40 protein-coding genes and 1 pseudogene (1 of these 41 cut by a window edge) are annotated in these 45,714 nt (G+C 71.3%); 23 read left to right on the forward strand and 18 right to left on the reverse strand.

Annotated features, from left to right (window positions below; genetic code table 11):
* A protein-coding gene (locus HNR28_RS07640) for a glucarate dehydratase family protein (RefSeq protein ID WP_151024617.1) crosses the window boundary here: on the forward strand, positions 1–386 show its 3' end. Its footprint begins 889 nt before the window's first position; only the last 386 of its 1,275 coding nucleotides appear in the window; its start codon lies off the left edge, out of view; its stop codon occupies positions 384–386.
* Between the two features lie 94 nt (positions 387–480).
* Here the strand turns inward: HNR28_RS07640 and garD are convergent, their stop codons facing one another.
* Positions 481–2,001, reverse strand: coding sequence for a galactarate dehydratase (garD, locus tag HNR28_RS07645; RefSeq protein WP_151024624.1), 1,521 nt, complete (start codon positions 1,999–2,001; stop codon positions 481–483).
* A 240-nt stretch (positions 2,002–2,241) separates the two neighbouring features.
* Here garD and HNR28_RS07650 point away from each other — a divergent pair, with 240 nt between their 5' ends.
* The 8 genes and pseudogenes from HNR28_RS07650 (at position 2,242) to HNR28_RS07685 (ending at position 9,852) form a co-directional block, all read left to right on the forward strand.
* A complete protein-coding gene (locus HNR28_RS07650) occupies positions 2,242–2,976 on the forward strand; it encodes a FadR/GntR family transcriptional regulator (protein WP_043680276.1) in 735 nt (244 codons plus the stop codon).
* 329 nt (positions 2,977–3,305) lie between these two features.
* The gene (kdgD, locus tag HNR28_RS07655) at positions 3,306–4,211 is read left to right on the forward strand and encodes a 5-dehydro-4-deoxyglucarate dehydratase (RefSeq protein ID WP_151024615.1); all 906 of its coding nucleotides are present in this window, start codon (positions 3,306–3,308) and stop codon (positions 4,209–4,211) included.
* A gap of 15 nt (positions 4,212–4,226) precedes the next feature.
* A pseudogene (locus HNR28_RS07660) lies at positions 4,227–5,048 on the forward strand (NAD-dependent epimerase/dehydratase family protein); the annotation flags it as partial.
* A 3-nt stretch (positions 5,049–5,051) separates the two neighbouring features.
* On the forward strand, positions 5,052–5,969 hold the full coding sequence (locus HNR28_RS07665; protein ID WP_151024623.1) for an SMP-30/gluconolactonase/LRE family protein: 918 nt from the start codon (positions 5,052–5,054) through the stop codon (positions 5,967–5,969).
* 106 nt (positions 5,970–6,075) lie between these two features.
* The gene (locus tag HNR28_RS07670) at positions 6,076–7,062 is read left to right on the forward strand and encodes a TRAP transporter substrate-binding protein (RefSeq protein ID WP_151024614.1); all 987 of its coding nucleotides are present in this window, start codon (positions 6,076–6,078) and stop codon (positions 7,060–7,062) included.
* Positions 7,063–7,195: 133 nt separating this feature from the next.
* The gene (locus tag HNR28_RS07675) at positions 7,196–7,645 is read left to right on the forward strand and encodes a TRAP transporter small permease (protein WP_052356032.1); all 450 of its coding nucleotides are present in this window, start codon (positions 7,196–7,198) and stop codon (positions 7,643–7,645) included.
* On the forward strand, positions 7,636–8,919 hold the full coding sequence (locus HNR28_RS07680; RefSeq protein WP_043680284.1) for a TRAP transporter large permease: 1,284 nt from the start codon (positions 7,636–7,638) through the stop codon (positions 8,917–8,919). The genes HNR28_RS07675 and HNR28_RS07680 overlap by 10 nt, the downstream gene beginning before the upstream one ends.
* A 21-nt stretch (positions 8,920–8,940) precedes the next feature.
* On the forward strand, positions 8,941–9,852 hold the full coding sequence (locus HNR28_RS07685) for an EamA family transporter (RefSeq protein WP_043680286.1): 912 nt from the start codon (positions 8,941–8,943) through the stop codon (positions 9,850–9,852).
* A gap of 214 nt (positions 9,853–10,066) precedes the next feature.
* On the opposite strand, the gene ppc is transcribed toward HNR28_RS07685, so the two are convergent.
* Positions 10,067–12,970, reverse strand: a complete 2,904-nt coding sequence (ppc, locus tag HNR28_RS07690; protein WP_151024613.1) for a phosphoenolpyruvate carboxylase — start codon at positions 12,968–12,970, stop codon at positions 10,067–10,069.
* A 66-nt stretch (positions 12,971–13,036) separates the two neighbouring features.
* Here ppc and ilvD (HNR28_RS07695) point away from each other — a divergent pair, with 66 nt between their 5' ends.
* The gene (gene ilvD / locus HNR28_RS07695; RefSeq protein ID WP_151024612.1) at positions 13,037–14,893 is read left to right on the forward strand and encodes a dihydroxy-acid dehydratase; all 1,857 of its coding nucleotides are present in this window, start codon (positions 13,037–13,039) and stop codon (positions 14,891–14,893) included.
* Between the two features lie 37 nt (positions 14,894–14,930).
* Here the strand turns inward: ilvD (HNR28_RS07695) and HNR28_RS07700 are convergent, their stop codons facing one another.
* The 4 genes from HNR28_RS07700 to HNR28_RS07715 are packed head-to-tail and all read right to left on the reverse strand — an operon-like array spanning position 14,931 to position 19,536.
* Positions 14,931–17,048 (reverse strand): TonB-dependent receptor family protein, encoded by a 2,118-nt coding sequence (locus HNR28_RS07700; protein WP_151024611.1) that lies wholly within the window; start codon positions 17,046–17,048, stop codon positions 14,931–14,933.
* Between the two features lie 49 nt (positions 17,049–17,097).
* Positions 17,098–17,775, reverse strand: coding sequence for an ATP-binding cassette domain-containing protein (locus HNR28_RS07705; protein WP_184142700.1), 678 nt, complete (start codon positions 17,773–17,775; stop codon positions 17,098–17,100).
* Positions 17,768–18,544, reverse strand: coding sequence for an ABC transporter permease (locus HNR28_RS07710; RefSeq protein WP_151025411.1), 777 nt, complete (start codon positions 18,542–18,544; stop codon positions 17,768–17,770). The genes HNR28_RS07705 and HNR28_RS07710 overlap by 8 nt, the downstream gene beginning before the upstream one ends.
* Positions 18,541–19,536, reverse strand: a complete 996-nt coding sequence (locus HNR28_RS07715) for an ABC transporter substrate-binding protein (RefSeq protein ID WP_221291630.1) — start codon at positions 19,534–19,536, stop codon at positions 18,541–18,543. The genes HNR28_RS07710 and HNR28_RS07715 overlap by 4 nt, the downstream gene beginning before the upstream one ends.
* A gap of 58 nt (positions 19,537–19,594) precedes the next feature.
* Here HNR28_RS07715 and HNR28_RS07720 point away from each other — a divergent pair, with 58 nt between their 5' ends.
* From HNR28_RS07720 to nadE, 3 genes are all read left to right on the forward strand, one after another.
* On the forward strand, positions 19,595–20,299 hold the full coding sequence (locus HNR28_RS07720) for a Crp/Fnr family transcriptional regulator (RefSeq protein ID WP_151025412.1): 705 nt from the start codon (positions 19,595–19,597) through the stop codon (positions 20,297–20,299).
* 126 nt (positions 20,300–20,425) lie between these two features.
* Positions 20,426–22,114, forward strand: a complete 1,689-nt coding sequence (gene ilvD / locus HNR28_RS07725) for a dihydroxy-acid dehydratase (RefSeq protein ID WP_151025413.1) — start codon at positions 20,426–20,428, stop codon at positions 22,112–22,114.
* A 151-nt stretch (positions 22,115–22,265) separates the two neighbouring features.
* Positions 22,266–23,093, forward strand: a complete 828-nt coding sequence (gene nadE / locus HNR28_RS07730; RefSeq protein ID WP_151025414.1) for an ammonia-dependent NAD(+) synthetase — start codon at positions 22,266–22,268, stop codon at positions 23,091–23,093.
* A 108-nt stretch (positions 23,094–23,201) separates the two neighbouring features.
* Here the strand turns inward: nadE and HNR28_RS07735 are convergent, their stop codons facing one another.
* Positions 23,202–24,197, reverse strand: a complete 996-nt coding sequence (locus tag HNR28_RS07735) for an LLM class flavin-dependent oxidoreductase (protein WP_151025415.1) — start codon at positions 24,195–24,197, stop codon at positions 23,202–23,204.
* Entirely contained in the window at positions 24,194–24,652 is a 459-nt protein-coding gene (locus tag HNR28_RS07740) for a PaaI family thioesterase (protein WP_151025416.1), read from the reverse strand. Before HNR28_RS07740 ends, HNR28_RS07735 begins: the two co-directional genes overlap by 4 nt.
* Positions 24,653–24,737: 85 nt before the next feature.
* Between HNR28_RS07740 and HNR28_RS07745 the strand changes: the two genes are divergently transcribed.
* The 7 genes from HNR28_RS07745 (at position 24,738) to HNR28_RS18680 (ending at position 34,513) form a co-directional block, all read left to right on the forward strand.
* Complete coding sequence (locus HNR28_RS07745; protein WP_184142703.1) at positions 24,738–25,631, forward strand: EamA family transporter; 894 nt, start codon at positions 24,738–24,740, stop codon at positions 25,629–25,631.
* A gap of 104 nt (positions 25,632–25,735) precedes the next feature.
* Positions 25,736–28,003, forward strand: a complete 2,268-nt coding sequence (locus HNR28_RS07750) for an MFS transporter (RefSeq protein ID WP_184142706.1) — start codon at positions 25,736–25,738, stop codon at positions 28,001–28,003.
* Positions 28,000–29,061: an ABC transporter substrate-binding protein gene (locus HNR28_RS07755; RefSeq protein ID WP_170288507.1), complete on the forward strand. Its 1,062-nt coding sequence runs from the start codon at positions 28,000–28,002 to the stop codon at positions 29,059–29,061. The genes HNR28_RS07750 and HNR28_RS07755 overlap by 4 nt, the downstream gene beginning before the upstream one ends.
* Complete coding sequence (locus HNR28_RS07760) at positions 29,058–29,825, forward strand: hypothetical protein (RefSeq protein ID WP_151025180.1); 768 nt, start codon at positions 29,058–29,060, stop codon at positions 29,823–29,825. Before HNR28_RS07755 ends, HNR28_RS07760 begins: the two co-directional genes overlap by 4 nt.
* The gene (locus HNR28_RS07765) at positions 29,822–30,949 is read left to right on the forward strand and encodes an alanine racemase (RefSeq protein WP_151025181.1); all 1,128 of its coding nucleotides are present in this window, start codon (positions 29,822–29,824) and stop codon (positions 30,947–30,949) included. Before HNR28_RS07760 ends, HNR28_RS07765 begins: the two co-directional genes overlap by 4 nt.
* A complete protein-coding gene (locus tag HNR28_RS07770) occupies positions 30,946–31,695 on the forward strand; it encodes a hypothetical protein (RefSeq protein ID WP_151025182.1) in 750 nt (249 codons plus the stop codon). Before HNR28_RS07765 ends, HNR28_RS07770 begins: the two co-directional genes overlap by 4 nt.
* Positions 31,682–34,513 carry a PP2C family protein-serine/threonine phosphatase gene (locus HNR28_RS18680; RefSeq protein WP_151025183.1) on the forward strand — a complete coding sequence of 944 codons (2,832 nt, stop codon included), beginning with the start codon at positions 31,682–31,684 and terminating at the stop codon, positions 34,511–34,513. The genes HNR28_RS07770 and HNR28_RS18680 overlap by 14 nt, the downstream gene beginning before the upstream one ends.
* A 13-nt stretch (positions 34,514–34,526) precedes the next feature.
* Here HNR28_RS18680 and HNR28_RS07780 read toward each other — a convergent pair whose 3' ends face one another.
* Together HNR28_RS07780 and HNR28_RS07785 are read right to left on the reverse strand one after the other, a co-directional pair.
* Entirely contained in the window at positions 34,527–34,961 is a 435-nt protein-coding gene (locus HNR28_RS07780; RefSeq protein WP_151025184.1) for an ATP-binding protein, read from the reverse strand.
* Between the two features lie 22 nt (positions 34,962–34,983).
* A complete protein-coding gene (locus HNR28_RS07785; RefSeq protein ID WP_151025185.1) occupies positions 34,984–35,511 on the reverse strand; it encodes a SecDF P1 head subdomain-containing protein in 528 nt (175 codons plus the stop codon).
* Between the two features lie 258 nt (positions 35,512–35,769).
* On the opposite strand from HNR28_RS07785, the gene HNR28_RS07790 reads away from it, so the two are divergent.
* The 3 genes from HNR28_RS07790 (at position 35,770) to HNR28_RS07800 (ending at position 39,676) form a co-directional block, all read left to right on the forward strand.
* Positions 35,770–38,568, forward strand: coding sequence for an inositol phosphate phosphatase SopB (locus HNR28_RS07790; RefSeq protein WP_151025186.1), 2,799 nt, complete (start codon positions 35,770–35,772; stop codon positions 38,566–38,568).
* 42 nt (positions 38,569–38,610) lie between these two features.
* Positions 38,611–39,096 (forward strand): type III secretion system chaperone, encoded by a 486-nt coding sequence (locus tag HNR28_RS07795; protein WP_151025187.1) that lies wholly within the window; start codon positions 38,611–38,613, stop codon positions 39,094–39,096.
* A gap of 136 nt (positions 39,097–39,232) precedes the next feature.
* Entirely contained in the window at positions 39,233–39,676 is a 444-nt protein-coding gene (locus HNR28_RS07800; RefSeq protein WP_151025188.1) for a type III secretion system chaperone, read from the forward strand.
* 33 nt (positions 39,677–39,709) lie between these two features.
* Here the strand turns inward: HNR28_RS07800 and HNR28_RS07805 are convergent, their stop codons facing one another.
* From HNR28_RS07805 to HNR28_RS18395, 8 genes are all read right to left on the reverse strand, one after another.
* Positions 39,710–39,976, reverse strand: coding sequence for an EscF/YscF/HrpA family type III secretion system needle major subunit (locus tag HNR28_RS07805; protein ID WP_151025189.1), 267 nt, complete (start codon positions 39,974–39,976; stop codon positions 39,710–39,712).
* Between the two features lie 34 nt (positions 39,977–40,010).
* Positions 40,011–40,280, reverse strand: a complete 270-nt coding sequence (locus HNR28_RS07810; RefSeq protein WP_184142708.1) for a hypothetical protein — start codon at positions 40,278–40,280, stop codon at positions 40,011–40,013.
* Positions 40,281–40,293: 13 nt separating this feature from the next.
* Positions 40,294–41,697, reverse strand: a complete 1,404-nt coding sequence (sctD, locus tag HNR28_RS07815) for a type III secretion system inner membrane ring subunit SctD (protein WP_184142711.1) — start codon at positions 41,695–41,697, stop codon at positions 40,294–40,296.
* Positions 41,698–41,767: 70 nt separating this feature from the next.
* Positions 41,768–43,864, reverse strand: a complete 2,097-nt coding sequence (sctV, locus tag HNR28_RS07820) for a type III secretion system export apparatus subunit SctV (protein ID WP_151025562.1) — start codon at positions 43,862–43,864, stop codon at positions 41,768–41,770.
* 9 nt (positions 43,865–43,873) lie between these two features.
* Positions 43,874–44,275 (reverse strand): type III secretion apparatus assembly chaperone SctY, encoded by a 402-nt coding sequence (gene sctY / locus HNR28_RS07825; protein WP_151025561.1) that lies wholly within the window; start codon positions 44,273–44,275, stop codon positions 43,874–43,876.
* Between the two features lie 64 nt (positions 44,276–44,339).
* Positions 44,340–44,738, reverse strand: coding sequence for a type III secretion apparatus assembly protein SctX (gene sctX / locus HNR28_RS07830; protein WP_221291631.1), 399 nt, complete (start codon positions 44,736–44,738; stop codon positions 44,340–44,342).
* Between the two features lie 13 nt (positions 44,739–44,751).
* Positions 44,752–45,135 carry a type III secretion system chaperone family protein gene (locus tag HNR28_RS07835; protein ID WP_151025560.1) on the reverse strand — a complete coding sequence of 128 codons (384 nt, stop codon included), beginning with the start codon at positions 45,133–45,135 and terminating at the stop codon, positions 44,752–44,754.
* Positions 45,135–45,452 (reverse strand): TyeA family type III secretion system gatekeeper subunit, encoded by a 318-nt coding sequence (locus HNR28_RS18395; protein ID WP_249043925.1) that lies wholly within the window; start codon positions 45,450–45,452, stop codon positions 45,135–45,137. Before HNR28_RS18395 ends, HNR28_RS07835 begins: the two co-directional genes overlap by 1 nt.
* Positions 45,453–45,714 lie beyond the last annotated feature (262 nt).

Genomic DNA, 45,714 nt, shown 5'->3' on the forward strand with positions numbered 1-45,714 from the left:
GGGGCGGGCTGCGCGATACGCAGCTGCTGGCGCGCATGTGCGAGGTGTTCGGCATGGGGCTGTCCATGCATTCCAACTCGCACCTGGGCATCAGCCTGATGGCCATGGCGCACGTGGCTGCCAGCGTGCCGACCCTGAGCTACGCCTGCGACACGCATTACCCCTGGCTGGATCCCGACGAGGAAGTCGTCGCCGGCGGGCACCTGCGCTTCCATGATGGCGCCATCGTGCTGGGCGACGCCCCGGGCCTGGGCCTGGAGATCGACCAGGACGCCCTGGCGCGGCTGCACGAGCAATACCTGAGCTGCGGCATCCGTTCGCGCGACGACGCCGCGCAGATGCGCAAGTACCGGCCCGACTGGAGCGGCAAGGCGCCGCGCTTCTGAGCACAGCCGGGACGGCCTGGGCGGGAAGCCAAAGACGGTGCAGATTGCACGGCGGGGCGAACCAACAACGCGATCCGCCTCCAGGCCGTTCCGGTCAAGTCACGGGGCCGGGGTTGAACAGCACCAGATCGTTGACGATGCCCCAGTGCTCGGCCCAGGTCTTGCGGCCGCTGGCGACTTCCAGGATGCGCTCGAACAGTTCCTGGCCCAGTGCCTCGATGCTGGCCTCGCCGCTGGCGATCCGGCCGGCGTCGATGTCCATCAGGTCGTGCCAGCGGCGCGCCAGGTCCGAGCGCGTGGCGACCTTGATGACCGGGACCTCGGCCAGGCCGTAGGGGGTGCCCCGGCCGGTGGTGAAGATGTGCACGTTCATGCCCGCCGCTAGCTGCAGGGTGCCGCAGACGAAGTCGCCGGCCGGGGTGGCGGCGTACAGCAGCCCCTTGTCCCGTGCGCGCTCGCCCGGGGGGACCACGCCGCGGATCGGCATCGTGCCGGACTTGACGATGGAACCCATGGCCTTCTCGACGATGTTCGACAGGCCGCCGCGCTTGTTGCCCGGCGTGGTGTTGGCACTGCGGTCGGCCTGGCCGCGCCGCAGGTAATCGTCGTACCAGGCCATCTCGCGGATCAGGTCGCGAGCGACCTCGGGCGTGGCCGCGCGCGCCGTCAGCTGGTCGATGCCGTCGCGCACCTCGGTGACCTCGGAGAACATGACGGTGGCGCCCGCGCGCACCAGCAGGTCGGCGGCATGGCCCACCGCCGGGTTCGCGGTGGCGCCGGAAAAGGCGTCGCTGCCGCCGCATTGCACGCCCACCACCAGGTCGGAGGCGGGACAGGTTTCCCGGCGCCGCCGGTTCAGGCGCTCCAGGTGGGTTTCCGCCATCGCCAGGATGTCGTCGATCATGCTGCCGAAGCCCACGTGCCGCTCGTCCTGCAGGCGCACCAGGTCCGGGTGCGTCTCGCCGCGGTCCTTGAAGCGCTCGGGCATGAGGCGCTCGGGCTGCAGCTTTTCGCAGCCCAGGCTGACCAGCATGACCTCGCCGCCGAAATTCGGATTCTGCGCGATGTGGCGCAGGGTCTTCACCGGGATGGAGGCGCCGGGGGCGTCGATGGCCACGCCGCAGCCGTAGCCGTGGTGCAGCGCCACGGCGCCGTCCACGTTCGGATAGCGCGGCAGCAGTTCGCGGCGGATGCGCTCCAGGGCGATGTCCGCCACCCCGGCCACGCACTGCACCGTCATGGCGATGGCGAGGATGTTGCGCGTGCCCACGGAGCCGTCGGCGTTGCGGTAGCCCTGGAAGGTGTAGCCGGCCAGGGGTTCGGGCTCGGGCACGGGGGCGGTGCAGATGGGCAGGTCGTCCAGGGACGGCGCCGGCGGCATGCGCATCACGGCCTCGTAGACCCAGCTGCCGGCGGGCAGCGGGCGGGTCGCGTGGCCGATGACGACGCCGTAGCGCACGATGGCGCCGCCCTCGGGGATGTCGCACAGGGCGACCTTGTGGCCCTGCGGGATGGCTTCGAGCAGGGTCGGGCCGTCGGCGATGCGGGCGCCCGCGGGCAGCCCCCGGTCGTTGGCGACGATGGCGACGTTGTCGCCCGCGCGCATGCGGATCATGCGGGGGACCTGGACGGTCGGTCTGGGGGAATGCACGGGGGAGTCTCCTTGTGATCATCTCATCATACAACTAGAGATTTGCACTGACAATCGGCCGTATGCGGCTGGATCGAGATCATTGCCCTATGCAGTCCGATGCCGGGTCCGGCGGGAACAGGGCGATCGATAATGTGTCGTCGTATGAGTTATCTCTTCGGGAATGCAGTATCATGAATCGGTCCGAACCCACTGACCCCGCCCATGGCCTCCGTTCCCGCCCGCCGTTCGCGCAACCTCACCCAGAATGTCGTGGCCGCGCTCTCCGAGCGCATCCGCCACGGCGAATTCCACGTCGGCGAAAAGCTGCCGACCGAGTCCGCGCTGATGGAGTCCTTCGGCGTCAGCCGGACCGTCATCCGCGAGGCGATCTCGCGTCTGCAGGCCGCCGGCCTGGTCGAGACGCGGCACGGCATCGGCACTTTCCTGCTCGAACCGCGCAACGAACAGCAGCTGCGCATCCGCACGGAAAACATCCTCACCATGCTGGACGTGCTGGCGATCCTGGAACTGCGGATCAGCCTGGAAACCGAGGCGGCGGGGCTGGCCGCGCTGCGCCGCACGGACGCCCAGCTGCAGCAGCTGCGCGTCATCCTGGACGAGTTCGCCGAACACGTGCGCAAGAAGACCGGCAACGCGGTGGTCTCGGACATCGCCTTCCACCTGATGGTGGCCACGGCCACGGGCAACCGCTATTTCCACGACATCCTCAAGCAGCTGGGCAAGGCCATCATTCCCCGCACGCGCGTCGATTCGGCGGCGCTGGCGGAAAACGACCGCACCGGCTATCTCGGCCGCGTCCACGTCGAGCACGAGGACATCTACAACGCCATCGTCCGCAAGGACCCGGACGCGGCGCGCGCCGCGATGCGCACGCACCTCACCAACAGCCGGGAACGCCTGCGCCGCGCCCAGGAAGCCGCCGCGCAGGACGCCTGAGGGCGTTCGCGCGCCCGCCGCCGCCCGGCCTCCTGACCCGTTGACCCGTTGACCCGTTGACCCGTTGACCCGGCACCGGCACCGTCCATTTCCAACGCGCCGCAGCGCCTCGGCCTCTTATAGGTATGTCATCGTATAAGATGATGAGGTCCGGCTTCCCGCACGGGTTCCTGGCGAAATTGCCACACAAACCATCCAGATGTAAGGGTATACGCTAATCCGGCAGGATTCCGCTTGTTGCCCATTGCCCTATGTCATATGATAACGTACGACATGAACGGACGAGAGGGCGTGACGCACGCCTTCCAGAATCAGAGGACACCACGCATATGACGACTTGCCAGGAATTGAAGGACATCCTGAGGGACGGACTCCTGTCGTTTCCCGTCACGGATTTCGACGCCCAGGGGGATTTCGACCCCAAGGGCTATCAGGCCCGCCTGGAATGGCTGATGCCCTACGGCGCCCGCGCGCTGTTCGCGGCCGGCGGCACGGGCGAATATTTCTCCCTCACGCTGGACGAGTTCTCCCGGGTGGTGAGCACGGCGGTCAAGACCTGCCAGGGCCATACGCCCATCCTGGCCGGCGCGGGCGGGCCGACCCGCACGGCGATCGCCTTCGCCCAGGAGGCCCAGCGCCAGGGTGCGGCCGGCCTGCTGCTGATGCCGCACTACCTGACCGAAGCCCCGCAGGACGGCATCGCCGCGCACGTCAAGGAAGTCTGCCGCTCCGTCGAGATCGGCGTGGTGCTCTACAACCGTGGCCAGTGCCGCCTGTCGGCCTCCATCCTGGAGCAGCTGGCCGACGAATGCCCGAACCTGATCGGCTTCAAGGACGGCGTGGGCGACATCGAGAACATGGTGCGGGTGCGCCGCCGGCTGGGCGACCGCTTCGCCTACCTGGGCGGCCTGCCCACGGCCGAGGTCTACGCCGAGGCTTACCGCGCCCTGGGCGTGCCGGTGTATTCTTCCGCCGTGTTCAATTTCATCCCCGCCACGGCCATGAAATTCTACGAAGCGGTCAGGGCCGGGGATCACGAAACCACCGGCCGTCTGCTGGACACCTTCTTCCTGCCGATGCTGGAGATCCGCAACCGCAAGCAGGGCTATGCGGTCAGCATCGTCAAGGCCGGCGCGCGCATCGTCGGCCATGCGGCCGGCCCGGTGCGCGCGCCGCTGGTGGACCTGCAGCCGCAGGAAGAAGCCGCGCTGCGCGAGCTGATCGAGGCGCTCTGATCGACGGAGGCGAGCATGGCGACTGAAGAGTCCGGCATTTCCCGGCCATACGGCCGCATCCTCCTCACCGGCGCCGCCGGCGGCCTGGGCAAGGTGCTGCGCGAGACGCTGCGGCCCCATGCGCGGGTCCTGCGGCTGTCCGACATCGCCCCGATGGCGCCGTCCGAGGGGCCCCATGAAGAGGTCGTGGCCTGCGATCTGTCGGACAAGGACGCAGTCGACGCCCTCATGGAAGGCGTCGACGCGGTCGTGCACCTGGGCGGGATCTCGGTGGAGCGGCCCTTCGAGGAGATCATCGAGGCGAACATACGGGGCACGTACCACATCTACGAGGCCGCGCGCCGGCACGGGGCGCGCCGCATCGTGTTCGCCAGTTCCAACCACGTGATCGGCTTCCACCGGCAGGGCGTGCGCCTGGACAGCCGGTCGCCGCGCCGTCCCGATGGCTACTACGGCCTGTCCAAGTCCTTCGGCGAGGACCTGGCGTCCTTCTATCACGACCGCTACGGGATCGAGACCGTCAGCGTGCGCATCGGCTCGTCCTTTCCGGCGCCGCGCAATCGCCGGATGATGCACACCTGGCTCAGCTACCGCGACCTGACGGATCTCGTGCGGCGCGGCCTGTTCACTCCGGGCGTGGGCCACACCGTGGTCTATGGCGCCTCGGACAACCGCGACGGTTGGTGGGACAACTCCGGCGCCGCCATCCTGGGCTATGTCCCGCAGGACAGTTCCGAGCCCTTCCGCGCCGAGATCGAGCGCCAGCCGGCACCGCCGGCCGACGATCCCGACCAGGTCTACCAGGGCGGCGCGTTCACCGCCGCCGGACCCTACGAGAACATGCCGCCCGTGCGCCGGGCCACCCGCTCGGCGGGAGACGCCGAACTGGTCCTGCACCTGCGCAACCAGACGGGCGAGAGCCCGGTCTGGCATGCGGGCGAGCAGGCCCTGTACTGGGTCGACATCCAGGCGGGCGCGCTGCACCGCTGGCGTGTCGGCGACCAGCAGCACGCCAGCTGGCGCGCCGATCAGCAGCTCGGCTGCATCGCCCGCCTGCCCGAAGGCGGCTGGATCGGCGCCATGGAGGACGGCATCCATCGCCTGACGCCGGGCGCGGGCCAGATCCTGGCGACGGAGCGCTGGACGGGCGTCGATCATGCGCGGCCCAGCATGCGCTTCAACGATGGCCGCTGCGACCGCCAGGGACGCTTCTGGGTCGGCACCATGCTGATGGACATGTCGCAGGCCGCCGCGGTCGGCGCGCTGTACCGCATGACCGGCCGCGGCGACGGGCTGCGCCTGGAGCGGATGGCCGGGGATCTGATCGTGCCCAACGGCATGGCGTTCAGCCCCGACGGGCGCACCATGTACCTGTCGGATTCCCATCCGTCGCGGCAGTGCGTGTGGGCCTACGACTATGACGCCGACGAAGGCGTGCCGGGCCGGCGCCGCGTGTTCATCGAAGCGCTGGCCGGCGGCCGGCCCGACGGCGCCGCCATCGATGCCGAGGGATGCTACTGGATCTGCGGCAACGACGCGGGGCTGGTGCATCGCTACACCCCGGACGGCCGGCTGGACCGCAGCCTGCGCGTGCCCGTGGCCAAGCCCGCCATGTGCGCCTTCGGCGGCGCCGGGCTGGATACCCTGTTCGTGACCTCGATCCGCCTGCCGGATGCGGCTCCGCATGCGCTGGACGGCGCGGTGTTCGCCCTGCGGCCGGGGGTGAGCGGAATCGAGGAATCCCCCTACGCGCCCTGATTCACCCTGGCGGCCCGTCTTGACGGGCCGCCTTGATTTTGCGGCACCCGCGGTACCCCCTGAAGTTCCAAACACAAAACCATCCTTCGACAGGAGAGAGGAAGACATGTCCTATTCAACTCTGAAGCGCGTCTCGCTGGCCATCGCCGCCGGCATGCTGCTGTCCACCGGCCCGGGGCTGTCCCAGGCCCTGGAGCTGCGCTCCGCCGACATCCACCCGGAAGGCTATCCCACGGTGCTCGCCGTCCAGAAGATGGGCGAGCTGATCAAGGAGCGCAGCGGCGGGCGCATCACCGTCAAGGTGTTCTCCGGCAGCGCGCTGGGCAGCGAAGGCGATTCGATCGAGCAGGTCAAGCTGGGCGCGCTGTCCATGGCCCGCGTCAGCAGCGCGGCCATGCACAACATCTGCGAAGTCACCCGCGTGCCGTCCCTGCCGTTCCTGTTCACTTCCAAGGAGCACCTGCACAAGGTGCTCGACAGCGGCATCGGCGAACAGATCCTGAAGTCGTGCGAGCAGGCCGGCTTCGTCGGCCTGGCCTGGTACGACAGCGGCGCCCGGTCCATGTATTCCCGGGGCAAGCCGGTCCGCAGCGTGGCCGATGCCAAGGGCATGAAGATCCGGGTGCAGCAGTCCGACCTGTCGGTGGCGATGATCGAGGCGATCGGCGCCAACGCGACGCCCATGCCCATGGGCGAGGTCTATACCTCGCTGAAGACCGGCCTGATCGATGCCGCCGAGAACAACTACCCCAGCTACGAGAGCGGGCACCACTACGAGGTGGCGAAGTTCTTCTCCAAGACCGAGCACACCATGACGCCCGAGATCCTGCTATTTTCCAAGCGCCAGTGGGACAAGCTGCCCGAGGCCGACCGCAAGATCATCCAGGACGCGGCCCGCGAGTCCGTGCCCTACATGCGCAAGCTGTGGGCCGAGCGCGAAGACAAGTCCCTGGCGATCGTCCAGCAGGCGGGGGCCCAGGTGGTCGAGGCCGACAAGGCGTCGTTCCAGGCCGTGATGAAGCCGGTCTACGACCGGTTCGTGACGACCGACGAGATGCGCGATCTGGTCAAGCGCATCCAGGCGGTGAAATAAAGTGCGGCGCGCCTCCGGAACCAGCCTGGCCGCAATGGCGGCGGGCGGCGGCGCGGCCGCCGCCCCGGCGGGCTGGTGGATCCGCCTGTCGGACGGCTACACCCGGGCCTGCGCCCGCCTGGCGCGGCTGTGCATGATGCTCAGCGTCGCGGGCATGATCGCCTTGCTGGCGGCGGTCGCGTTCCAGGTCTTCGGCCGCCACGTGCTCAACGACACGCCGACCTGGGCTGAGAGCCTCTCGCTGCTGCTGGTCCTGTACGTGACCATGATGGGCGCGGCCGTCGGCGTGCGCGACGGGACGCACATCGGCTTCGAGTCCCTGCTGCTGCTCGTGCCCGCCGCCCGCCGCCGCTTCCTGCTGCTGCTGGTCCATGCCCTGGTGCTGGCCTTCGGCCTGCTGATGGCCTGGAACTGCGCCGTGCTGGCCGAGTCCGTGCACGCCTACAAGATTCCCAATCTGGGCGTGTCCGAGGGCTGGAAATACATGCCCGCCACGATCGCGGGCGGGTTGATCATGATCTTTTCCGTCGAACACATCGTCGCAGTCCTGCGCGACAGGAAGGTGGAACCCTCATGGCGCTGACCATTCTTTCCCTGGCCTTCACGGCCTTCCTGGTGATCGGCGTGCCGGTCGCCTTTTCGATCGGGCTGGCGTCGGTCACGGCCATCGTCTACGAGGACCTGCCGATCGCCGTGGCGTTCCAGCAGATGACCTCGGGCATGAACGCCTTTTCGTTCCTGGCGATCCCGTTCTTCATCTTCACCGGCGAGCTGATGCTGTACGGCGGCGTGGCCGACCGCATCGTCGCCTTCGCCAAGGCGGTGGTGGGCCACGTGCGCGGCGGCCTGGGCATGTCCAACGTGCTGGCCTGCACGCTGTTCGGCGGCGTGTCGGGCTCGCCCGTGGCCGACGTGTCGGCCATGGGTTCGGTGATGATCCCGATGATGAAGCGCGAAGGCTACCACGCGGACTACGCCGTCAACGTCACCACGCACGCCGCGCTGGTCGGCGCGCTGATGCCGACCAGCCACAACATCATCATCTACACGCTGGCGGCCGGCGGCAAGGTCTCCATCGCCGCGCTGATCGCCGCCGGCGTGGTGCCCGCGATCCTGCTGACGGCATGCAATCTGGCCGCCGCCTACCTGGTCGCGCGGCGGCGCGGCTATCCGGCCGGCATCTTTCCGGGCTGGCCGGCGGTGCTGCATTCGCTGGCGGCGGCCGTGCCCGGCATGCTGGTGATCGTGCTGATCATTTCCGGCATCCTCAGCGGCGTGTTCACCGCGACGGAATCGGCGGCGGTCGCGGCCCTGTACGCCCTGCTGCTGACCGCGCTGGTCTACCGTTCGCTGAGCTGGCGGCAGTTCGTCGCCGCGGCGGCCAAGGCCGTCCAGACGACCGGCGTGGTGCTGCTTCTGATCGGGATCTCCGCGACCTTCGGCTATCTGATCGGCTTCTACGGCGTCGCCGAAAAGACCGGCGCGCTGATGGCCGCGGTCTCGGACAGCCCCTGGGCCATCTTCCTGATGGTGAACGTCGCGCTGTTCGTGCTGGGCACGTTCCTGGACATGGCCGCCACGATTCTGATCTGCACGCCGATCTTCCTGCCGATCTGCATGCAGTACGGCATGGGACCGGTCCAGTTCGGGATCGTGATGCTGCTGAACTGCGCGCTGGGCCTGAACACGCCGCCGGTGGGGACCACCCAGTTCATCGGCTGCGCGATCGGGCAGGTGTCGGTGGGCACGGTGATGCGCACGATCTGGCCGTTCTACGGCGCCCTGCTGGTGGCCCTGGCGCTGGTCACCTACGTGCCGGCCTTTTCCCTGTGGCTGCCCGGGCACCTGCTATCCTGATCCCCGTCCGGAGTCCGACCCATGACATCTTCCGCCGTCCTGCCGCGCCGTTCCGCCGTGGCGATCCTGCTCTGCGTGGGTGCGCTGTTCGCGGCGAACCATGTGGCGGCCCGCCTCGCCTTCGACGACCGGGCGGGCCTGCTGCTGGCCATCGTCTGCCGTTCCGGCCTGACCCTGCTGGTCCTGGCGGGCTTCGTGCTGTGGCAGCAGCCGCGCCTGCGCCTGGCGCGCGGCCAGGCCAGGTGGCAGCTCGTCCTCGGCGTGCTGATCGCGCTGCAGAGCCTGTGCCTGTATTCCGCCGTGGCCCGCATCCCGGTCGCCCTGGCGCTGCTGATCGGCAACACCTTTCCGATCCTGCTGGCCCTGCTGACCTGGGCGCTCGGCGGCTCGCCGCCCACGCGGCGCGCCAGCCTGCTGATGGGGCTGATCCTGTGCGGCCTGATCCTGGTGCTGGATCTGCCGGCCTGGCTGTCGGCTGCGGGGCCCGCGGCGCCGGGCTGGCAGGCGGGCATCGGCTTCGCGTTCATGGCGGCTTGCGCGTTCGCCTGCGGACTGTGGATCACCGAGCACCGGCTGTCGTCCCTGCCGGGTGCCGTGCGCAGCCTCTACACCATCCTGATCGTGTTCTGCGGCATGCTGGCGGCCGGGGCGGCGGGCGTGGTGCCCGGGGGCATGAGCCCGCCGTCCGGCGGGCAGGGCTGGGCCGCTCTGGCCACGCTGTCGGTCCTGTACGCCACGGCGTTCACGGTCCTGTTCGTGTTCGTGCCGCGCCTGGACATGGCGCGCAATGCGCCGGTGATGAACATCGAGCCCGTGGCCAGCCTGCTGTTCGGCTGGCTGCTGCTGGATCAGGTCTTCGGCGGCCTGCAGCTGCTGGGCGGCGCGGTGGTGCTGGGCGGGATCGTGCTGCTGGCGTATTCGAGGCGGCACTGAAGCGGTTCCCACCTCGCGGCCTGCAGGCCGCTCCGATTCGGCAGGCACGGATCGTCGGGGGTTGGGGCAGCTCTCCACCTCGCCGCCTGCAGGCGGCTCCGATTCGGCAGGCACGGATCGTCGGGGGTTGGGACATCCCCCCACGTCGCGGCCTGCAGGCCGCTCCGATTCGGCAGGCACGAAATAGTCCGCGGGGACTATTTCGTGTCCGGCCTCATCCCGAATTCCTCAGCCCGGCGGCGATGCCGTTGATGGTCATGTGGATCGCGCGCTGGTCGCGCGATTCCTGCTCGTCGGCGCGGCGCGCGGAGGCGTGGCCGGAGCGCACGCGGCGCAGCAGCTCGACCTGCAGGTGGTTGAGCGGGTCGATGTAGGCGAAGCGCTCGGCCAGGGCGCTGCGCAGGGGCTCGTCGTGCGCCAGCAGGTCGTGGCCGGTGACGGTGCGGAAGGCGTCCAGCGTGGCCTGGTATTCGGCGGCGATGCGCTCGAAGATGCGCTTGCGCAGGGCCTTGTCGGGCACCAGTTCGGCGTAGGCGCGGCCGATGGCGAGGTCGGTCTTGGCCAGCACCTGCTCCATGTTGGACAGCAGGGTGCGGAAGAACGGCCAGTCGCGCGCCATGGCCTGCAGGCGCCGCAGGCGTTCCTCTTGCGGCAGGGCCTGGTCGGGGCCGCCCTCGGCCAGGTAGCGCCGCAGCGCCGTGCCCATGCCGTACCAGCCGGGCAGGGGCAGGCGGCACTGGGCCCAGGAGAACGACCAGGGAATCGCGCGCAGGTCCTCGATGCGCTGCAGGGCCTTGCGCGAGGACGGGCGCGAGCCGATGTTCAGGCCGGCGATCTCGCGGATCGGCGTCGAAGCGAAGAAATAGTCCGTGAAGCCTTCCGTGCCGTAGACCAGGTCGCGGTAGGCGTGCCGGGCGGTCTCCGACATCCAGGCCATGGCCTCGCCGTAGCGGGCGGCGTGGTCGTCCTCGGCGCGGCTGGCCGGCGATCCGGACGCCAGGCTGGCCTCCAGCGTGGCGGCGACGAACAGCTCCAGGTGCGAGCGCCCGACCTCGGCGTCCTTGTAGCGGCCCTGGATGATCTCGCCCTGTTCGGTGAGGCGGATCTGGTTGTTCACGGTGCCCGGGGGCTGCGACAGGATGGAATCGTAGCTGGGGCCGCCGCCTCGGCCCACGGAGCCGCCGCGTCCGTGGAACAGGCGCAGGCGGGTGCGGTGCCTGCGGAAGACTTCGACCAGGCGCCGCTCGGCCTGGTAGAGCGACCAGTTCGAGGTCAGGTAGCCGCCGTCCTTGTTGCTGTCGGAATAGCCCAGCATGACTTCCTGGATGCCGTGCTGGGCGTGGCGCACGCGCGCGGCGACCTCGGGCAGCGACAGCCAGGCGTCCATGATGTCCGGCCCGCGCTCCAGGTCGGGGATGGTCTCGAACAGCGGCACCACCATCAGCCCGCTGTCGGGCTCGGCGTCGTTCGCCGCGGTCGGCGCGATCAGGCCGGTTTCCTGCTGCAGCACCAGGACTTCCAGCAGGTCGCTGAGAGTCTCGGTATGGGACACGATGGTCTGGCGCAGGGCGGCCTTGCCGAAGCGGCGGCGGCAGTCGGCGGCCATGCGCAGGATGGCCAGTTCCTTGGTGGTCTCGGCCGAATATTCGATCCAGGGCGACACCAGAGGTCGCGGCTCGCGCAGTTCCTGGCGCAGCACGCGGACGCGGTCGGCCTCGGGCAGCCGGGCGTAGCGCACCGGCTTGCCGTCCAGGGTCACGCGGGCGTGGCGCATCAGCTCGTCGAGCACGCGCTCGTGCACGTCGGAACTCTGCCGCAGGTCCACCGTGGCCAGGTGCAGGCCGAAGATCTCGACCGCCTGGCGCAGGTGCGTCAGGCGCAGCCGCGCGACCAGGGCGCCGTGGTGCGCGTCCAGCGACTCGGCCACGATGCGCAGGTCCGCGGCGAGTTCGGCGGCCGAGCCGTAGGCCGGGGCGTCGTAGATGGTGCGCCGGGCCAGGCGCCGGCCGGTCAGGGCCTGCGCGGTGGCGGCGAGCCGGGCATAGATGTGGATGCAGGCGCGCCGGTAGGGCTCGTCCTGGCGGTGGGGCGAGGGGTCGCGGCTGGCGGCGGCCAGCTCGGCCAGGGCCGGGGTGACGTGCATCAGGGACTGCGAGACGGACAGCTCGGCGCCCAGGGCGTGGACTTCGGTCAGGTAGTGGCGCAGCACGTGCGCGCACTGGCGCAGCAGCGCCTGCTCCAGCGTGCCGGCGTCCACGTTCGGGTTGCCGTCGCGGTCGCCGCCGATCCAGCTGCCCATGTGGACGAAGGGCGGCAGCGGCGTGTTGTCCACGTCGAACACGGTGCGCGCCGGCTTGCGCAGCAGCGTGCCCATGTCCAGGTGGAGCTGGGGCAGGGTGCTGAAGAAGGTGCTGGTGTAGTAGGACAGGGCGTTGTCGATCTCGTCGAGCACGGTGAGCTTGCTCTGGCGCAGCATGCGGGTCTGCCACAGGGCGGCGATCAGGCCGGCCAGGCGTTCCCGCAGCCGGGCGGCTTCCAGCGGCGCGTGCGGCGTGTCCAGCTGGCGCAGGTGCCCGGCGATGGCCTGGTGCAGGTCCAGCGTGCTCTTGCGCTGGACTTCGGTGGGGTGCGCCGTCAGCACGGGCACGATGCAGGCCGAGGCCAGGTGCTGGCGGATGCGGGCGCCGGACAGGCCGGCGGCCTGCAGCAGATCGACGGCGTGCCGCAGGCTGCCCGGGACGGCGGGGCCTTCGGCCTGCCACTGCCGGCGCTGGCGGCGGGTCTGGTCGCGGTCCTCGGCGATGTTGGACAGGTGCAGGAAGTAGCTGAAGGCGCGCGCCACGGAATTGGCCTCGCCGTCGGCCAGGCGGCGGATCTGGCGCTCCAGCATGCGGCCGTCGCGGTCCAGGCCCTCGCGGCGGAACTTCACCGCCGCGCGGCGCAGTTTTTCGATCACGTCGTAGACGGCGCGCCCCTCGCAGTCCCGGATGACTTCCCCCAGCGTCCGACCCAGCATCCGGATGTCCTGTCGCAGGGGGGAAATGGCTTCGTTCGGGGTTGCGGGCTTCACGGGGTCTCCATCGTCGGAATCAGGGCGTGCGCTGCCTGCCCGCCCCATCGTGCCAGGCGGGAGGAACCGTTTATCATAAGCGCTTTTGCCCCTTCCGTTTCCAGGACAGCCGCCATGCCGCACTATCGTTCCCGCACCTCGACCCACGGCCGCAACATGGCCGGCGCCCGCGCCCTCTGGCGCGCCACCGGCATGAAGGATGCGGACTTCAGCAAGCCCATCATCGCCGTGGTGAACTCCTTCACGCAGTTCGTGCCGGGCCACGTGCACCTGAAGGACATGGGCCAGCTGGTCGCGCGCCAGATCGAAGCGGCCGGCGGCGTGGCCAAGGAATTCAACACCATCGCGGTGGACGACGGCATCGCCATGGGACACGGCGGCATGCTGTATTCGCTGCCTTCGCGCGAACTGATCGCCGATTCGGTGGAATACATGGTCAACGCGCATTGCGCCGACGCCATGGTCTGCATCTCCAACTGCGACAAGATCACCCCGGGCATGCTGATGGCCGCCATGCGCCTGAACATCCCCACCGTGTTCGTGTCCGGCGGGCCGATGGAGGCCGGCAAGGTCATCGCCAAGGACGGCAAGACCGTGGTGCGCAAGCTGGACCTGGTCGACGCCATGATCGAGGCCGCCGACCCCAATATCACCGACGAGCAGGCCGAGACCGTCGAGCGCAGCGCCTGCCCGACCTGCGGATCCTGTTCCGGCATGTTCACGGCCAATTCCATGAACTGCCTGACCGAGGCGCTGGGCCTGTCGCTGCCGGGCAACGGCACGGTGGTGGCCACGCACGCCCGGCGCAAGGGGCTGTTCGAGCTGGCGGGTAGCCTGATCGTGCAGCTGTGCAAGCGCTGGTACGAGCAGGACGACGCCTCCGTCCTGCCGCGCAGCATCGCGACGTTCGAGGCCTTCAGCAACGCCATGACGCTGGACGTGGCGATGGGCGGCTCCACCAACACCGTGCTGCACCTGCTGGCCGCCGCCCAGGAGGCCGGCGTGGCCTTCACCATGGCCGACATCGACCGGATCTCGCGCCGCGTGCCCTGCCTGTGCAAGGTCGCCCCGGCCACGCCGGACTACCACATCGAGGACGTGCACCGCGCAGGCGGCATCATGGGCATCCTGGCGGAACTCGCCCGCGCGGACCTGCTGGACCTGAACGTGGGCAACGTGCACGCCGGCACCCTGGGCGAGGCCATCCACCGCTGGGACGTGCGCGGCGAGCACGGCGCCGGCGTGGCCGACTTCTACCGCGCGGCGCCCGGCGGCGTGCCGTCCCAGACCGCGTTCAGCCAGGACCGCTACTACGAGACCCTGGACCTGGACCGCGAATCCGGCTGCATCCGCGACCGCGCGCACGCCTATTCGCAGGACGGCGGCCTGGCCGTGCTGTACGGCAACCTGGCGCCCAACGGCTGCATCGTCAAGACGGCCGGGGTGGACGAAAGCATCCTCACCTTCACCGGCCGCGCGCGCGTCTACGAGAGCCAGGAAACCTCGGTCGCGGGCATCCTGGGCGGCGAGGTCGGCGCCGGCGACGTGGTCGTCATCCGCTACGAAGGCCCCAAGGGCGGCCCCGGCATGCAGGAAATGCTCTACCCCACGTCCTACCTGAAATCCATGGGCCTGGGCAAGTGCGCGGCCCTGCTGACGGACGGCCGCTTTTCCGGCGGCTCGTCGGGCCTGGTGATCGGCCACGCCTCGCCCGAGGCGGCCGAAGGCGGCAACATCGCCCTGGTCGAGGACGGCGACCCCATCGAGATCGACATCCCCAACCGCCGCATCCACCTGGCGATCGGCGAGGAAGCCCTGGCGGCGCGCCGCGCCGCCATGGAGGCGCGCGGCGCGCAGGCCTGGAAGCCGGTGGACCGCCAGCGGGAAGTGTCCCAGGCGCTGCGGGCCTACGCGGCGCTGGCGACCTCGGCCGACCGGGGCGCCGTGCGCGACGTCGGGCAGCTGAAGTGATGCGCCCTGGCGGCGGTTTCCGGGCCCCGGACGGGGATCAGAACCTGTAGTTCACGCCCGCCGTCACGCTGCGGCCGTTGCCGGGCAGGAAGGTGGGCATCGCGGTCGTGCCGGTGTTGCGGATGACGAAGGCGCTGGCGTAGGTCTCGTCGGTCAGGTTGTCGCCCTGCACGTAGGCCTGCCAGTGCTTGTCGATCTGGTAGTCCACCTTGAAGCCGAGCAGGGCGTAGCTGTCCTGCTGGGTGTCGGGCGTGTTGGCGTGGTTGGTTTCCGTGGCGGCCGGCATCCAGCGCACGTTCGGGCCGAAGCGCAGGCCGCCCACGCGGTACAGGACCTCGGCGCTGACCAGGTGGCGCGGCACGCCGGCGATGCGGTTGCCGGCGTACTCGCCGCCCTTGAAGCGGAAGTCGCTGAAGGTGTAGGCGACGCGGTAGTCGAAGGCCGCGCCCTCGCCGAAGGCGGGCAGGCTGCCGTTCAGGCCCAGCTCGATCCCCTGGTGGCGGGTGCCGCCGCGGTAGTTGTAGGTGCCCGCCGCGGTGCCGTTGGCGGTGCTCACCGACATCAGCTCGTCCTTCACGTCGCTGTGGTAGAGCGTCAGCGCCCAGTGCGGCGCGTAGGCGCCGGCGCCCAGCAGGCCCTCGCCGCCGATCTCGACGGTGTCGGCGCGCTGCAGCTTCAGCTCGCTGAGGCCGGAGGTGCCGACCGCGTCGTTCAGGGGATTGGGCAGGCTGCCGCCGCCGATGATTTCCCAGTACGTCGGCGCTTCGTTGCTGCGGCTCACGTTCACGAAGAAGCGCTGCGACTCGACCGGCTGCCAGACCAGGCCCAGCTTCGGGCTGACGTAGTTCCAGTCCTGGTCCAGCGATTTGCCGGTGAACCGGTCGCGCGCGTCGCGGATCGCCTGGGTGAACTTGGCATCGCCCACGACCGTCCACTGCGGCGCGACGTGCCAGGCGAAGCCGAGCAAGGCGTTGCGGTTTTCCGCCTGCAGGTCGTAGTTGCCGTAATGGGTCTTGCGGCTGCCGGTTTCCTTGTTGACGGTGTACAGGTCGCGGTCCATGTCGCTGCGCGACCAGTCCAGGGCGACGCGGTAGTCGATGGTGCGGAACTTGCCCGCGAGCTGCCATTGCGCGCCGTAGGTCATGCCCTTGGTCGCGGTGGCCGTCAGCGGGTCCTGGAAGACGTCGTCGATGTTCTGCGCGTAGACGCCGACGGTGTTGTTCAGGGCCTCCGTGCCCCAGTAGGTGCGGTTGGCGGCGCGGAACTGGCGCGACGTGCGGTGCGGCTGGCGCTTGCCGATGTCGATCTGGTTGAAGGGCGGGTTCACCTTGACCCCCTCGCCGTTGGTCTGGCGCGGATCGTGTTCCATCTGCTCGCGCGTCACGACGAACGGGATGTCCACGTCCAGGTCGGTGTACGACAGGTAGGTGCGGTTCTCGAAGCCGTCGCCCTGGATGCCGAAATTGCCCTGCACGCTGGTGCGCTCCGAGCCGGAGTAGTGGCGGTAGCCGTCGTATTTGTCGTGGGTGACGCTCAGGCGGCCGTCCAGGTTGTCGCTGCGCAATCCCTTGGCGGCCTGGGCGCCGAAGCGGCCGAAGCTGCCGCCTTCCACGCGCAGCACGTCGCCTTCCGTGCCGGTCAGGGACTGGAAGTCCAGCTCGCCGCCCAGGGTGGTGGCGGCCGGCGACAGGGCGTTGGCGCCCCGGCGCGCGCTGATCAGGCGGGCGTTGCGCGGCTCCAGGAAGCCGATCACGAAGGAGCCGTCGGCCTCGTTCAGCGGCAGGCCGTCCTGCAGCAGCATCACGCCCCGGTTCACCGGATTGCTCTGGATGCCCGAGCCGCGGATGTTCAGGCGCGGCTGGTCCAGGCCGCCGAAGAATTCCTGCACCACCAGGCCGGGCTGGTAGTCCAGGGCGTCCTTCAGCGTGACCAGGCGGGTTTCCTTCTGCGGCTCGATCAGGTTGGTGCCGCCGGCCACGCCGTCCAGGCGGGCGCGTTCGGCCTTGACGCCGGGATTCAGGGGGGTGGCCTGGGCGTCGCCGCTGACGGTGATGGGGTTGAGGCTCTTGACTTCTTGGGCGTGGGCCGGCGTCAGGCCGGCAGCCGCCAGGGCCAGGGCCAGCGCCAGGGGGGTGTGGGCGTAGGGTGCGCTCATCGGGGGTCCTCGGTCGAAGGGGATGTGGAGAAAGGGTCTTGAAATCGGGCTATGGGCCGGCGGGCGGGCTCGGCGGGGCGCCGGCGGCGGGCTCGTCGGGACGGCCGAAGGGGGCGGCCTGTTCCCGGACCCGGCCGTCGGCCACGAGCAGGATGCGGTCCACCAGGCCGGCGAGCTCCCAGGGCTGGTGGCTGATGCAGACCAGGGCGGCGCCGGTGGCGCGGGCCTGTTCGGCGCACAGCCGCCCCAGGTCGGCGCGCAGCGCCGGGTCCAGCGCGCTGAAGGGCTCGTCGAGCAGCAGCAGGTCCGGCTCCAGCGCCAGGGCGCGGGCCAGGGCGGCGCGCTGGGCCATGCCGCCGGACAGTTCGCCCGGCCAGGCGCGCGCCGCGCCGGCCAGGCCCACGCGGGCGAGCCAGCGCTCGCGCCGCGCGGCGATCTCGCCGGCGGGGACGCCGCCCGCGCGCAGGGCGATGTCCAGGTTGTCGGCCACGCTGCGCCAGGGCAGCAGGCGGGGCTCCTGGAATACCAGGCGGGTGCGCTGGAAGGTGTTGCGGCAGGTGCCTTCGTCCGGCCGCAGCAGGCCGGCCGCCAGGCGCAGCAGAGTGCTCTTGCCCGCGCCGCTCGGGCCGATGACGCCGATGCGCTCGCCGGGCCGCACGTCCAGGCCGATGCCGTCGAGCACGGCGTGCGGCCCGAAGGCCAGGCGCAGGCCGCGCATCTCAAGCATGGCTGGGCTCCTGCCAGCGGGTCAGGCGGCGCTGGATGGGCTGCAGCAGCAGGAATTCCAGCAGGGCCACCAGGCCCAGGATCAGCAGCACCCAGGCGTACAGCCGGCCGCTGTCGAAGGTGCTGCGCGCGTTGGCCAGCGCGTAGCCCACGCCGCTTTCGGCGCCCAGCACCTCGGCCATGACCACCAGCCGCACGCCGCCGCAGGCGGCGATCAGCAGCGCCGCCGTCAGGGGCGCGGCCAGCGCGGGCAGGTAGATGTGGCGCAGCCGCGTCCAGGCGCCGAAGCGGTAGACCTGGCCCATTTCCAGCAGGCCGGCGTCGATCATGCGCATGCCCTTGACCGTGTTGACGTACATGCCGGGCGCCATCATCAGGATGGTGATGAAGATCACCATGCCCGAGCCCAGGCCGAACCAGAGCATGGCCAGCACCACCACGACCACGGGCGGGATGGCCATCAGCAGCCAGCGCAGCGGCTCCAGCAGGCCGCGCAGGCGCGCGTCGTGGCCGGCGAGCACGCCCAGCGCGAAGCCGATGCCGCAGCCCGTGCCCACGCCCACGGCGATGCGCGTCAGGCTGTCGCGGCTGTGCGCCCAGAAGCCCGGGTCGCCCGCCAGCACGCCGATCGAGCGCAGCGCTTCGAGCGGCGTGGCCATCAGCATGGGCCCCATCAGGCGGGCGGCGAGCTCCCAGCCGGCGAAGATCAGGACCACGCCCAGCGCGGACCAGAGCCGGGAGGTGCGCTTGGGGCGGCCCGGCGCGCTCATGGCCCGTAGAACCCCGTGTCGGGCAGGCGGCCGCCGACGGCTTCGGGGTTGTGCTGCAGGATGAGGCCGTAGAGGGCTTCGAGGGCGGGCCGCACGGCCCGCGCGTCGCGGCTTTCCAGGCGGGTGACGCGGATCGAGGCTTCGATGGCCTCGACCGGCAGGAAGTCCAGGTGCTTGTGCACCAGGCGGGCGCATTCGGCCGGCTCGGCCTTGCACCAGCGCGTCGACCGGTCGTAGGCGCGCGTGAAGGCCTCGCCCAGGGCGCGGTCGCCGGCCACGCCGGCGTTGGCCATGATGCCGGCCTGGGGCAGGTCGGGATGGGCCGGGAAGGTGCCGCGCCAGGCCTCTTCCAGGCTCTGCACGCGGTGCAGCGCCGCGCCGCCCCGGCGGGCGTTCTGCGCCAGCAGCAGCGAGACCGAGGGCTCGGGCAGCAGGGCGCTGCGGGCCTCGCCGGTGAGCAGCAGGGCGATGGCGTCCTGGGCGTCGCGCGCGTAGCGGATGGCCGGCGCGCGCGCGCCGGTCAGGCCCTGCGCGTCCAGCAGGCGCTCCAGCAGCAGGGCGGGCAGGTCGCGCTGGAAGGTCGTCAGCAGCGGCTTGCCGGCCAGGTCGGCGACCGTGCGCACGTCCGGGTCGGCGCTGACGAACCACAGCAGCCCCCAGACCGAGACGTTGAGCAGGCGCACGGGCATGCCGCGGTTGGCCATGATGGCGGGCAGGTTCACGGGCGTGGCGCTGAAGTCCACTTTCTGCTTGGCGAGCAGCACGCGCAACTGGTCGGGGCTTTTCCAGTGGCGGAATTCCACGGTGCCGGCCCAGTCCGCCAGGGCGCCGGTCTCGACCATGTGGATGAGCGGAAAACTGACGGCCGCCGTGGGGCCGGCCAGGACCAGGCGCTCGCGCGGCGCGGCCGAAACCGACAGGCCCATGCCCAGCAGGACGGCCAGCAGGCCCAGCCGCGCCAGGCGGTATGATGCTCGAAGGGATTCCCACATAACTGAATGCGAATTATTATCAATCTCGCATCGTCGCATTCCGAATCGCTCAACGCAAATGACAAAAGTCAATCCGACCGAGGATTCTCCCGCCCGGGTGCTAGGGCATCCGCTGTTCCGGGACGCGCCGCCGGAGGTGGTGCGCCTGCTGCTGCGCGACGCCGCGATCCTGCACGTCGAGGACGGCGACCTGCTGTTCCGGGAAGGCGAGGACGCCGTCGAATACCTGTACGTCCTGAGCGGGGGCATCGAGGTGCTGCGCCACACCCAGGACGGCCAGGAGCGCGTGTTCCACATCTTCCGCGCCGGCCAGCTGCTGGCGGAGACGGCCATGTTCATGACCCACGGCCGCTACCCGATGCACGCCCGGGCGCATGGCGACGCGATCGCGCTGTGCCTGAAGCGGGCCGGCCTGCAGGCGGCCTGCCGCGCCTGGCCCGACCTGGCCATGCGGCTGCTGGCGCGCCTGAGCGACCGGGTCTACCAGCGGGTCAACGAGGTGGAATGGTTCAGCGACAGCACGGCCGCGCAGCGCCTGGCCGACTACCTGCTGCGCCTGCGGCCGGGCGAGGGATCGTCCGTGCGCCTGCCCCTGACCCAGCGCCAGCTCGCGGCGCACCTGGGGGTGCGCGCCGAGACCCTGAGCCGGCTGCTGGCCGACTGGGTGGCGCAGGGCCGCATCGCCGGCGCGCGCCGGGACTGGGTCCTGCTCGATCCGGCCTTCCTCGACGATCTGGCGCAGCCCGCCCGGCGCAGCTTTTGACCGCGCGGGCCGATCCGCGCCCGGCGCGCCCCAATACCCGCATTCGACGTGCGCGTGTCCGGCCCGCCGGCGCGGAGAAGTCTTAAACTGAAAGATTCCCCACCGACTTCCCGAAAGGATCCCGCCATGGCCAAACCGCTGCGTTCCTCGAACATCACCCAGGGCGTCGCCCGGGCGCCGAACCGATCGATGTATTACGCGCTCGGCTACACGGAGGCCGATTTCGACAAGCCCATGATCGGCATCGCCAACGGCCAGAGCACCATCACGCCGTGCAACAGCGGCCTGCAGCCGCTGGCCGACGCGGCCGCCGCCGCCATCAAGGAAGCGGGCGGCAATCCCCAGATGTTCGGCACCCCGACGATCTCCGACGGCATGGCCATGGGCACGGAAGGCATGAAATATTCCCTGGTGTCGCGCGAAGTCATCGCCGACTGCGTGGAGACCTGCGTCCAGGGCCAGTGGATGGACGGCGTACTGGTGATCGGCGGCTGCGACAAGAACATGCCCGGCGGCATGATGGGCATGCTGCGCGCCAACGTGCCGTCCATCTACGTCTACGGCGGCACCATCCTGCCGGGCAGCTACTGCGGCCAGGACCTGAACATCGTTAGCGTCTTCGAGGCCGTGGGCGAGCACGCGGCCGGGCGCATGTCCGAAGTCGAGCTGCACAACATCGAGACCCACGCCATCCCCTGCAGCGGCTCCTGTGGCGGCATGTACACGGCCAACACCATGAGCTCGGCCTTCGAGGTCCTGGGCATGAGCCTGCCGTATTCTTCCACCATGGCCAACGTGCACCAGGAAAAGATCGATTCCGCCGCCGAATCGGCCCGCGTGCTGCTCAAGGCCGTCGAGCTCGACCTGAAACCGCGCGACATCGTCACGCGCGAGTCCATCGAGAACGCCGTGGCCGTCATCATGGCCACCGGCGGCTCGACCAATGCGGTGCTGCACATCCTGGCGATCGCGCACGCCGCCGGGGTCGAATGGACCATCGACGACTTCGAGCGCGTGCGCCGCCGCGTGCCGGTCATCTGCGACCTGAAGCCCAGCGGCAAGTACCTGGTGGTGGATTTCCACCAGGCGGGCGGCGTCCCGCAGGTCATGAAGCTGCTGCTGAACGCCGGCCTGCTGCACGGCGACTGCATCACCATCACCGGCAAGACCATCGCCGAGACCCTGGCCGGCGTGCCCGACGCGCCGCGCGCCGACCAGGACGTGATCCGTCCGCTGGACCAGGCCCTGTACCCCGAAGGCCACCTGGCCATCCTCAAGGGCAATCTGGCGGAACTCGGCGCCGTGGCCAAGATCACCGGCCTGAAGAATCCGGCGATCACCGGCCCGGCGCGGGTGTTCGACGACGAGCCCTCCGCCATGGACGCCATCCTGGCCGGCACGATTCATGCGGGCGACGTGATGGTGCTGCGCTACCTGGGGCCCAAGGGCGGCCCGGGCATGCCGGAAATGCTCGCGCCGACCAGCGCCCTGGTGGGCGAAGGCCTGGGCGATTCGGTGGGCCTGATCACCGACGGCCGCTTTTCGGGCGGCACCTGGGGCATGGTCGTGGGCCACGTCGCGCCCGAGGCCGCCGTGGGCGGCACCATCGCGCTGGTCGAGGAAGGCGATTCCATCACCATCGACGCCCACCGCCAGCTGCTGCAGCTGAACGTGCCCGACGACGTCCTGGCCGCCCGGCGCGCCGCGTGGACGCCGCCCGCGCCGCGCTACACGCGCGGGGTGCAGGCCAAGTTCGCCTTCAACTGTTCCGACGCCAGCACCGGCGCGGTGCTGGACCGCTTCGAGGATCGCTGAAACGAGAACCGCCGGAGAGAACCGCCGAGGATGCGCTGAATGGAAGACCGTTGGATCCGGAACCGCCGGATCGAGGATCGCCAAGAACCGCCGGATAGAGGATCGCCAAGAACCGCCGGATCGAAGACCGTCGAATTTCAAGGACCGCCGCATGAATGACGAGCAACGCGCCCTGCAACTGCACATCCGCCTCGCCCTGGGCGTGGCGGACACCTTCGACGCCCAGGCCGAGGTCGAGCGGCGGGTGGAATTCCTGGCCGAACTGCTGCGCGCCACCGGCGCCCGCGCCCTGGTGCTGGGCATCAGCGGCGGGGTCGATTCCCTGACGGCGGGCTGCCTGGCGCAGCGGGCCGTGGAACGGGTGCGCGCGCAGGGCGGAGACGCCCGCTTCGTGGCCATGCGGCTGCCCTATGGCGTCCAGCTCGACGAGGCCGACGCCCAGGCGGGCCTGGCGGTGATCCGGCCCGACGAGACCCTGGCCGTGGACGTGCGCCCGGCCTCGGACGCGATGCTGGATTCGGTGCGGGCTTCCGGCCTGGCCTTCCGCGACGCCGCCCAGCAGGATTTCCTGCACGGCAACATCAAGGCCCGCCAGCGCATGATCGCGCAGTACGCCGTGGCCGGGGCGCGCGGCGGGCTGGTGGTGGGCACCGACCACGCCGCCGAGGCCCTGATGGGCTTCTTCACCAAGTTCGGCGACGGCGCGGCCGATGTCACGCCGCTGGCGGGGCTGAACAAGCGCCGCGTGCGGGCGCTGGCCGCCGCCATGGGCGCTCCCCATGCGCTGGTGTTCAAGGTCCCCACGGCCGACCTGGAACTGCTCAAGCCGCTCAAGCCCGACGAAGAGGCCTTCGGCGTCAGCTACGAGCAGATCGACGATTTCCTGGAAGGCCGGGACGTCGCGCCGGAAGCCTTCGACATCATCGTGTCCACCTGGCGGCGCAGCGCCCACAAGCGCGCCCTGCCCATCGCCCCCTGAGATCCCGGCCCCGGGATCCCGCTCGGGCGTCCCGCGGGGCGGCCGGCGAAGCGGGGCGGCCGGCCTGAGGCTGGACGCGGCCGGCCCGGCGGCCGCTCAGGCGGCCGTTCAGGCGGCCGCGGCCATCGCCCCGGCCGTGATCTCGTAGGACCGCAGGCGGGCCGCGTGGTCGTGCATGTTGCAGGTGATCATCAGCTCGTCGGCCCCGGTGCGCGCCACGAAGGCGCCGATCTGCGCGGCGACGGTGTCCGGCGAACCGATGGCGGCGCAGGCCAGGATCTGGTCCAGCAGCGCCCGGGCGGGCGGCGGCAGGGATTCCAGGTAGCCCTCGACGGGGCGCGGCAGCAGCCCCGGCCGGCCGGTGCGCAGGTTGACGAAGGACTGCTGCCAGGAGGTCGCCAGGAAGCGCGCCTGATCGTCCGTGTCGGCGGCGAACACATTGAAGCCCAGCATCACGTAGGGCCGGTCCAGGTGGCGCGAGGGCCGGAAATGGCGCCGGTACAGGGCGATGGCGTCCATCATCTGCGCCGGCGCGAAATGCGAGGCGAAGGCGTAGGGCAGGCCCATCAGGGCGGCCAGCTGCGCGCCGAACAGGCTGGACCCCAGGATCCAGACCGGCACCCTGCAGCCCGCGCCGGGCACGGCGCGCACCGGCCCGCGGCCCTCGAAATAGTCCATCAGCTCGGCCACGTCGCGCGGGAAGGCGTCGGGATCCGAATCCAGCGTGCGGCGCAGCGCCCGCGCGGTGGCCTGGTCCGACCCGGGCGCCCGCCCCAGGCCCAGGTCGATGCGGCCGGGATACAGGGTTTCCAGCGTGCCGAACTGCTCGGCGATCACCAGCGGCGAATGGTTGGGCAGCATGATGCCGCCCGCGCCCACGCGGATGCGCGCGGTGGCCGCCGCGACGTGGCCGATCAGCACGGCGGTGGCCGCGCTGGCGATGCCGGGCATGCCGTGGTGTTCCGCCATCCAGTAGCGCCGGTAGCCCAGGGATTCGGCGTGGCGGGCGAGGTCGGCGGTGTGGGCGTAGGATTCGGCCGCGCCGCCGCCTTCGGCGATGGGGGCCAGGTCCAGGACCGAGAACGGGATCGAAGTGCGCCTCATGCGGGTTCCGGCAGATTGATGAGGGTTTGCTGCATCAGCGCCACCGGCGTCTTCTCGCCCGCGCTCAGGGCGTAGACGTCGATCTGGGCGATGGTCAGCGTGCGGCCCGCGCGGACGACCCGGCCGACGGCCTCCAGGGATTCGCCCTGCGCGGGGGCCAGCAGGTTGATCTTGAATTCGACCGACAGCACCGTGTGGCCCAGCGGCGCGCGCGTCATGGCGGCGAAGCCGCCGGCGGCGTCGGCGATCGCGGCCGTCGCGCCGGCGTGGAAATAGCCCAGGTGCTGGGTCAGGTCGGGGCCGTAGGGCAGGTGGATGTGGACCCGGCCCGGGGCGACGTCGCCCAGGCGCGCGCCCAGCTGGCGCATCAGGCCGGAGCGGTCGAAGCTGTCCCGGATGCGGGCGTGCAGGGCGGCGGAGTCGGGCGTGTCGGGCGCGGCGTTCTGTGGCGTCATGAGCGGTCCTGTATAGTCGTCAATCGCAAGAATCCAGAGATCGGAAGCAATCCCCGCAGTGTCCTACGATAAGCCATTTTCCCCCATGTCCCAATACGACCCGGCCCGCGCGCGCGGCCGCGCGTCCGGGCGGCCCGGGCCGGGCATCGGCCTGGCGGTCGGCCTGGCCGTGGCCGCCATGGTCAGCGTGCAGACCGGCGTGTCGCTGGCCGTGCCGGTGATCCACGACTACGGCGCGCTGTCCACTTCCGGCCTGCGCCTGTGCTGGGCCGCGCTGGCGCTGCTGCTGTTCGTGCGCCCGCCGCTGCACCGCTACGGCGCCGCCCAGTGGCGGGCGGCCCTGGTGCTGGGGACGGCCATGGCCGTCATGTCCCTGGCCTTCTTCCTGGCGATCGAGCGCCTGCCCCAGCACCTGACCGTGGCGCTGGAGTTCTGCGGGCCGCTGGCGGTGGCGGCGCTGGGCGCGCGCGGCTGGCGCGCCCTGGCCTGGCCGCTGCTGGCGGCCGCCGGGATCGGGCTGCTGGTGTCGGGCGACGCCCACGCGGCCGGCGGCGCCGATCCGGCCGGCATCGCCTACGCCCTGCTGGCGGCGGCCGGCTGGGGCGTCTACATCGTCATGATGAAGAGGATCGGCCCCGCGTTTCCCGGCCTGCAGGGGCTGACCGTCTCGCTGGCGGTCGCGGCGCTGCTGTCCCTGCCCTTCGCGGCGGGCGAGGCCGGCACGATCCGCTTTCCCTGGGAGCAGCTCGCCTTCACGGCGGGCCTGGCGGTGCTGGTGCCGCTGGTGCCCTACATCCTGGAGATCACCGCCCTGCGACGCATGCCGGCCGCCACGTTCGGCGTGCTGATGAGCCTGGAGCCGGCCGTGGGCGCGACGGCCGGCTGGATCTTCCTGAGCCAGGGCATGAGCGCGGGCCAGATGCTGGGCACCGGCCTGGTGGTCGCCGCCAGCGTCGGGGTGGTGCGGGCACGGCGCTAGGCGGACCGGGATCGATGGAACTCGCGGTACGATCCGGTTACTGAAGCGCTTTCCCTTTCACCCTCCCGCGCACCGGGTGCTTCCCGGACACCCAGGCCCGTTCCATGCGATTTCCGCTGATCCCGGCATTCCTGTTCAGTCTGCTGATCGCCCTGTGCCTGGCTGCCGGCACCTGGATGACGGAGGGGTCGCTGCTCAAGGCCTACCGCGGGATCCTCGAATCGCGCTTCGCCATCGCGCTGGACCGCGCCGCCGCGGGCGCCACGCACGCCGCGGCGCTGGGCGTGGGGCTCGACAGCCAGGAAGAGACCCTGGGCGCCGCCCTGCGGCGCGAACTCGACCTGGATCCCGGCATCCTCGGCATGGCCGTCGACGATGCCCGCGACCGGCGGCTGTACGGCGCAGGCGCGGTGCCCGAACCCGCGCCACCCGGCACCCTGCGCCAGACGCTGCTCGACGACCTCGGCCTGCCCATCGGGCGGATCCTGCTGCGCTACGATCCGCGCGCCCTGGCCTCGCCCGCGGCGGAAATCCGCCGCGGCATGCGCGGGCATGCCGCGCCCATCGTGGCGGGCGCGGCCCTGCTGGGCCTGCTGGCGGCGCTGATGCTGCACGGGGGCCGCGCCGGCGCGGGCCGGGGCGCGCGGCTGCGCCTGCCCGTGGCGCTGGCGCTCATCCTGGGGGGCGGCCTGTTCCTGATCGACCAGCAGGCGCTGCGCATCATCGATCGTACGTTCGATCCCCTGATCGAGAGCAAGGTCGAGTCGATCGGCACCGGCGCCCGCACGCTGATCGACAAGGCCCTGGACCTGGGGATCCCGCTTGGCCAGCTGCAGGGCGTGCCGGACTATTTCGAGTCCCTGCGGCGGCGCTACCCGGAACTGGAGCGGATCGAGCTGGACACGGCGCCGGCCGTCCCAGGCGCGGCCGCCCCGGGCAGCCTGCTGCTGCCGGTCCCGGCGCGGGGCCCGGCGGCGGCCACCCTGGTGGTCACGCCCGATACCCGCCAGGCGGCCGCCCAGATCCACGGTCTGCTGCTGGACACGGCTTTCCTGGGTCTGGTGGCCCTGCTGATCGGCTTCGAGCTGCTGGCGCTGCTGACGCAGACGGGCGCCTTCAGGCGCGCCGGCGCCGCGGCCGATGCCGGTGCCGGCCCGCCCCCAGCGGCCCGGCAGATCCGCGGCGTCCTGTTCGTCTTCATGATGGCCGAGGAACTGAACCGGCCGTTCCTGCCCAGCCTGACCGAGCGGCTGCTGCCGGCCGGCGCCGGCTACGCGCCGCTGCTCGTGAGCCTGCCCATCGTCGTCTTCATGGCCATCGTGGCCCTGGGTCAGATTCCCATGGCGATCTGGTCCGAATCGCTGGGCCGGCGCCGCGGCCTGATGCTGGGCGCCGCCATCGCGGGCGCGGGCTACGCCCTGTGCGCCTGGGCCGATTCCTATGCCGGGCTGCTCATGGCCCGCGCGCTGAGCGCCGTGGGCTTCACCCTGGTCTTCACGTCGGCGCAAGGGCACATCGTCGACCAGCGCGATCCGCAGGCCCGCGCGGCGGGGCTGTCGGTCTTCATCAGCGCCATCCTCACCGCCGCGCTGTGCGCGCCGCCCATCGGCGGCTTCCTGGCCGAGCATTTCGGCGGCGGCACGGCCTTCCTGGGCGCCGCCGGCCTGTGCCTGGCCGCCCTGGGCCTGGCGCGGGCGATGATGCCCGCGGCCCGCCCGCATGCCCGGCCGCCCGCCGCGCAGCGGCCGGCCGGCGGCGCGATCGGAGAAGTCTGGCGCATTCCCGGCCTGCGCTCCCTGCTGCTGGGCTGCGCCGTGCCGGCCAAGCTCCTGCTCACGGCGCTGTGCTTCTTCCTGGTCCCCCTCGTCCTGGCCGGCGAGGGCCATTCGCTCTCCAGCATCGGCCGCGTCCAGATGATCTATCCCCTGATGATGGTGCTGTTCGTCCCGCTCTTCTCGCGCTGGGGCGAAGCGCCCGGGCGCGACGTCCGGGCCGGCAAGATCGTCCTGGGCGGGCTGATCGCCGGCCTGGGCGTGCTGCCGGTCGTGGCCTGGCCCGGCCTGGGCGCGATCATGGCCTTCCTGGTCCTCCTGGGGCTGGGCCAGGCGCTGTCGATCACGCCCCAGTCCTCGCTGATGGCCATGTACGCCCATCGCGGCCAGGGCCGGCACTCCGCCCGGGTCCTCGGGCTGTTCCGCCTGGTCGAGCGCGGCGGATCGGCCGCCGGACCCGCCCTGGCGGGCACCCTGCTGGGCCTGCTCGGCCCGGCGCCCACCCTGGCCCTGTTCGGCCTGTTGACCACCGGCGGCGCCCTGCTCTACGGTTACGGGCAATGGCGCCCCGCCTCCGATGCCTCAGGCAGTCTTTCATGACCCCCACCGCTCCTTCCTCCCCCTTCCGGCGGCGCCTGCTGCGCGCCGCCCTGGCCACCGGCCTGCTGGGCGGTGCCGCCCCCCTGGCGGCGCGCGCGGCGGACCGGCGCCGCATCCTGATGATCACCTACCGCGGGCGCACCGAGGTCGAGGACGGCTTCCTGGAATACCTGCGGGCGCAGGGCCGGGAGCCGGACATCGTCCACCGCGACGTCGGGCAGGACATCCGCCGGCTGCCGGCCATCCTGGACGAGATCCCCGGCCTGGCCCCCGACCTGATCTACACCTGGGGCACGCCGGTGACCCTGGGGGTGGCCGGCTCCTGGCGGCACCCCGATCCCTCCGGCAAGGTGGGCGGCATTCCCGTCGTCTTCGCCCTGGTGAGCGCGCCGGTGGCCGCCGGCATCGTGCCCTCGCTCACGCGGCAGGGGCGCGGCATCACCGGCGCGGTGCACGTGGTGCCCACCGAAACCCAGGTCAAGGCCATGGCGGCCTACCGGGAATTCGGCAAGGTCGGCCTGCTGTATTCGACCACCGAGCCCAATTCCCGGGCCATCGCCGCCGAAATGGACGCCCTGTGCGCCGCGACGCACCGCACGGCCATCCACCGCCACTTCCTGCTGGATGCGTCCGGACGCCCCAGCGCCGAGGGCCTGGAGCGGCTGGTCGGCGAATTGCGCGAGGAGGGCGCCGAATGGTTCTACCTGGTGCCCGACACCTTCCTGGGCACGGTCTACGACCGCGTGATTCCCGCCAGCATCGCGCACCGGCTGCCCACCTTCGGCGCCACCGAGCTGGCCGTGCGGCAGTATTCGGCCCTGACCGGCCTGATCAGCCGCTACCGGTCCGTGGGGCGGCTGGCCGCCGTCCAGGCCGAGGCCATCCTGTACCAGGGCACGCCCGCCGGCGAGATCCCGATCGAAACCCTGAAGCGTTTCGCCCTGCTGGTCAACCTGCACACGGCCAGGGCGCTGGGGGGCTTCTATCCGCCCATCGAAATGCTCAACTACGCCGACGTGATCAGCCGCGCTCCGCAACCGATGGGGCGCATCGGATGAGCCCCGGCACGCTGGCCTGCCTGCGCTGGCGCCGCCTCGGCCCGGCGGACCGCGACCGCGTCCATGCCCTGCACCTGCGCGCGATCCAGGGCATGGGGCCCGACCAGGTGCGGCCCGAGCATCCCGAATTCTTCGGCGCCCTGCTGGACGGGGCGGGGCTGATCATCGGCGCCTGCGACCCGGACGGGGCGCTGGTGGCCTATGGCGTGCTGCAGCACGGCCCCGACCCGGGCACCCGGCCGGACCTCTGGCTGGACTGGCCCGCCGGCGCGCGCATCCAGAAGCTGGCCGGATCGTCGGTCGCCGCGGAATACCGCGGGCAGCGCCTGCAGCGCGCGCTGATCCGCCGCCGCGTCGCCCTGGCCGAGCCCGGCGCCCATCTCTACGCGACGGCGGCGCCGTCGAATCCGGCCAGCTGGCGCAGCCTGCTGCACGAAGGCTTCGAGATCCGGCGCCTGCGCAGGGTCTACGGGGATTCGCTGCGCTACCTGCTGGCCCGCCGCGCCGCCCCGCGGGCGGAACCGGCCGGGACGGTCGAAGCGTCCATGGCGGTCGAAGCGTCCATGGCGGTCAAGGCGTCTGGATCGGCTGGGACGACTGAAGCGGTCGAAGCGGTCGAAGCGGCGCCGGCCGCCCGGCCCGCCGTCCTGCCCCTGGACGGCGTGCCCCTGGACGAACAGGAGCGGCTGCTGGCGCAGGGCTGGCGTGGCCGCCTGCTGGCCGGGGCCGGCTGCGTCCTTGTGCCGCCGGAGGACGCCGCGTGACCGCCGCCGTGCAGGCTGACGCGCCTTCGATGGAGATCGACCTGGGCCGCCTGGGCGAGAATTGGCGCACCGTGCGCGGCCGCTACACCGGCGCGGAACTGGGCGCCGTGGTCAAGTGCGACGCCTACGGCCTGGGCCTCGATCCCGTCGTCGCGGCCCTGTCGGCCCAGGGGTGCCGGCAGTACTGGACCCTGGATTTCGACGAGGCCCGGCGCGCGCGCGCCCTGGCGCCCCAGGCCGAGATCTTCGTCCTCGACGGCCTGCGCGGTGCCCCGGCGCGGGCTTTCCGGGAGTGGCGCCTGATCCCCGTGCTGAACGATCCGGACGAGATCGCCCTGGCCGCCCGCGCCGCGCCGCTGACGGTGGCCATCGCCCTGGACACCGGCCTGGGGCGGCTGGGCCTGCGCCCCGAGGCCGTGCGGGCGCTGGCGGCGCGCGGACTGGACGGGCTGCGGGTGCGGGCCTGGGTCACCCAGCCCGCCAGCTTCAGCACGCCCGAAGGGCCCGAGAGCCAGGGGCTGTACGACCGCTTCCTGGATCTGACCGCGCCGCTGCCCCGCGCGGCCCGCAGCCTGGCGATCTCGGCGAGCGTGTTCGCGCGCCCCGAGCATCATCTGGACATGGCCCGCGTGGGCAGCGCCCTGTACGGCGTGGACACCACGCCCGGGCGCGCCCTGCCGCTGCGCCCCGTGGCCCGCCTGGACGCCCCGGTGCTGCAGGTCGCGGAACTGCCGGCCGGCGCCGGCATCGGCTACGACGGGCAATTCCGCTGTCCCCGTCCCATGCGCGTCGCCACCCTGGGCATCGGCTATGCCCATGGCCTGCCCTACGCCCTGATGAACCGGGGGGCGGTGCGTTTCGGCGCCCATGCCGCGCCCATCGTGGGCGGCATTTCGATGGGCCTGACCAGCGTGGACGTGACCGGGCTGCCACTCCATCTGGCGGTCCCGGGCGCGCGCGCCGAGATCTTCGGCGACCGGCAGCGGATCGAGGACCTGGCGGCCCAGGCGGGGCTGCCCGCCAACGCCCTGCTCAGCCTCGCCGCCGCCGTGTGCCGCAAGCGCTATCATGGCCTGCGTCCTGACCAGCCCCTTGCCTCCAGCCTGTCGGAAAGCCTGCCATGAGAACGCCCCTGTCCCTGATCCTGGCCCTGGCCAGCTGCGTCCTGGCCGCCGTGCTCGGTGCCACGCTGCTGACCGTGCGCATCGAGCAGCAGGCCATCGACCAGACCCGGCAGGCCCACGAGGAATACGTCCTGGGGAACCTGCGCAACACCATCGAGGCCACCCTGACGCTGGGGCTGAGCCTGGAGCAGAGCTCCAGCCTGCAGCGGCTGATCGAGCGGGAAAAGTCCGGCATGCCCGACATCCAGGACATCAGCATCCACGGCCCGGCGGGCCGCGTGCTCTACAGCACCGACCTGGGGCTGCTGGGTGCCGCCGTGCCGCCCGCCTGGGTGCGGGCGGACGGCTCGCGGGGCATCTGGTGCGCCGAGGACCAGAACGCCCGCAGCTGCGGCATCGGCCTGCGCGACGAGCTGGGCCGCAATGCCGGCGGCCTGGTGCTGGTGGCGCCGCATGCGGCGCAGGCCTACAGCCTGCAGGCCTGGCTCGCGCGGGGCCTGCCCACGCTCGCCCTGGCGGCGCTGGCCGTGCTGGTCTCGACCGCGGGAGCCTGCCTGCTGGCGCGCCGCCGCCTGCGGCCCTTCCTGCTGGCCGGCCGGCTGCTGCGCGACCCGGCGCCCGCCGGCGAACCGGGCGATTCCCTGGTCGAAGCCGCCCGGCAGGCCGGGGCGCGCCATCGGGCCAGCCAGCAGGCCCTGGACCGCCAGCTGCGGCAACTGAAGGATCTGGACCATGCCGAAGACTGAGCGTCCTTCCGTGCGTGCCTGGCTGCGCGATGCCGCGGGCGGCTTCCTCATCGTCCTGGTCGCGGCCAGCCTGGCCAGCGGGATCCTGCTCTGGCGCCTCCAGGATACCGTCGCGGCCGCCACGCAGGGGCAGTCGCGCGACCTCGCCGCCTCGGTGGGCCGGTCCCTGGGCCGGCAGTTCGTCCGCGCCGGCCAGCTGGGCATTCCGCTCGACGCGATCCCGGCCATCGACCGCAGCCTGGACAACACCCTGGCGCACGTCCCCCAGCTGGCCGCCATCACCCTGACCGACGCCGGCGGCAAGGTCCTGGGCGCCGCGCAGCGCTCCCGGGCCGGCGCGCCGACGGCCGTGGCCACGGAACTGGCGGTCGGCGCGCAGCGGATCGGCACCCTCGAAGTCGCGGCGGCGCCGCCCGTCCTGCCCGGCTCGCATGCCGGCCTGCTCGCCGGCATGCTGCTGCTGATCCTGCCCCTGGCCCTGCTGGGCGGCCTGTGCACCGCCCTGCACGGGGCCCATCTCCGGCGCCACCGGCGCCGGCTGCGGGAGATGCTGCGGACCGCGCCCGAGGACCTGGTGCCGCCGGTGCCGGGCCCGCGTCCCGAATCGCGCGACATCCTGGGGCAGGCCTGGCACGCCCTGCAGACGACGGCGGCCCGGACCGCGCAGCGGCGCGCCGACCTGGCGCACCAGGCCGAGTCGCTGCTGGCCGTCGATTTCGACGGCAGCATCCGGCCCCGGCTCGCGGCCCTGGGGATCCCGCTGGCCGCGCCGGCGCCCCGCACCCGCATCGTCCCGCCGGCGCGCGCGCGGCGGTTCTCGCTGCGCCTGCGCCTGACCCTGATCATCGCCCTGGGCTTCGCCCTGCTGATCGGCTCGCTGTCGGGCCTGCAGGCGCTGCGCGAGCATCTGCTGCGCCAGCAGGCGGCCAATCTCGGCCAGGAGGACCAGAGCGCCCTCTGGAAACAGTTCCTCTCGTCCCAGACCCTGCTCATCGCCGGCGAGCTGCAGGACCTGTCCGCCCGGCTGGAGGCGGCGGGCGGGACCGCCGGCGCCCCGCGCGACGGGCACACCGCCCTGGACCGCCTCGTCCTGGTCGATCCCAACCGCCAGGTGTACCCGCTCCAGGGCGCCGCGACCGATGCCGCGCTGCTCGACGCCGGCACCCTGGACGAAGTCCTGGCGGGGCGGCCGGCGCAGGGCCTGCGCAATCTGGACGACGACCAGACCCTGGTGGTCGCGGCGCGGCCCGTGCGCATGCAGGGCGGCACCTGGGCGCTGATCGGCGCGCGCGCGCTGGACACGGCCCTGCAGCAGGTCGATCCGGACGGGCTCGACGAGCAGTACAGCATCCATTTCCTGAATCCCAAGGGCCGCCTGGTGGCCAGCACCGGGCGGGCGGCGTGGACGCGCCTGGGGCTGGCGCCGCCCGTCGGGCGCACGCAGTACCGGACGCTGGAGGACGGCGGCCGGATCCTGCTGCTGACGGCCACGCCCGTGGCGAGCGTGTCGGGCAGCGCGGGCGGCCTGCTGCTCACCCTGAAGGACGTCACCGCCCTGATGAAGCCCAGCCTGACCCTGGGCCGGCTGGCGCTGCTGCTGGCCGCCGGCCTGGCCATCCTGGGGCTGGCGCTGATCCATCGCATCATCTGGCGCAGCTTCCGCCCGCTGCAGGATTCCCTCCAGACCCTGGACGAGCTCAGCGGCCCGCAGGACGACGCGCGCGGGCGGGCCGACGGCCGCCGGGACGAGATCGAGCAGCTCGGGCGCAGCATCGCCGCCTTGCGCCACAAGACCCTGCAGCTGGCGCGCGACCAGGCCCAGCAGGCGCGCATCCGCCGCCGCCAGGAGGCCGTCATGGCGGGCGAATTGCGCGCCCTGGCCGATTCCATGGACGCCGCCAGCCGCCAGGAAGTCCAGGCGCTGATCGACCGCCAGGCGGGCCCGGACGAGGACGGCGACGGCCTGCGGCGCCTCGCGGAGGTCATGGGCGACCTGCGCCACCGGCTGGTCGACCAGCACCGGCGGCTGTCGGACATGGTGATCGAGCTGCGCGACGCCCTGATCACCAAGACCAAGCTGGCCGGGCTGCAGCAGGAACTGCAGATCGCCAGCGCCGTGCAGCTCAGCATCCTGCCGCGCTCCATGCCCGACGATCCGCGCATGGAGCTGGGCTGCCGGATCCTCCCGGCCCGCGAAGTGGGGGGCGATTTCTACGACTTCTACATGCTCGACGAGCACCATCTGGGATTCGTCATCGCCGACGTCTCGGGCAAGGGGATTCCCGCCGCCCTGTTCATGGCCATCTCGCGCACCCTGCTGAAATCCACGGCGCGCTTCGTCCGCCAGCCGGCCGCCTGCGTCCAGCGGCTGAACGCGCTGCTGGCTGCCGAGAACGAGCAGATGCTGTTCGTGACGCTGTTCTACGCCACGCTGGACCTGCGCACCGGCCGGCTGGACTACGTCAATGCCGGCCACCATGCGCCCTGGCTGATGAGCGCCGGGGGCGAGCTTTCCGCCGTGCCGCCGACCCATGGCATCGCCGTCGGCATCGAGGAAGACATGCCCTACGCGCAGAAGACGCTGTACCTGCAGCCGGGCGACCTGCTGTACCTGTACACGGACGGCATCACCGAAGCCTTCGATCCGGCCGGCCAGGTCTTCGGCGACGACCGGCTGGCCGGCCTGCTGCGCGCGCAGTCCGCGGACGTGGCGCCGGACGCGCTGATCGACGCCGTCATCGCCGACGTGCGCGCGTTCGAGCAGGGCACCGATCCCACCGACGACGTCACCAGCCTGTGCCTGCGCTACCGCGGCTGACGCGCCCCCGGCCTCAGCCGATCCGCATGCCCAGCGTGAGGCAGTTCCAGCCGTCCTGGCGGCGGTAGTCGAGCGTGTCCAGGTAATGCCGCATCAGCCGCACGCCGTGGCCGCCGATGCCGCTTTCGTCCAGGCAGGCGACCAGGGGCGGCGGATCGCCGGCGGTGGGATCGTAGGGGCTGCCGTTGTCGCGCAGCTCCAGTTCGATGCGCCGCTCGTCCGAGCGGCAGGACACGGTGATGGCCGGCGCGCCCGCGGCCGCGGGTGCGGACGCGCCGAAGGCGTAGGACACCACGTTGGTGAGCGCCTCGTCCAGCGACAGGGTCAGGCCGAAGGCGGTGCGGGGCGGCCAGCCTTCGCGCTCGGCGAGGGCCTCGATCCATTGCAGCGCAAGCGGAACCGCGCTCAGGTCGGCGGGCAGGTCGAGCGTGTCTTGGCGGTCTGGCATGGGATCCCTGGCGGTCGTGGAATTACCGGGCGGCATCGCCCCGGATGCGGGCGGCGAGATCGGCGGCCGCCTCGGCCGTCGGGACCTCGAAGGCCAGGATGCCGCGGTCCAGCGGGCCGGCGATGCGGGGCGCGGCCACCAGTTCGCGGCCGATGACCAGGGCCAGCAAGCCGCCGGCGTTTCCGCGGCTGACGGCGGCCAGCCTTTCGGCGCCGGCGGGCGTCAGGCGCAGGCCGACGAAATGCCCGCCCTGGCGGTCGGACAGGGCGGCGGCGTCGGTCAGATCCTCGCGCGCGAGGACCGGGCGGGCATGGAGATGGATCGCGCCTTCGGGCACCGGAACGGTGACCAGCTGGTCGCCGGGCGCCGACTGGGCGAGGTAGATGGCGACCGGCTCCACGACGCGAGGCGCGCCGGCCGGGCCGTCGGCCGTGGCGGCCGGCGCGTCCGGCGCCGGCCGCGGAGAAGCCGAGGGCAGGGTCTTGCACCCGGCCAGCGCCAGCAGGGCGGCCAGCAGGGCGGGAACGAAAGCGCGGGTAGACAGATGCATGGTGGTGGGAGTGGTCCGGCGGAGTGGGAATCGGCCGCCGCGCGCAGATGCGCCCCCCTTGCGGGATCCCATGGCGGGGGGCCTGGCGCACAGCGGCCGATCGGCGCGCAACGGCGCCGCAACCGCAGACTATACACACGGACCGCAGCCAAGCCAATGCCCCCGCGGCCGCCCGCGCGATCGGTGGAACCTTGCGGCGGGCGAGGTTACTCACTGGCCAAGATGGCATGAGCCTTGGACGAAACGACGGAGAACGCGATGGCAGTCGGCCTCGAAAATTTCAGACAGGTGAGCAGCGGGGTGCTGGAGCGGGAAATCCGCCAGGATCCCCAGGGGGAGGGGGTGCGCAAGAGCGGCCAGTCGCGCCTGGCGGAGCGCATCCAGGGCTGGCTGCGCCCGCCCGACGATCGGCGCGTGCGCCACGACGAACGCATCCAGGTCAAGCAGGCCTTCCTGACCCTGCTCGAAAAGACCGAGGGGCGCGACGGCGCGCGGCGCGCCCTGTGCGCCTGCGGCCTGCCGCGCGACTGGGCGGACAACGATCGCCCCCTCACCAATCACCAGGTCGGCAAGATCCTGAACAAGGCCCAGGAATTCCGGCAGCAGGTAGTGCGGCACAATGAAGCCCTGCTCGGCGAAACGCTGCGCGGCCTGGAGGGCACCGGACTGCGCGACCTGCGGGCGGCCATCGCCGGCGCCGTGCGGAACGATGCCCGCTACGGCAGCGCGAAAATGAGCCCCGTGGACATCCAGGCCCTGCGGACCGATGCCGAAGCCGGGCTGCGCGAACTGCAGGCCCGGCAGTGCGAAGAGCGCTTTCCCTTACTCACGGGCCTGATCCGTTCCGCGTCCGACGGCAGCGTGCTGTCGGGGATCGAGCTGAATCCCGCCCGCCTGATCGGAGACCTGCGTCAGGCGTACGGTCAGAGTCCGCAGTACCGCGACTACGTGAAGTCGGCGCTGGATCTCATCGACAGGGCCACGGAGTTGCTGGGACGGCAGGCCTGGAACCAGCGCGATCTGGCGCGCCTCGCTGAAGATCTGAAGAATCTGAAAGAAGGTCTGGCCGGCGAGTGTGAGAACCTGAGTTTCGGGCTCTATAACATCCAGCATTGGACCCCACTCACAGCGTCCCGCGCCGAACTGGAAGAGATCGACGCCCGCCTCGAAAAGAATCCGGATCCCGTGGAGATGGCGTCGCTGCAGGCGCGCAAGGGCAGGCTCGAAGCCATAGTGCAGGAGCAGTCGCCATGGGAGAATCTCTACAAGGTGCTGAGCCATGAGATATCCCATCAACAGAATCTTCTGGACGCCAAGATCGCCTATGCCGATGAAATGCGCCTGATCGATCCCCTGACCGACCGTTTCCTCAAGCACAGCAGTCTGCTCTGGGCCGAGGCGGGCAGGCACCTGCTCGATCAGTTGAACCGCGATGTCTACCAGGGCAATCCGAAGCTCGCCGACGATCAGCTGGAGCAGTTCGTGCAGCTTCGCGCCGACTGGGCGCTGCTGTGCCACGACCGCGCCCAGGCCTACAAGGACAGCGAGAACGTCGAACCGCGGCCTCTCGCTGCGCCCAGCAGATCGAACAAGAAGACGCACCCCGTCGTCCAGGACAAGCGCGACACGCTGAATGGCCTGCGCGCCCGCCTCAAGACCATCGGCATTCCCCGCGAAACGCTCGATGCGATGTTCTCCAAGTCCGGCCAGTCGCGCGGCGAGCGGCTGGCCCTGTCGGGGATAGAAACCTGGCAGCCGGTGAAGCGGGAGATGACCGTGATGCGCGATGGCGCGATGCAGACCTACACCAGCGAGATCGTGCCGGCCCACTTCATCAGTCCCCAGTTGGGCGTCCAGTCCCACCATGGCAGTGTGGGCGGCGTGACCTCCGGCGTCAAGGACAGCGGGGACCACGCCCGCAATCTCAAGGTCAGCAGCCTGATCGGCCCCGACAAGCGGGTGATGACCACGGTGGTGGGCCATGGCGTGCTCGACATGTGGGACATCAAGGACGGCGACGAACGCCAGGCCGCCAACGCGCGCGGCGCGCGCGAGGTGCTGGAGGTCGCCCTGGCCAGCAACGCCCGCCTGCGCGGCGCGCTGGCCGCTCCGGACCGGCCGCAGGACGCGCCCCCGCCGCGGCTGGTGCACGTCAGCGTCAACCTGATCTCGCCCGATCTGGTACGCGACTACATCCCCTCTTTCATCAAGCCGGACTATCGTGAGCGCACCTACACGCAGAACCAGTTCAGGGCCTTCGAGGCCAATTCGGGGCCCGGCCGGGAACTGCGCCTGTTCGATCCGCAGAACCGCAGCCTGCATGGCGACGTGCGGGTGGACGTGGATGCCATCACGTTCTCGTTCGGCATCAACATCGTTGCCACCAGCCCGCTCGCAACGCTCATGCGCGTCTGGAGCAATGTCCACGAGCACAATACCCGCAACATGATCAAGCTGGTGGGCGATCTGGGCCAGGGCGGATTCGGCGCCCGCGGCACCCGGCCCGGCGGCTTCGTGGGCGAGGCCTACGACCGCCTGGAGGCCGTGGCCAATGACCCGGCCGCCGCGCCCGAGCAATCGGCGAAGGCCGAACGCCTCATGGCCCAGCTGCGCGGCCAGACGGACCTGGTGCGCGGCATGTTCACCGAGGAAACCTTCCGCACCGGCAACGGCGACACCGCCAAGATGGGCCGCGAGATCCTGGTGCTGCAGGGCCTGGCCGAACAGGGTCTGGATCTGGTGGGCGCCACCGACCTGGCGGGCACGATGTCCAAGGGCTGCAAGAGCGACAAGGACCGCGGCGGCGTCACCGACGTGGAGCTCAAGTCCAAGCTGATCCTGCGCGATCTGGGCGGCGAGATGAATCCCGACGAGCGCCTGGAAGGCGACGACCAGGGCGTCTACTATACGGTCAGTGCCCGCTCCGGCCAGCTCGAGAACCAGCGCTGGAACACGGGGCTGCCCGGCAGCAAGGAAGCCGGCCACCTGGAGCAGCGCCTGCCCGACGCCGAAGTCCGCCAGTTCCTTTCCGGCCTGGCCAAGTTCGCCAAGGCCTGATCCCGCTTCACGACCCAACACCTTGAATCACAGGAGCACCGCATGTCTCTTTCTTCATACCAGGCCTTGATCGCCGAACTGGGCCAGACACTGGGCATGGCCGACATGGCGGCGGGCGAGGACGGCTACGTGGGCCTCATGATCGACGGCCACGAGATCCACCTCCAGCACGAGGCGGAGGACGACGCCGTCATCCTGTTCGCCCGCCTGCCCGAGGCCGACCCCGACCGGCGGGACGCCATCTACGCCATGCTGCTGGCCGCCAACGTGTTCTGGCAGGGTACGCGCGGGGCGACCCTCGGCGCCGACTTCGACACCGGCCGCGTCTTCCTGGCCGACCGGCGGCCGCGGACGGGCCTGGACGCGGAATCGCTGTCGGTCTGGATCGAGCAGTTCGCCAACGTGGCGGCCCACTGGCGCCAGCGCATCGAGGACGCCAACGACGGCGGCCCCCTGCGCACACCGGACGCCCTCGATGCGGCCCCGGCCGCGCCGTCCGGCATGCCGCCCGCCGGCTCCCTCGCCTGATCCGTCCGCAGTTCGATCCCGGGGGCGTCCGCGCGCTTCCCGGGGTCTCGTCCGCCGCCCCCTGGTCAAGCGCGCCAGTCTGGCGTATTTTTAGCAATTCTCAAATTCATGCCCGCTCGCGTCGGGCGTTTCGCCCATGCCAGCCGATTCTTCCTATGCCCACTTGATCGCCGAACTGGGTCTCGCATTGGGCATTGCCGGCCTGGCGCCTTCCGACGAGGGCATCTGCCAGCTGGTGTTCGACGGCCGGCAGGTGGTGCAACTGGTGCACGTGGGCGCGCGCGGGCTGGTGCTGCTTTCGTGCCGGCTGGCCGACCATGGCATCGACGCCCGCCAGGCCGAGCGCATGGCGCGCGCCAATTTCCTGCAGGCCGGCCGTGGCGTGGTGCTGTGCGCCGCGCCCGACGGCCGGCCGCACATGCAGGTCGCCCAGGAACTGGCCGGCTGCACCGCCGCCACGCTCTGCGCCGCGCTGGAATCCCTGCTGGACCAGGCGGAATCCTGGTCCCGGGCCCAGGCGCGCACGGCCGATCCCGCATCCGGCGGCCGCGATCCGGCCTTCTTCCTGCAATCCGTCTGAACGCGGCCCGCCGCGCCGGAGCGCGGCGCGGATTCAGGACGATTTCTGGATGATGCCCTTGAGCGAATCGGAAATCTGCTTGGTGATCGTGCTCTGCAGTTCGATCATCATCGTCCATTGCTGGGTCTGCTGCTGCAGCATGAGCAGGTCGGTCTGCGAGATGTTCCCGTCGCCCTTCGCGCTGAGGTCGGACAGGGTCTGGCGCAGCTTGGTTTCCTGGGTGCGGATGCCGCTGTAGATCGTGTCGTTGACCGCGTTGAAGTTCAGGCCGGACGAGCCGGAAAGAGCGGTGAGTGCCATGATGGGCTCCTGGTGTGGGTGGAAGGCGGGGGGTTCAAAGAGGATGCGCGGGGCCCGACGGACCGGGGGCGTCCGCCGCGGGCGCGTCGTTGGCCGGCCACGCGGCCAGGACCGCGCGCGCGGCGGCGGCGGCCTCGGCGGCGTCGCGCCAGGCGGGAAAATCCTGGCGCGGCAGGCCGTCGGCCATGCGGGCGCGCAGGGTGGCTTCCATGCGGGCGGCGCGCTCGGCCAGGGCGTCGCGCAGGGCGCCGCCGCCGGGGGCGGCCAGGCGGGTTTCGAGGTCGGTGAGGGCGGTGGGGGTCATGGGGCGTCCGGGTTCAGCGCAGCACGATGGCGGGGCGGGGGCCGTCGAAAGTGAGACGTTTTTCCTCGATGCCGGTCAGGCGGTAGCGGCGGTAGGTGCCGCCCACGAGCAATTTACTCCCATCTTCCAGCACGATGAAGGGTGTTTCCCCGCCGACCACGCTGAGAATGCCGAAGGGCACGGTCCCGGCCGCGGGGCGGTCGGCGTCGAGCGGCGCGGCGACGTCGAAGAAGCGGCGGTTGAAGTCCGCCAGGAGGGTCTCGAACCGGGCCATCTGCTCGTCGTCCAGCCGGGAGGCGTCGGCCTGCAGGCGGTGGCGCTCCCAGGTCAGGGCGATGCCGCTCAGGTCCGCCGCCGCGAATTCGCGCGTCAGGGCGTCGGCCACGGCCGGAGCCAGCAGGATGGTGTTGCCCATGACGGCCATGCCCGGCAGCTGGGCGCGCACGGCTTCGAGGGCCGCCGCGCGGTCGGCCTCGTCGGCCGCGATGCCCAGGATGCTCATGCGGCCGTCGCCGTCGTAGCGGGGCTCGTATTTCACGGCGTAGCCGTCCAGGATCCTGCGGGCGGTCCGGATCGCATCGGCCTCGATGCTGATCTGCATGGCCGGCATGGGCCAGATCTGCGCCAGCGCGGAAGCGAGCGCGTCGCGTTCGGCCGCGTCGCGCACCCAGCCCGACACCTGCGCCGTCGCGCCGCCGGCCGCCAGGGCCGTCCGCAGGCGGTGGGCCAGGCCCAGGCGCTCCAGGGCGGCCTGGATGCGCGGCATCGATTGCTCGGCGGCGATGCGCGGATCGGGGCGCGCGGGCGCCGGTGGGGCGGCCGGCAGCAGCCAGGCGAGGATCAGCGCGATGGCGATGGCCAGGCCGGCGGCGGCCAGCCCCAGGCCCATGAGCCAGGACCGCCTGCGCGCGGCGGCGCGGGGCGGCCGGCCGGCGGCATCGGCGGGCCGCCCCGCCGCATGCCCGGCGCCGGTTGCCGGACGGGCGCCAGGCCCGGCCGCACGGGCCGCGCCGGACGCGGGGCCCGGGGCATCGGCAGGCGCGGCGTCCGCGGGCACGGCTGCGGCGGAAGCCTCCTCGGCGGATGCTTGTTCGGCGGACTCGTCCCCCGGGCCGGTTTCGGGCGCCGCCACCCAGGGATCGCCGGGGCGGGCCACCGTGAGCCAGACGGGACCGAGCGGCAGAGGCTGGTTGTAGGGTGTGCCGGCCGTTGCGTCCGGCCCGGGGTCGCCGTCGCCGGGCGTCAGGCTCCAGCCTGCCTCCCGCAGGACCAGCCGGGCGGCCCGCGCCGGCAGGCCGGCGTCGGCCAGGACGATGTCGCAGGCCGGATCGGCGCCCACCAGGTCGCCGGGGCGGGCCGGGCAGCGCGCCTCGCGGTGCAGGCCCGAGAGCACGCGCAGTTCGAGCGCCGCGGTCATCCGGGCCTCCGCGCGGAAGGCCGCTGCGCCGGGAGCGCGCGCGGCGCGGGCAGGCGGGTGCGGGCCGCGGTCATAGCTCCACCCGGGCCAGGGGCTGCACGTTGATTTCCTGGGTGAGTTCCTGGTAGGACAGCACGGGCAGCTCGTACAGGTCCTGTTCGATCATCTTGCGCAGGTAGCGGCGGATGTCCATCGAGGTGAGCAGCACCGGCTTGCGGGCGGCGGCCGCGATGTCGCCCACCGCCTTGCGGATGTTTTCCACCAGCTTGCGGGTGGCGTTGGGGTCCAGCGCCAGGTAGCTGCCCGCCGAGGTCTGGCGGATCGCCCCGCGGATAGTTTCCTCGACGTTGGGCGCCAGCAGGTAGGCCGGCAGGATGTTCTGCCCGCTGGAGTACTTGTAGCTGATGTGCCGCTTGAGCGACACGCGCACGTATTCGGTCAGCAGGACGGAGTCCTTTTCCTTCTGGCCCCACTCGATCAGCGCTTCCAGCACCGCGCGCAGATTGCGCACGGAAATGTCCTCGGACACCAGCCGCTGCATGATCTCGGCGATCTTCTGCACCGGCATCACGCGCAGGGCCTCCTTGACCAGGTCGGGGAAGCGGTCCTCCATGGCGGTCAGCAGGAAGCGCGTCTCCTGGATGCCGATGAAATCCGAGGAATATTTCTTCAGCACGAAGGCCAGGTGCCAGCCGAGGATCTGGTGGGCGTCCAGGCAGGGGATGCCCGCGGCGGCCAGCAGGGGGACGTGCGCGGCCTCGGTCCAGAGCGAGGGGATCCCGGGCAGGAAGGGCTTGTCGGTAGCGTAGGGCACCTGCAGCGCCTGAAGGTTCTGCTCGGTGTCGCGCACCAGCACGTGGCCGGGCCGCAGCTGGCCCTGGGACACCGGAACTTCCGAGAGCAGGATGAGATAGGTGTTCTCCGGCAGCGCGTCGTTGAAGCGCAGCTGGATCCCCGGGAACGGCACGCCCAGGTCGAAGTACAGCGCGCGGCGGATCTTGATGAGCTCGTCGTTCAGTTCGTCGGCGTCGAAATGCCGCTGCAGGCCGGCCGCCACGTCCATCATCAGCGGCAGGGTGGGGGCGAACTCGGTGCCGCCCTCGCCGCGGGGCTTGGGCGCCGGCGGGCCGTCGGCCGCCAGCGCGGGGATCTCGGTGATCTCGCCGGTCTTCTCGTCCACGACCTTGCGGGTGTTGCGCAGCAGCACGAAGCCGATCGTCCCCACCACGGCCGCCAGGGCGAGGAAGGTGAGGGTGGGCATGCCCGGGATCAGGCCCATGCCCAGGGCGACGGCCGAGGCGATCAGCAGGGCGCGCGGCTGGGCCAGCACCTGGGCGCCGATGTCCTTGCCCACGTTCGACGGGCCGCCCTCGCCGGTCTGCACGCGGGTCACGATGATGCCCGCGCAGATGGCGATGAACAGGGCGGGGATCTGGGCGATCAGGCCGTCGCCGATGGTGAGGATCGAATACACCTGCACCGCCTCGCCGGCGCTCAGGCCGCGCTGCATCGTGCCGATCAGGATGCCCCCCAGCAGGTTGACCGCGACGATGATCAGGCCCGCGATGGCGTCGCCCTTGACGAACTTCATCGCGCCGTCCATGGCGCCGTAGAGCTGGCTTTCCTTTTCGACCACGCTGCGGCGCTTGCGCGCCTCGTCCATGTCGATCGTGCCGGCGCGCAGGTCGGCGTCGATGGACATCTGCTTGCCCGGCATGGCGTCCAGCGAGAAGCGGGCCGCGACCTCGGCGACGCGCTCGGCACCCTTGGTGATGACCACGAACTGCACGATGGTGAGGATCAGGAAGACCACCAGGCCGACGATCAGGTTGCCGCCGACCACGAAATTGCCGAAGGTCTCGATGATGTGGCCGGCGTCGCCCTGCAGCAGGATCAGCCGCGTGGTGGCGATGGAGATGCCCAGGCGGAACAGGGTGGTGACCAGCAGCACCGAGGGAAACGACGAGAAGGACAGCGGCGAGGGCAGGTACATGGCCACCATCAGCAGGATGGCCGACAGCGTCATGTTGGTGCCGATCAGCACGTCCACCAGCGACGTGGGCAGCGGCAGGATCATCATGAAGATGATCGAGACGATCAGGACCGCCAGGACGATGTCGTTGCGGCTGGTGAGGAGATTGACGGCGCGGTTGAGGACTTGCTGCATGGGGGCGGCTCAGCGGGGATCGGCGGGTGCGGCCTGCCGGGCGCGCAGGTTGACGTAGGCCCGCATGGCGGCCTCGGCTTCGGCCGCGCGGCCCAGGGCGACCAGGGTCTGGGCCCGGACCAGGTGGAAGGCGCCGCTCAGCCCGCCCTGGAGCGCCACGCGGTCCAGGGTGGCCAGGGCGGTCTCGGGCTTGCCGGAGCGCAGCTGCGCCAGCGCCAGGGAGACGCGCTGGCGCGCGTCGGCCAGGCCCAGCTCGTCGAGCGCGGCCAGCAGCACGGCGGCCTTTTCCGGGCGGTCGTTTTCCAGGTAGATGTAGGACAGCAGGTCCAGCAGCGCGGGGCCGTGCTCGCCCAGCGGATGGGCGGCCCCGGGCGCGGTCCCGGCGGCCTGGAGTTCGGGCGGCGCGTTCATGCCGCCCCCTCGGGGCCGCGCGCCCATGCCCGTGGGTGCCTGAAACGGTCCGGCGTATTCATGTTCATCCCTGGTACAAGGCGCTGCGGTACATCGCCACCAGGTCGCGCAGATTGGTTTCTTCCTTGAGCAGGCGCACGGCGCGGTTGAGCACGCGGCTGTCGCCGCCGCGCTCGGCCAGGCCGGCGAGCCCCTTCAGGGCCTCGCGCAGCGCCTCGGCGAATTCCGCGGGCATGAGCAGGTCGCGGTTGCCGATGTCGGGGCGCAGGGCGTCTTCCAGGAAGCGGCCGATGTTGGGCTTTTCCAGCAGCAGCGTGAGCTGGGCGCGCACCGGGTCGTCCGACGGCATCAGGTTGCGCCGCTCGGGCAGGCTCTGCGCGGCCTGCTCGTCCTTGCGGGCATGGACGATGGTGTCGATGCCGTGGTCGAAGCTCATGAGCCGCTTGGGGCTGATGTCGGGCATGGGGCGCTCCGGTTCAGATGTCGGCGTCCAGGGCGTCGAGCCACTGGCACAGGTATTCGAGCGCCTGGCGCAGGCGCGGTTCGGTGAAATCCCGCTCGTCCAGGCGCACCAGCGCCAGCAGGTGCGGGACGCCCTCGTATTCGCGCAGCGCCGGCTGCACCGGCCATTCGCCCAGGCAGCTGTAATGGGCGCGCCTGCAGGCGCGCCGCAGCCAGTCGCCGCCGTCGTAGCGCACCGGCAGGGCGGCGTAGACGAGGATTTCCCCGGCGGCCTGCTCCAGGCCCAGCAGGCGGCCGGCCGCGGTGCGGAACACGGCCTGCCCCCGGGCGTCGAAGCGCAGGCCGGGCATGCCCTCGGCCTCGCCGAATTGCTGCAGGATGGCTGCGGCGCCGCTCATCAGAGATCCTCCTCGTCGATGGCCGTGTCCAGGGCGTCCTGGATGGCGTTCAGGGTGGCCTGCCGGGCCTCGGCGTCCGGGAACACCGGGACGGGGAGGTCGCGCATCAGGGCCTTGACGCCGGACAGGAATGCCACCCGCCCTTCGGGCGTGGCGACGCCGTGCTGCTGCGCGAGGGCCGCGATGCGCGATGCGTTGAGCCACTTGTCCGCCGTGAGCCCGACCAGGTCGCGCATCAGGCGTTCGCCGTCCGGCGCGCCCAGGCCCTTGGCCCGGAGGCTGCCGGACAGCCCGGCGCAGCCGTCGAGCACGGTCACGGCGACCTGCAGCTGGTACAGGTCGCCGGCGAGCGCCTGGAGCCGCTGCGGCGAGACGGAGGGGCGGGCGGAGGACAGGTCCCGCCCGAGGGCCAGGATCAGCTGCTTCAGGCCGCGGCCCGCGTCCTTGCCGCCGAACCGCTCCAGGGCCAGGTCCAGGGTCTTGCCTAGCCCGGAAATTTCGTCAGGCGGGTAAAAAGGAATAGGCGATTCTTGCCCGAGGGCTTATGGTTATTGGTTCTCACGCCAAACAACCAAAAAG

This window comes from Castellaniella defragrans (genome assembly GCF_014203015.1).
In the GTDB taxonomy this organism is placed as follows: Bacteria; Pseudomonadota; Gammaproteobacteria; order Burkholderiales; family Burkholderiaceae_B; genus Castellaniella; species Castellaniella defragrans.

Coding starts and splice junctions, on each gene's coding strand:
- garD (WP_151024624.1), bottom strand. CDS start 2,001: ATGATCCGCATGCGCGCGGGCGACAACGTCGCCATCGTCGCCAACGAC.
- HNR28_RS07650 (WP_043680276.1), top strand. CDS start 2,242: ATGGCCTCCGTTCCCGCCCGCCGTTCGCGCAACCTCACCCAGAATGTC.
- kdgD (WP_151024615.1), top strand. CDS start 3,306: ATGACGACTTGCCAGGAATTGAAGGACATCCTGAGGGACGGACTCCTG.
- HNR28_RS07665 (WP_151024623.1), top strand. CDS start 5,052: ATGCCGCCCGTGCGCCGGGCCACCCGCTCGGCGGGAGACGCCGAACTG.
- HNR28_RS07670 (WP_151024614.1), top strand. CDS start 6,076: ATGTCCTATTCAACTCTGAAGCGCGTCTCGCTGGCCATCGCCGCCGGC.
- HNR28_RS07675 (WP_052356032.1), top strand. CDS start 7,196: ATGATGCTCAGCGTCGCGGGCATGATCGCCTTGCTGGCGGCGGTCGCG.
- HNR28_RS07680 (WP_043680284.1), top strand. CDS start 7,636: ATGGCGCTGACCATTCTTTCCCTGGCCTTCACGGCCTTCCTGGTGATC.
- HNR28_RS07685 (WP_043680286.1), top strand. CDS start 8,941: ATGACATCTTCCGCCGTCCTGCCGCGCCGTTCCGCCGTGGCGATCCTG.
- ppc (WP_151024613.1), bottom strand. CDS start 12,970: ATGGGGCGGGCAGGCAGCGCACGCCCTGATTCCGACGATGGAGACCCC.
- ilvD (WP_151024612.1), top strand. CDS start 13,037: ATGCCGCACTATCGTTCCCGCACCTCGACCCACGGCCGCAACATGGCC.
- HNR28_RS07700 (WP_151024611.1), bottom strand. CDS start 17,048: ATGAGCGCACCCTACGCCCACACCCCCCTGGCGCTGGCCCTGGCCCTG.
- HNR28_RS07705 (WP_184142700.1), bottom strand. CDS start 17,775: ATGCTTGAGATGCGCGGCCTGCGCCTGGCCTTCGGGCCGCACGCCGTG.
- HNR28_RS07710 (WP_151025411.1), bottom strand. CDS start 18,544: ATGAGCGCGCCGGGCCGCCCCAAGCGCACCTCCCGGCTCTGGTCCGCG.
- HNR28_RS07715 (WP_221291630.1), bottom strand. CDS start 19,536: ATGTGGGAATCCCTTCGAGCATCATACCGCCTGGCGCGGCTGGGCCTG.
- HNR28_RS07720 (WP_151025412.1), top strand. CDS start 19,595: ATGACAAAAGTCAATCCGACCGAGGATTCTCCCGCCCGGGTGCTAGGG.
- ilvD (WP_151025413.1), top strand. CDS start 20,426: ATGGCCAAACCGCTGCGTTCCTCGAACATCACCCAGGGCGTCGCCCGG.
- nadE (WP_151025414.1), top strand. CDS start 22,266: ATGAATGACGAGCAACGCGCCCTGCAACTGCACATCCGCCTCGCCCTG.
- HNR28_RS07735 (WP_151025415.1), bottom strand. CDS start 24,197: ATGAGGCGCACTTCGATCCCGTTCTCGGTCCTGGACCTGGCCCCCATC.
- HNR28_RS07740 (WP_151025416.1), bottom strand. CDS start 24,652: ATGACGCCACAGAACGCCGCGCCCGACACGCCCGACTCCGCCGCCCTG.
- HNR28_RS07745 (WP_184142703.1), top strand. CDS start 24,738: ATGTCCCAATACGACCCGGCCCGCGCGCGCGGCCGCGCGTCCGGGCGG.
- HNR28_RS07750 (WP_184142706.1), top strand. CDS start 25,736: ATGCGATTTCCGCTGATCCCGGCATTCCTGTTCAGTCTGCTGATCGCC.
- HNR28_RS07755 (WP_170288507.1), top strand. CDS start 28,000: ATGACCCCCACCGCTCCTTCCTCCCCCTTCCGGCGGCGCCTGCTGCGC.
- HNR28_RS07760 (WP_151025180.1), top strand. CDS start 29,058: ATGAGCCCCGGCACGCTGGCCTGCCTGCGCTGGCGCCGCCTCGGCCCG.
- HNR28_RS07770 (WP_151025182.1), top strand. CDS start 30,946: ATGAGAACGCCCCTGTCCCTGATCCTGGCCCTGGCCAGCTGCGTCCTG.
- HNR28_RS18680 (WP_151025183.1), top strand. CDS start 31,682: ATGCCGAAGACTGAGCGTCCTTCCGTGCGTGCCTGGCTGCGCGATGCC.
- HNR28_RS07780 (WP_151025184.1), bottom strand. CDS start 34,961: ATGCCAGACCGCCAAGACACGCTCGACCTGCCCGCCGACCTGAGCGCG.
- HNR28_RS07785 (WP_151025185.1), bottom strand. CDS start 35,511: ATGCATCTGTCTACCCGCGCTTTCGTTCCCGCCCTGCTGGCCGCCCTG.
- HNR28_RS07790 (WP_151025186.1), top strand. CDS start 35,770: ATGGCAGTCGGCCTCGAAAATTTCAGACAGGTGAGCAGCGGGGTGCTG.
- HNR28_RS07795 (WP_151025187.1), top strand. CDS start 38,611: ATGTCTCTTTCTTCATACCAGGCCTTGATCGCCGAACTGGGCCAGACA.
- HNR28_RS07800 (WP_151025188.1), top strand. CDS start 39,233: ATGCCAGCCGATTCTTCCTATGCCCACTTGATCGCCGAACTGGGTCTC.
- HNR28_RS07805 (WP_151025189.1), bottom strand. CDS start 39,976: ATGGCACTCACCGCTCTTTCCGGCTCGTCCGGCCTGAACTTCAACGCG.
- HNR28_RS07810 (WP_184142708.1), bottom strand. CDS start 40,280: ATGACCCCCACCGCCCTCACCGACCTCGAAACCCGCCTGGCCGCCCCC.
- sctD (WP_184142711.1), bottom strand. CDS start 41,697: ATGACCGCGGCGCTCGAACTGCGCGTGCTCTCGGGCCTGCACCGCGAG.
- sctV (WP_151025562.1), bottom strand. CDS start 43,864: ATGCAGCAAGTCCTCAACCGCGCCGTCAATCTCCTCACCAGCCGCAAC.
- sctY (WP_151025561.1), bottom strand. CDS start 44,275: ATGAACGCGCCGCCCGAACTCCAGGCCGCCGGGACCGCGCCCGGGGCC.
- sctX (WP_221291631.1), bottom strand. CDS start 44,738: ATGCCCGACATCAGCCCCAAGCGGCTCATGAGCTTCGACCACGGCATC.
- HNR28_RS07835 (WP_151025560.1), bottom strand. CDS start 45,135: ATGAGCGGCGCCGCAGCCATCCTGCAGCAATTCGGCGAGGCCGAGGGC.